Below are 56,161 nucleotides of genomic sequence, written 5' to 3' on the forward strand. Positions count from 1 at the left end.
CACACCCCCCCCCCCTCCCCCCCGCCAATCCCCACACACCCCCCGGCCCCCCCCCCCCCCGCGCGGGGGGGCCGCCCGCCGTCGTTAATGACTGAGGCGTTGCTCGCCTAAGCGTTGTTCGCTGCGGAAGTCGCAGCAGCAGCGTTGTACCCGAAGGGGTTGTTCTTCTGCCAGCGCCAGTGGTCCTCGCACATCTGGTCCACGGTCTTCGTGGTGGACCATCCAAGGTCAGCCAGTGCGGAGGAAGCGTCCGCCCAGAAGGCGGGAAGGTCGCCGGCGCGGCGGCCGGTGATCTCATAGGGAATGGGCTGGCCGACGGCCTTCTCGAAGGAGCGCAGCACTTCCAGGACGGAGGAGCCGCGGCCGGAGCCGAGGTTCCAGCGACGGACGCCAGCGCGCTCAGCGATGTAGTTCAGGGCTGCTACGTGCCCATCTGCCAGGTCCACCACGTGGATGTAATCGCGCTGGGCGGTTCCATCGGGGGTGTCGTAGTCGCCGCCAAAGACCATGAGCTTTTCGCGGCGTCCCACGGCTACCTGCGCGATGAAGGGGACAAGGTTGTTCGGAATGCCCTGCGGGTCCTCACCGATGCGGCCGGACGGGTGGGCGCCCACCGGGTTGAAATAGCGCAGCAGTGCGATATGCCAGCGGTCGTCCGCGTTGCCCAGGTCAGAGAGGATGTCCTCGATCTGTTCCTTGGTGCGGCCGTAAGGGTTGTTGGCGCCGATTTCCATCTTCTCGATGTAGGGGATCGGGTTGTGCTCGCCATATACCGTGGCAGAAGAACTGAACACGATGGAGCGCACGTTGTGCTTGTCCATGGCGCGGAGCAGGTTCAGGGTGCCCACAATGTTGTTGTAGTAGTAGGCGAGCGGTTCCTGGACGGACTCGCCCACGGCCTTCAGGCCCGCGAAGTGGATGACGGCGTCGATCTGGTGCTGGTCGAACACGGCCTCCACGGCGGGCTCGTCCACGAGGTCCACCTGATGGAAAGCGGCGGTCTTGCCGGTGAGCTCCGAGACCCGGCGGAGGGATTCCTCGCTGGAGTTCACGAGGTTGTCAAGCACGACGACGTCGTGGCCGGCTTCCTGAAGGGACAAAACGGTGTGGGAACCGATGTAGCCGGTGCCACCCGTGACAAGAATTTTCATGGTTCCTACGCTATCGGAAATCGGAGCCACGCCGCTCTGTGTTGAGCGGTGTTGAAGCACGTTCGTGCTAAAAACTATTAGTGCCCAAAATAGTTGATGCCGAAGCCCGGCGCCTTGACGTTGTCCACGCTGTATTCCGGATCATTGCCAGCGATGGCCTGGAGCGGGCCTCCCTCAGGGAAGTAGCTGACGAGGCAGGACTGGCTGTCGGATCCGTAAGGCACTATTTCGCCAGCAGCGACGAACTGCTGGTTTTCTCCTTTGGCGCTGTGATCGACCGGATTGCCGGCCGGTTGGAATCGGCCATGACAGTTGTGGAAGAAGAGTCTCCGGGCAGCCCCGAACAGCAGGCCGCTGTGTTGAATCTCCTTGGCCAGTTCCTGCCCTTGGACGAGGAACTCGCAGTGGACGCCTGCGTTTGGATGGCGTTCAGGCACGCTGCCCGCATCAAACCTGTCCTGGCAGCCGAAGCCGAGCGCAGCCACCGCACAGTAGCCGCCGTCGTCGGGCGTTTGATCATGCTACTGAGCCCCGGAGGAGCTGACGCGCAGCAAACACTCGTCACTGAAGCCGAGCGGCTCCTGGCGACCATGGACGGCCTGTGCATGCACGCGCTGCTGCAGCCCGAGTGGATGACCGCCGAGATGTGCAGCGACGTGCTCACGGCGCATCTGCGATCGCTGGACGGCGTGCCTGCTGCCCGCTGATGGCCACCTCTACCAAGCAGTGCGTCCGCCCCACTACCGTCGGGACCTAACGGGAATAGACTGGGAGTTGTCGGGAACCTGCCAAGGGAGGAATTCGGATGCATGAGTCGGGCGGCCCGGGATGGCGCATCACCATGGACACGTCCGGGCCGATGCTCATTGCCCTGTATCTGCGCGATGTGGCGGGACTGGACGGTGCCGGTAAACCGAGTCTGTCCCACGCAGCACCAAAAGTTCGGCATGCAGACCACACCCACCTCACCTCTGATGTAGGCGGTGTCCACGCCCTCAAGACGGAGTGGGAGGCATGGTGGGAGAAGCTGGTGAGGTCCTATCCGAACCCGGCTCATGAGCTCTCGCCACCAAGCTTCAAGGCGTTCGGAAATTCCCCTGCACTTCAACGGGTCTTGCAGGCGCACTTTGGCGCCGCCCTGGGCTGGGCCACGGACAGGATTGACGAGTACGCCGATCTTGAGGCAGCACGGGAAGCCAACGGCGTGACTCATGTCTTGAACGAAATGGTGGAAGACCGGCTCCTGGAAGTCGGCCGCAGTTCACGCGACTTCGATCTCACCATCATTGAGCTTCCCCTCAACGAACCCCGCGCCTGGTACCTGGAACCCAGCACCATGATTATGAGCCACAGGTTGCTGTCCGAGCCCGACGTGTTCCGCAGCTACGTCCAGCCGGTGGTGGAGATCCTCGCCTGAACGACGTCGGGAAGCAGTGCTTAGGTGGTGGGCGCCGACACCGTAACGGTGACCGTTTCAGAAGGTGCGGCCGAGGCCTGCCACCCATTCCGCTTCTCGCGGTTCCACGTCTGTCCGCCTACGTCCACCTGCGTGATGGACAAGGACTTGGCATTCGCCACGGCCCAGTGGGCAACTGCCCACGCCTGTGTCCCCGTGATGTCCAGCTGGACCGTACGGCCCTGCACCGTTGCCGCTTGGGTGCCGAACGCCGTCGTGATTTCATCCACGACGGCGGCAGGGTCACCTGCTGCGTCGGGCATGCGCAATTCGCAGTCCAGCGATGATTCAGAGTGCCCTGTAAGGGCCGACGCGAAAGCGCGGCCCATGCCCTCGTGCTGGGCGTAGGCGCGGGGGAAGGCCGACCGTTGGACAGCTTGGGCTGCCTGGGTGATTTCCATGGTCTCGAAACCGGGCACTTTGACCAGCCCGTCGTAGAACGCGTTGCTTGCATAGACAGGGTCCATGACTTGGGCCTCGGTGCCCCAGCCTTGCGATGGCCTCTGCTGGAACAGGCCACGGGAGTCGGGGCCCGCCTCATCGCCGTAATTGATGTTCCGGAGCCGGGATTCCTGCATGGCCGTTGCAAGGGCTATGCTCGCCGCCCGGGGCGGCAGCCCACGTTGGACGGAGATAGCGGAGATCAGCGAAGCGTTCGCCGTCTGGTCCGTGGCAAGCTGATGGCTGTCTGAACCCACGACGGCGACACAGCGCTCCGTGACCAAGGTCTCGGAGCGCTGCAGCACAGCAACGATCGCGTAGATGGCACCTGCTACGAGGGCCAAAGCCAGCACCGCAACGATGGCGCGGCGGAACCGGCGCACGAATGTCCTCCTGCTAGTTGGCGTGAAGGGCCTCGTTGAGCTCTACCGTCTGGCCCTTGCGCGGAAGGACTTCCACGCCGCCGGTGGTGGAGTTGCGGCGGAACAGCAGGTTGGGGACCCCGGAGAGTTCCACGGCCTTGATGATCTTGCTGGTGTCCTCGCCGTTCTCGTCCTTGGGACCCGGAACGCGGACGCGGGTACCGGCGGTGACGTACAGGCCGGCCTCCACTACGGAGTCATCACCGATGCTGATGCCCACGCCGGAGTTGGCGCCGAGCAGAACACGCTCGCCCAGGGCGATCTTTTCCTTGCCGCCACCGGAGAGCGTGCCCATGATGGACGCTCCGCCGCCAACGTCAGTGCCGTCGCCGGCCACGACGCCGGCCGAGATGCGGCCCTCCACCATGGAGGTGCCCAAGGTGCCTGCGTTGAAGTTCACGAAGCCTTCGTGCATGACGGTGGTGCCCTCGGCGAGGTGCGCACCCAAGCGGACGCGGTCGGCGTCGGCTATCCGCACGCCGGTGGGGACAACGTAGTCGACCATGCGCGGGAACTTGTCCACTCCATAGACCACCACGTTGCCGCGCTTACGCAAGCGGGCGCGGGTCAGTTCGAAACCATCAACGGCGGCCGGGCCAAAGTTGGTCCACACGACGTTGGGCAGCTTGCCGAAGACGCCATCCAAGTTGATGCTGTTCGGCTTGACCAGGCGGTGGGAAAGCAGGTGCAGGCGCAGGTAGGCATCGGCAGTGTCTGCCGGTGCGGCGTCGAGGTCGATCTGCGCGAAGACCACTTTCTGCTCCGTGCCACGATCGGCATCCTTGCCGTCGTTGGCCAGTGCAGTCAGCGCGGGATCGGCGTTCTCAACGTCGCGCAGGGTATCTGCCGCAACACCAAGTGCGGGTGCGGGGTACCAGACGTCCAGCACGGTTGCTTCCCCGGAAGCCGAGGTGGCGATGGTGGCGAGGCCGAAGCCATAAGCCGATCGGGGGTTGGCAGGCGCGGTTGCGGGCACAGCAGAGGAAGCAGTTTCAGTCATGGGCCAAGTCTATCCAGCAGGCAGAGGTCGGTTAAAACCTGTCTCATGCCGTAGAAGTCGCATTTGTGGTTGTTTCCGGGGATTAGGCTGGACGGGTGACCTTGAACCCTGCTCCCGCCCTCCTTGACCTGCGCCAGGACGTTGCCTTGCTGACGGCCGCGATCATTGACTTCAATAGTGTCTCCGGCAACGAGACCGAACTGGCAGACGCCGTCGAGACCGCATTGCGTGCCATCCCCGCCTACACGGTGGTCCGGGATGGTGACGCCATCATCGCCCGAACCGAACTCGGCCGCGCTGAACGCGTCATCCTCGCAGGGCATTTGGACACTGTTCCCCTGCCCACGGTTGACGGATCGTTGGGCACAGTACCCGCTACCTGGGAGTCCGGCGTTCCCGGCGAAGGTGTGCTCTACGGCCGCGGGACCACCGACATGAAAGGCGGCGTCGCGGTGCAGCTCGCCCTCGCGGCAACGCTGTTCGACGACGGCCGGGAGCCGGACAAGGACGTCACCTTTGTCTTCTACGACCATGAGGAAGTGGAGGCGGTGAAGAGCGGCCTTGGCAGGTTGGTGCGCAATCACGGCGACTTGCTAAATGGCGATTTTGCCATCCTCCTGGAACCTACGAACGGCACGGTGGAAGGCGGGTGCAACGGAACCAGCCGTTTCGAAGCCACCACCATCGGCGAAACAGCTCACTCTGCGCGAGCATGGATGGGCGTTAACGCGATCCATGCCGCGGCCACCATCCTCGCCCGGCTAGCGGCCTACGAGCCACGCACTATCTCCGTGGAAGGCCTCGACTACCGCGAAAGCCTCAACGCAGTGAAAATCAATGGAGGCACAGCCGGGAACGTCATCCCGGACCGCTGTGTGGTGGAGATCAACTACCGCTTCGCTCCGGACAAGACACCGGACCAAGCCGAAGCGCACGTCCGCGAGCTGCTGGAAGGCTTCGACGTCGTCCGCACAGACGCTGCCGCGGGCGCGCGCCCGGGCCTCAACCACCCCGCCGCCGCGTCCTTCGTTGCCGCAGTGGGCGCTGAGCCCAAGCCCAAATACGGTTGGACCGACGTCGCGCGTTTCAGTGAACTTGGCATTCCGGCGGTGAACTTCGGACCAGGCGACCCGCTGCTGGCGCACAAGGACAACGAACACGTCGACGCCGATGCCATCCGTGAGTGCCTCCGCGCACTGCGGACCTGGCTGGCTGGCTAAGACGTACGCAGACAAAGAAGAAGGTCCGCAGCCTGGTGGCTGCGGACCTTCTGGCTTGGTGCAGGACTACGCCTTGTTCGGGCCTTCGACGGAGTCCTTGGCGATGGGGTCGTTACCGCCCACCACGAGCCCTGTCCGGAGGCTGGGGGGAGCCACGCCGCCAGCGGCCTTCTTGGAGCCACGGCGTTCGATCAGGATGGCGATCCGTGAAACGGTCAGGTTGATCAGGATGTAGATCGCAGCACCGACGAAGAAGGCCGGGAACAGGAAGTCCGGGCCCAGGAAGTCGGCCATGATCTGGATTTTCCGCAGAAGTTCCTCGTAGCCAACGATGTACCCGAGGGAAGTGTCCTTGAGCAGGACCACCAGCTGGGCGATCAACGACGGCAGCATCCGGCGGACGGCCTGCGGGAATTCGATGGACATCCGCGACTGGAAGCTCCGCAGGCCAATGGCCAGGCCGGCTTCACGTTGTCCCTTCGGCAGGGACTGGATGCCTGCACGGAGGATTTCGGCGAAGATGGCGGCGTTGTAGAGCGTTAGGCCCACCACTACAGCTTGGAACTGACCGGTTGCGAAAACCAGCAGAACGAACAACATCATGAGGACCACGGGCATGCCGCGGAGGAACTCGAGGACCACCTGGGTTGGAATACGGATCCAGGCGATCAGGGAGATTCTCAGCAGGCAGAGGGCTATGCCCAACGGGAAGGCAATGATTGCTGCGACTGCAGCTGCAGCCAGCGTGGAGAGAATGCCTTGGCCGATCAGGCTCCAGACATCCGGGGCCATGGGGCCGTAGAAGATCTCCCAGCGGTCTGCGTCGAAGATGCCCTGCTGAGCCAGAGTTGTGACGGCAATGGCAAGGACACCGAGGATGATCAGGATTCCGGCTGCGGATCCCAGGAGCGAGTAAAGGCGGGCTTTGGGCCCGGGGACGTCGTACAGGACCGAAGTCATCGGGCAATCGCCACCTTTCGTTCAACAAAGTGCGCCAGAAGACCCAGAGGCACCGTGATCAGGAGGTAGAAGAAGGCCACCCCGAGCAGGATCCAGAGGACTTGGTCTCCGTAGTCGTTGGAGAGCTGGCGGCCGTAGCCGAACAGCTCGAGGACGAAGAACGCGCCGGCTACCGAAGAGTTCTTGACCAAGGCGATCAGGATATTGATCAAAGGAGGTATGACGGTTCGGACGGCCTGGGGAAGCACAATGAAGCCCAGGACCTGGGTGAATGTCATGCCGATACTGCGGGCAGCTTCTGCTTGGCCCACCGGCACGCTGTTGACACCGGAACGGACTGCTTCGGCGATGAAGGCTGCCGTGTAGCTGCTCAGCGCGATGATGGCGGCGACTTCGAATTGCTCGAATTTGACGCCCAGCCGGGGGAGAACGATGGCTGCGAAGAAGAAAATGATGGTCAACGGGGTGTTACGGGCGACTTCAACATAGAACATGCTGAAACCGCGGAGTGCAGCCACGGGGGAAACCCTCATGGCCGCCAGGAGTGTGCCGACAATGAGGGCAATGATTCCTGAAATTACGGAGAGATAAAGGGTTCGGAGAAATCCGTCCCAGTATTCGGGGAGGCTTGCTATGACGGCGTCCATGGCTTCCTTTGACTGCAGCTAATCAGGGAACAGGGTCCTGGAGTGGTCAACTGCCGCCGTCCGGAAGGGGCGGCGGCAGCTAACGGATCCCGACTAGTAGCGGTTGATCGCAGGAAGTTCAGGAGTGGTCTTGATGACCTTGCCTGCGGTGGCTTCCCAAGCCTTCTTGTATTCGCCGTCCTTCTGGAATGCTTCGAGCTGATCGTTGATCCAGTTGCGGAAGACGGTGTCGTCCTTCTTCAGGCCGATGCCGTAAGGCTCCTTGGTGAAGGTCTCGTCCGAGGCGAGCTTGAAGGCGTCCGGTTCCTTGTCCACGTAGCCGGCGAGGATCACGTTATCCGTGGTTACTGCAACTACCTGCTTGTTGCGCAGCGGCTCCAGGCAAGCGGTGTAGGTGGCGGCCGGAACAACCTCTGCGCCGTACTTCTCTGCGATGGTCTTTGCCGGGGTGGAGCCCGTCACGGAGCAGACCTTCTTGCCGGAGACGTCTTCAGGCTTGGTGATGGAGTTGTCGTCCTTGTTCACCAGCAGGGCCTGGCCGGCTTCGTAGTAAGGTCCGGCGAAGGCAACCTTCTCCTTGCGGGCGTCGTTGATGGTGTAGGTGGCGATGACCAGATCAACGCGACCCTGCTCAATGAACGATTCACGGTTCTGGGAGACGGTCTCTACCCATTCGATCTTGTCGGCAGGAATACCCAGCTTGGCGGCGATTGCCTTGCCCATTTCGACGTCGAAACCGACAGGCTTGCCGTCAAGGCCCTTCTGGCCGAACAGGGGCTGGTCAAACTTGGTGCCGATGGTGATCTTCTGGGCTTTGTTCAGCTTCTCCATCGTGGTGCCGGCTTCGAAGCTCGCCGAGGCCACAGGGGTAGAGGTGGTGCCGCTGCCGCCACATGCGCTCAGCGAGAGGGCGAGCACGGCAGAAGCGGCCACCAGCAGCGACTTCCTCCGGGTAATGAAAGCCTTCATGACATTCCTTTCTTAGGTTGGCCGTCGTTCGGCCTGGGTGAGGTCTTTACGGCCTGGGGTGCGGGCGATAAGGAGCTAGTGGGTCAAAAGCTTGGACAGGAAGTCCTTGGCACGGGTGCTCTTCGGGTTGGTGAAGAATTCCTCGGGAGTTGCGTCTTCCACGATCTGGCCGTCAGCCATGAACACCACACGGTCAGCAGCCTTGCGGGCAAAGCCCATCTCGTGGGTGACCACGATCATGGTCATGCCCTCCTTGGCCAGCTGGATCATGACGTCCAGTACTTCGTTGATCATCTCGGGGTCAAGCGCGGACGTGGGCTCGTCGAAAAGCATGACCTTGGGCTTCATGGCGAGGGCCCTGGCAATTGCCACACGCTGCTGCTGGCCACCGGAGAGTTGGGCGGGCAGCTTCGGTGCCTGATGCCCAACACCGACGCGCTCAAGGAGAGCCATGGCTTCCTTGTCCGCCGCAGCCTTGGCGACTTTCTTGACCTTGATGGGTCCCAGCGTGACATTCTCAAGAATCGTCTTGTGGGCAAAAAGGTTGAAAGACTGGAAGACCATTCCGACGTCGGCACGAAGGTGCGCGAGATCCTTGCCTTCTTCTGGAAGCTTCTTGCCGTCGATGGCGATATCGCCGTCGTCGATCGTTTCCAAACGGTTGATCGCACGGCACAACGTGGACTTACCGGAACCGGAAGGCCCGATAACCACCACCACTTCACCCTTCTTGACCTGAAGGTTAATGTCCTTGAGGACGTGCAATTGACCGTAGTGCTTGTTGACGCCATTCAGGGAGACGAGGGCATCGCCGGACGCTTGAGTAGTCATACGACGAATCTAGCGAACAAAGAAGCAAATATGACCACGGTCACGGCAACTTCCTGAAGATCGTGACTGAACAGAAACCTGCCCCACAGCGATATACCAGACTGCAATGCAAGAAGCGGGTCGCGGCGACAGAGCAGGCACCCATAGGCGCTAGCCTTGGGCAATGAGCATCAGCCAGCACCCAGTACCCCACTCCGATGCCAACGGCCACGTCAAGGCGGCCCATGTGCCTTTACCTTCGGAGATTGCCCCGGCCAAGCACAAAGGCTCCCTGGAGCTTCGGCGCAAACAAGCGGATACGGGCATGTCGGACCAGCATTTGCTGGATACGAGTGGTGCCGGACAGTTCATTCACACCGATCCGTGGCGTGTCCTGAGGATTCAGAGCGAATTTGTGGAGGGCTTCGGGGCCCTTGCTGACCTGGGCCCGGCTGTCAGCGTGTTCGGTTCCGCACGTACAAAGCCGGGAACCGAGTACTACGAGATGGCCGTGGATGTTGGTCGCAAACTTGCCGAAGCGGGCGTCGCGGTGATCACGGGCGGCGGGCCTGGTTCCATGGAAGCGGCAAACAAAGGTGCCGTGGAAGGCAATGGAGTCTCCGTGGGTCTCGGCATTGAATTGCCGTTCGAGCAGGGCCTCAACCAGTGGGTGGACCTGGGCATCAACTTCAGGTACTTCTTCGCCCGTAAGACCATGTTCGTCAAATACGCCCAGGGCTTTGTTGTCCTTCCTGGCGGGCTGGGCACACTTGACGAGCTCTTCGAAGCCATGGTTTTGGTTCAGACCCGCAAGGTGACGTCCTTCCCCATTGTGCTGCTGGGCGTTAGGTTCTGGGGCCCGATGATCGAATGGATCCGGGAAACGCTCGTGGCCGAGGGAATGGTTTCGGAGAAGGACCTCGACCTGATCCAGTTGGTGGATGACCCCGCAGACGCAGTGCACCGCGTCCTGCACGGAACGCCACTTCCACCGGCCCCCAACGGAAACCAACGCCCGGAATAAGGGAGCGTTTCTGGCACGATGGACCATGTGAGCTTTTTCCTGGTGTTTCTCGCGATTGTCCTCATCGGTGCGGCGCTGTACCTCGGAGCCGGAATCGTTCGGGGGCGCTCGATCGGAGCGGGCCTTGACGACCCCGTGCCCAACCTGCCCCCGGTGGTGCTTCCGTCCGAGGCCAAGCCGTCCGACGTCGATTCCCTGCGTTTCGCCCTGGGGCTGAGGGGATATCGGATGGATCAGGTTGACCAGGTCCTGGACGAGCTCCGGGACCAGCTGCGGGCCAAGGACCGTGAGATCGAAAGACTCGGTGCGCTGGCACAGCATCCACTGGGCGACGACGAAACCAGCCGGACCCAACTGTGAGCCAACAGGCTCCGACCCGGGATGGACAAGGACCCACGGCCCGGATTTCACATGCGTTCTCAGCTGCTGGTTCAAGAATGGCCGGGTGGCCGTGGTGGCTGCAGGTTTCCTTGGTCTTCGTCGTGGCCAGGCTGGTCAGCGCCTGTATCTTTATGGCTGCCGCGATTCACCAGGGGACCAACCCCTGGTTCCCGCCTGCTCCGGACTACTGGAACTTCGTCACCATATGGGACGGACGGTGGTACCAGGAAGCCGCCGACAACGGCTACCCTGCAGACCTCCCGGTGGATGCGAACGGCGTGGTCAAGGAGAACGCCTGGGCTTTCTACGCCCTGTTTCCCCTCCTGGGCCGCGGTCTTTCTGCCATCACAGGAATAGGGACCCTGCCCGCCCTCACCCTGATCGCCATGATGGCCGGCCTGGGCGCAGCCTTGGTGATTTTCAAGCTCTTCCGGGAGTTCGCGGGCAGGCGCGAAGCCATGTGGGGCGTCATCTTCGTTTCCACGTTTCCGGTGTCCGCGATTCTCCAGGTCCCATATGCCGAATCCCTGAATCTGCTGCTGTTGTCTTCCTCGTTGTTGCTCGTGGTCCGGCGCCATTACCTTGCCGCCATCCCCGTAGTGCTCCTGATGTGCCTGTCGAGGCCCACTGGAGTGCCGTTTGCTGCCATGGTGGGGCTGCTCCTCCTGTACCGGCTCTGGCAGCGGTTACGTTCGACGACATTGACGCCGGTTGTTGGGGGTGGGGGTGCATCTGCTCACACATCGACGCGCAGCCTGTTGTCGTTGGCGGCCCTGGTGGTCGTTACAGGCCTCGGTGCTCTTGCCTGGCCGGCTATCGCCTGGGCAGTGACGGGGGACCCGGCAGCTTACACACGAACCGAAACTGCCTGGCGCGGACACGACCTGGTGCCGTTCAAGCCGTGGTTCGACACCGGCCGGATGCTGTTCGGTCCGGTTCTCGGAGTGCTGGCGCCCTTCGTCTTCACGGCCCTCTTTGTGCTGGTCATGATCTCCAAGCCCGTGAGGGCCATCGGCACGGAACTTCGGCTGTGGTGTGCCTGCTACATGGGTTACTTGCTGGTGTTCCTGCATCCCCAGACGAGCACCTTCAGGATGCTGCTGCCGCTGTTCCCGTTGGCGCTCGGTGCAGTCCTGTTGTCCAAATCCAAGGCGTACCGGGGGACAGTGGTGGCTATGTTTGTCCTGCTCCAGATTGTCTGGGTGGTATGGCTGTGGGCATGGGCTCCTTTGCCCGGCGGTGGCGACTATCCGCCCTGACGTGGAGCTTTGCCGGGGAACGGCAATATGTACAAAGACCGCACAAATGCGCAGTTGATTTCGCTACGGACGGGTAAGTACGGGATAATGGACTACGAGCAAGGACAAAGCACCTAAAAGTGCCCGGCCAAGGCGGCCTCCCAAGCGGTGCCGCCGGCTGCAATTGCGACGCGGATCCAGCCCGGCCGGGTTGGGCGTGACTTGGGACAAATGGAGGGGATTTTCCTAATGGCGGCTATGAAACCACGTACTGGCGACGGCCCTATGGAAGTTACCAAAGAGGGACGCAGCCTTATCATGCGTGTGCCGCTCGAAGGCGGAGGACGACTTGTGGTCGAGCTCAATGCCGCCGAAGCGGAAAACCTCAAGGAATGCCTCGTAGGTGTGACCGAATAGAATTACGGAGCAGGGCCCGGCGGGAGCCGGGGCCCTGCTTTTGTTTAAGGACACAGCCCATTAGCGGCCCATTTGGGGCACGCCCAAAAGATGAACGGGCAGCCTACTTCTTGACAGCTACCAATAGCCCGTCGCCGGTGGGCAGCATCGCCGAAGCCAGCCGTTCGTCGTCGCGAATTGCCTTGCCAATCTGACGCAACACGACTGTTGTGGAGTCCCGCGCTGCCGGGTTGGCTACGCGGTCCTTGTCCAGGGCGTCGTTGATGACCAGCGTTCCGCCGGACTTGAGCAGGCGGATCGCCTGTTCCACGTACTTGGGAAAGTTCGGCTTGTCGGCGTCGATAAAGACGAGATCGTACGCGGAGTCGGTCAGGCGGGGCAGGACGTCTGCCGCCCGCCCCGAAATGGTTCGTGTGCGGTTGGCTGGGCTGCCGGATTCCAGGAATGCTTCCCGCGCAGCCTTGAGGTGTTCGACGTCCACGTCAATGGTGGTCAGGACTGCCTGCGGACTCAGTCCACGCAGCAGGCACACACCAGACACTCCGGCACCCGATCCGACCTCAACCACGGTTTGTGCCTTGGAAGCCGCAGCCAGCACTGTCAGTACGGCACCCACGCCGGCGCTGATGGGCGTGACTCCAAGCTCGAAAGACCGCTCCCGGGCGCGCAACAAGACGTCATCCTCAGCTGGCAGATCTTCTGCGTAGGACCAGCTGCTTGACTTGTCGGCACTCATGAAGGGTTCGCTTTCCGCGGGTAGGGGTGTTTCTACCAGACTACTGTGTCCGGCCCCGTATCCCCGCTGTTGCACAGCTGCCCGGCAGCTGTGTCCAAAGACGCATTCAGCCTTGCGGAGAAAAAGCGCTCCAGTCAGGAAATTCCCAGACAACCTTGGGATGATATTGCTCCGGTCATCCATGAGGTGGACGGCACCGAAGACTCGGTGAACCACAGTTTGAGGGGAGTGGACGATGCCGGCATCGCATGCTGCGCCAGTCCAAACATTGGAAAGCACTGAGGCTGTTGCTGATTGGGTCATGCCCAGCTGGGAGGAAGTGGTCGCCAACCACTCCGCCAAGGTATACCGCCTCGCCTATCGCCTGACCGGCAACAAGTTCGACGCCGAGGACCTCACCCAGGAAGTTTTTGTCCGGGTGTTCCGTTCGCTGGAAAACTTCAAACCGGGAACCTTGGACGGCTGGCTGCACCGCATCACCACCAACCTGTTCCTGGACCAGGCCCGTCGCAAGAGCCGGATCCGCTTCGACGCGCTCGCTGAGGATGCTGAGTCCCGGCTCCCCGGCCGGGAGCCCGGTCCTGAGCAGAGCTTCGAGCACAACAATCTTGACCTCGATGTCCAGCGCGCGCTGGAGGAACTTCCGCCTGACTTCCGGGCCGCTGTCGTGCTGTGTGACCTTGAGGGCCTTTCATACGACGAAGTGGCAGAGGCGCTCGGCGTTAAGCTGGGCACCGTCAGGTCCCGTATCCACCGCGGCAGGACCATGCTTCGCGAGAAACTTGCCCACCGTGACCCCCGTCCAGCGGATGCCCGCAAGCCGCGCCTGAAGATGCCCCGCATCGCAAGCATTCTTTAGGTCGTCGATGCCTCGACGTCCACTTCGTCCGGGAGCCTTGTCCCGGCGCACATTGGTTGCCCTGCGCCATACGCGCCTCCCGGAACATCTGCAGGTCTGCGCAGAATGCCGTAACGCCTTGCACCGGGAGCGGCAGTATCTTGAACGCCTGCGTGGTGCATCTGTGCCCGAAGCGAGCCAGGACCTCGCCTCGCGGTTGATCCAGCACACCGAAAGACTGGCCAAAGAGCCGGACCCGCCGTTCTCTCCCCAGCCATCCCATAACGGGCTATGGCGGGGGCTTCGCGTTGCAGGCGTTGCGGCAGGCACGCTGACCCTCAGCGCCGGGGCTATTGCAGCCTCGGCCTATGTCATCGCCGGTGATGGTGAACCGGATGTCCGCGCCGGAGCGAGCGAGATTGGGGCACTCGCCGGCGCGTGGACGGGCACCCCGGCCGACACCACAGTGGGACCCGCTTTCCGGGCCGGCAGTACAGTCAGCCTGACTGCTGCCCAGCTGGAGGAGCTGCGGGAAGACGGGTGGGCCTGCCCCGAACTGACCGGGATGGGCTTCCAGGTGGTGTCCGCCCAGGCGACCATGCGCAATGGCCACCCGGCGGTGGAACTCAGGCTCGAAAGTGGCGGGCATTACGCGACCATTGTGGAAGAGCACCTCCCGTCGGATCACTCAGGGCGTGGACGATCTTCGTCCGCACAGCTTTCCGTTACGCAGGGAGTGCCGTGGAAGGCTGTCTACTCGATGCCGGCGGCCGTGATCAGCTACGCTTCGGACCTCCCCGCGGAAACTGCGGATGATGCCGTCCCCGAAATTGTCCGGGCAGGCGAGTCCATGACCCTTGTACCATCCAACGAAGGCTCGGAGGCGTGGTACGGGAGAGTACTGCGCGGGCTCCAGACCCTTCTCCGTCCCGCCGGTTTATGAGCGACACCACAGACAAGGTAATCTTCGTAGCGTGTTTGGAATCAACGGCCCGGAGTTCATACTCCTTCTGATTATCGGCGTACTCGTCATCGGTCCCAGCCGGTTGCCCGAATACACTCAAAAGCTCGCAAACCTGGTCAAGGAAGTCCGCCGAATGGCGTCGGGTGCCCGCGAACAGATCAAAGAAGAAGTCGGCATCGATATTGATGAGGTCGACTGGAAGAAATACGATCCCCGCCAATACGATCCCCGGCGTATCATCAAGGACGCACTTCTCGACGACGACACCAAGCCGGTGAGCGCGGGAGCGCCCGCCGCTGTGGCGACTGCCGCCGCCGCTGAGTCGGCAGAGACCAAGCCGAAGGCCCCTGTCCGGGTCATTGAGAGGCTCGCCGAGGGTGAAGCAGCGCCCTTCGACTCCGAAGCCACCTGATCCGGGTTACCCGGCTGCCGTAATTGCGCGGCGGGCGTCAGCGCGGCTGAATTCCCAGCGGCAGGCCTGACAGTCCACGAGGCCGTGAGGCCAAGGCCGAGGCAACCGCCTCCATGGCCTTCGCAGCGGGAGTTTCGGGAGCTGCCAAGACTACGGGCTTGCCGGCATCTCCACCCTCCCGCAGACGGATGTCCAAAGGAATCTGGCCCAGGAGCGGCACATCGCTGCCCACGGCAGCGCTCAGCCGCTCAGCCAGGATGGCGCCTCCGCCACTTCCGAACAATTCCATCCGGCCGCCGTCGGGCATTTCCAGGAATGACATGTTCTCGATAACGCCGGCGACTTTCTGTCCCGTCTGCGTGGCGATGGTACCTGCCCGTTCAGCAACATCCGCGGCAGCCGCCTGCGGCGTGGTCACCACCAGGATCTCTGCGTTCGGCAACAACTGTGCCACCGAAATGGCGATGTCGCCCGTGCCGGGAGGCAGGTCAAGGAACAGGGCATCGAGGTCACCAAAGTAGACGTCGGTGAGGAACTGCTCCAGGGCGCGGTGCAGCATGGGACCGCGCCATGCCACCGGCTGGTTGCCTGCGACGAACATGCCAATGGAGATGACCTTTACGCCGTAAGCCACAGGGGGCAGGATCATGTCGTCCACCTGCGTGGGCTTTTGCGTGATCCCCATGAGGGCCGGTACCGAGAATCCGTGCACGTCGGCGTCCACGATGCCCACCCGGAGGCCCTGGGCGGCCAGTGAACAGGCGAGGTTGACGGTGACGGACGACTTGCCCACTCCGCCCTTTCCGCTCGCTACGGCGTATATCTTGGTCAACGAACCCGGCTTGGTGAAGGGTATGCCGCGTTGGCCTCCGGGCCCGCGGAGTTGTTCCTTGAGTGCATCGCGTTGGGCCGGCGTCATGACCTTCAGTTCCACGTCCACGGCGGTCACGCCGGGCACACTGGACAACGCCGCCGTGGCGTCTTCCGTGATGGTCTCGCGCAGCGGGCACCCGGCAATGGTCAGCAGGACAGCCACGTGGACGGCGCCCGCGTCGTCGGAAGTCACCGATTCCACCATCCCCAGCTCCGTGATGGGGCGGCGGAGCTCGGGATCAATGACGGTTGCCAGGGCAGCGTGGAGCGCCTCGGCAGATGTGGTGCTCATACGGTCAGGCCCGGCTTTCAGGGTTATCGGGAGATGGCTTGGCGGTGGAATGCTGCGGACCTGCGGACCGCGGCGGGCGGACCTTCGGAATCTGCTGTGTGCGGGGTCCGCGCGATTTGTCGCGCTTCTCTTTCAGCTTTTCCTTGACCTTCTCCCCGGGCGACTCCGTGCCATCCGTGGAACCTTCGCTCTCGCGGAGTTCCTCCTGGGCGTCGATGAGGTCTTCCAGCAGGCTCCTGAGCTCGGTCCGGACATAGTCACGGGTGGCTACTTCGCGCAGGGCGATGCGGAGGGAGGCCAACTCCCGGGTGAGGTACTCGGTGTCGGAGAGGTTGCGTTCGGCACGCTGGCGGTCCTGCTGAAGCGAGACACGGTCCCGGTCATCCTGCCGGTTCTGGGCAAGCAGCAGGAGGGGAGCTGCGTAGGAGGCCTGGAGGGACAGCATCAGGGTCAGCAGGGTGAAGCCCAGCTCCATCCGGTCGAACTGCCAGTCGGTGGGCGCGAACGAGTTCCACGCAAGCCAGAACACACAGAAGACCGTCATGTAGACAAGGAACGTGGGCGTGCCCATGAAGCGGGCGAAACCCTCCGTTGCGTTGCCGAAGGCGTCCGGGTTGGGCGAGAACTTGGGAAGGATCCGCTGCCGGCCGCTCAGGGGCGTGTCCAGGCTGCTGCCCGGGCGTCCTGTGGACTTGGTGGAACGGGTGGCGTTGTTATCAGCCAATGCGGCCTCCAAGTTTCCTTATAGGGGCATCGTCCTCGTGGGCGCGCCAGTCATCCGGTAACAGGTGATCCAGCACGTCATCAACAGTCACCGCCCCCACAAGGCGGCCGTCGTCGTCCACGACTGGAAGTGAATTCAAGTTATACGTGGCCAAGGTCCGGGCTACTTCGCTGATGTGGGCCTGGTCCGAAAGGGGCTCAAGGTTTTTATCGACGAGGTTGCCCAGCGGTTCCGGCGGCGGGAAACGCAGAAGCTGCTGGATGTGCACCACGCCCAGGAACCGGCCGGTGGGCGTCTCCAACGGCGGGCGGGCGATGAAGATCGATGAGGCCAGCGCAGGTGAGAGTTCCTCTCGGCGGACGTGGGCCAGGGCCTCGGCCACAGTGGCTTCGGGGGGCAGGATGACCGGTACGGGAGTCATCAATCCACCAGCTGTGTCTTCGTCGTATTCCAGGAGACGGCGAACGTCCTCGGCTTCTTGTGGCTCCATGAGCTGAAGCAGCTCTTCGGCCTGCGCGGACGGCAGCTCGGCGAGGAGGTCGGCAGCGTCGTCGGGGTCCATCTCTTCAAGGACGTCTGCGGCGCGTTCAACGTCCAGCGCGGAAAGGATTTCCACCTGGTCGTCCTCCGGGAGCTCCTGGAGGACGTCGGCGAGGCGTTCATCCTGAAGCTCGCTGGCTACTTCGAAACGCCGTTTGTCGCTCATTTCCTGCAGGGCTTCGGCAAAGTCGGCGGGCTTGAGGTCCTCGTGGGTGGCAACGAACTGTGTTGCGGCCTGGGGCTCGTTGTGGGCACCGGTCTGGGCGTCGGCCCAATCGATGATGAGAGTCTCGTTGCGGCGGAGCCTGCCAAACGGTGACAAGGAGTGTCCGCGGCGGACGAACAGTTTGCTGACAAACCAGTCTTTTGACCGGTGCTGGTCCATGGCGATGTCTTCGATGGTGGCGTCACCGCTGCCGTCGGCCAGTGTCACGCGGCGGTCGAACATCTCTGCCACCACTAGTGTTTCGGCACCGCGCTGCTCGAAGCGGCGAAGATTGACCAAGCCTGTGCAAATGATCTGGGTCTGGTCGATGGAGGTAATCCGGGTCATGGGGACGAAAACCCGTTTCTTGCCTGGTACTTCGACCACGATGCCCACCACGTGGGGAGCGCCACGGGTCCCGCGGGAGAGCACCACGACGTCGCGCAAGCGGCCCAGACGATCGCCCAGGGGGTCGAAGACGTCCAAGCCGAGCAGGCGCGCGACAAAGACGCGTGAAGGATGTGTGCTCATGTTTACAGGCTACCGAGTCTGCTCTCTTTTAGCTGAATTCCAGCCGCTACACATGTCCATGAGACACAATGGGGCTATGTCTAACATTTTTGGTGCTCCCAAAGCCGTTGAGGAATCACGCAGCGTCCCCCAAGGCGACACTGTGGGCTCATACACCTCGTATTTGGATGCCCAGAAGGCGGTGGACTACCTCGCGGACCAGCAGTTCCCGGTTCAGCTGGTGTCGATCGTGGGCAACGACCTCAAAATGGTGGAGCGGGTGACCGGCCGCCTGAGCTATCCGAGGGTGGCTTTGTCCGGTGCGTTGAGCGGTATGTGGTTCGGCCTTTTCGTGGGCGTCATGCTCTCCTTCTTCACTCCGGCCGGCGGCCCGTTCTCCATCATCACGTCAGTCCTGATGGGCGCGGCATTCTTCATGCTGTTCGGAATTGTCACCTATGCCACGCAACGCGGCAAGCGCGACTTTACGTCCACCAGCCAGGTAGTGGCCACCAACTACGACGTCATCGTCGCCGTGGAGGCAGCAAACGAGGCCCGCCGCTTGCTCCAGCAGCTGCCCATGAACCCGTCGCAGGCAACCACGGCCCAACCCGCGAATTACAACCCTCAGAACACCCCACTCCAGCAGCCCGGCCAAGCGCCTGAGCGGCCCTCCGCGTGGAACGACCCCTACGGGCAGCGAGGTCCCGCAGCCGAAGGCCAAGGTGCTCCGGAGGGAGCGGCCGGCGCTGAGGCACCCGCCCAGCCTGCCCAGACTCCGACGCCGGCAGCCGTACGTTACCCGGACCTGCCTGACGGCCGTCCGCAGTATGGCGTCCGGGTCACCGATAGCCAGAACGCACCGCAGGAAGACGGACAGCAGTCCAGCAACGAAGGTTCGCCCAAGCAGTAAATGCGGGAACCATAAAGGGAAGGCCACCGGAAATCTCCGGTGGCCTTCCCTTTATGGTTTTTCAGTGAAGCGGCGTGCGCCTAGCCTTGGGCTTCCTGGTAGATGCCTGCCATCCAGGATTCGACGTCGTCTGCCTTGCGCGGCAATGCGGCGCTGAGGTTGACGGGACCGTCGGCGGTCATCAGGATGTCGTCTTCGATCCGGACACCGATCCCGCGGTACTCCTCCGGAATGGCAAGGTCTTCATTCTTGAAGTACAAGCCTGGCTCGATGGTGAACACCATGCCCTCGGTAAGGATTCCGTCGAGGTAGAGCTCCCGCTTGGCTTGGGCACAGTCGTGGACGTCCAGGCCCAAGTGGTGGCTGGTGCCATGCGGCATCCAACGGCGGTGCTGCTGGCCCTCGGGGCTGACGGCTTCCTCGACGGACACAGGCAGCAGGCCCCATTCTGCAAGGCGTTCGGCCAGTACAGTTGTTGCCGCTGTGTGGATATCGCGGAACTTCACGCCCGGCTGGGCGGCTGCGAAGCCGGCGTCGGCGGCGTCAAGCACTGCCTCGTAGACCTTGCGCTGGACATCCGTAAAGGTGCCAGTGGCGGGAAGGGTTCGGGTGACGTCTGCCGTATACAGGGAATCGGCCTCCACTCCTGCGTCCAGGAGGAGGAGCTCACCGGCGTTGACGGTTCCCGAGTTGCGGTTCCAGTGGAGGACGGTGGCGTTGTTGCCGGAAGCTGCAATGGTGTCGTAGCCGAGTTCGTTGCCTTCCTCACGGGCGCGGGCAAAGAAGGCGCCTTCAACAACACGCTCGCCGCGCTTGTGTGTCAGGGCGCGGGGAAGTGCGCGGACGACGTCGGCGAAGCCCTCAACAGTAGCCGCCACGGCGATCTTCATCTGCTCGATTTCCCACTCGTCCTTGAGGAGGCGAAGCTCCGAGAGAGCTTCGCTGAGCTTCTCATCCAGGGCATCGAGTTCGCCGAGGTCCAGGTTCTCGGGGTCCTTTGCCGTGTTGTAGCGGGCGGTATCAACCAAAGCGTCAATGTTCTCGTCCACCTTGCGGACCAAGCGGATGGAGATGCCACCGATCTCCGGGGCACCCACGTTCTTGGTGATCGCCATTTCGAGTTCGGAGATGTGAGCGGTGGGCAGGCCCAGGCGGGCTTCGAATTCGGCCAGCGTGGGGCGTGCGCCGATCCAGAACTCGCCGGCGCGGGAATCGGCATAGAACTGTTCGGTGTCGCGGCCGGCGAGCGGACGGAAGTAGAGCGTCGCCGTGTGGTGACCGCCGTCGTCGCCCTTTCCTTCAGCCACCGGCTCCAGGATGAGAACGGCGTCAGGCTCATGGTCCAGGCCCAAACCCGTGAGGTGGGCGAAACCGGAGTGCGGGCGGAAACGGTAGTCGCAGTCGTTGGAGCGGACCTTCAGCGGACCGGCCGGGATAACAAGCCGTTCGCCTTTGAACAGTTCGGAGATGGTACGACGGCGGCGTGCGGCATGGTCTGCGACGGCGTCACGCGCAGGGGTCACCTGCGGGGCGGCCGCCCAATTGCTGGCCATGAATGCCTTGAAGGCATCGGATGTGGGCCTCTGTGAGCGGTTGTTGACGCGCTCTTGCAGCGGCTGGGAATTTGCGGTGTCCATGTTTTGGGTGTTTTCGGCATCGTTCACCGTTACATCGTCCCACCAGTTACCTGAGGAGGCCAACGGCGTAGCGCTCCAAGCGGGCCTGCATCCCATAGGCTGGGGAAGTGAGGATAGACCTGCATGCACACTCCAATGTTTCCGACGGAACCGAGACACCGGCCGGGGTGATCATTTCCGCCGTCGCGGCAGGCCTCGATGTCGTGGCTTTGACGGATCACGATTCCACCGACGGCTGGGAGCCGGCGTCCGCCGCGGCCCGGGAACACAGCATTGCGTTCGTTCCGGGCATGGAGATCTCGTGTCGGACCGATCAGGGCATCAGTGTCCATTTGCTGAGTTACCTCCACGATCCGGCCCACGCGGGCCTGCTGGAGGAAATCACCAAGTCCAAGGACGCGCGGCTCACCCGTGCCGAGCACATGGTCACTTTGTTGTCCGAGGATTACCCGCTGACGTGGGACGATGTCATCCACCACGTGGCTCCGGGCGCAACCGTGGGGCGCCCACACATCGCCGATGCCTTAGTGGCTGCCGGGGTGGTCGCGGACCGGACGGAAGCATTCACGTCCATCCTCACCTCCCATTCGCGCTACTTCGTGCAGCACTATGCACCCAACCCCGCAATCGCCGTCGAGCTTGTCCGGGCCGCTGGCGGCGTTCCGGTATTCGCCCATCCCGTGGCGTCATCGCGGGGACGCATCGTGGGGGAGCGGACGTACAGGGACATGATTGACGCCGGACTGCTGGGACTTGAAGTGGAGCATCGGGACAACCCCGAGGAAGGACGCGCGTTCCTGCGTGGGCTGGCCGCGGAGCATGGGTTGCTGATGACAGGCTCCTCCGACTATCACGGAGCAGGCAAGCCGAATCTCCTGGGCGAGAACACTACTTCGCCTGAGGTGTTGGCACGGATAGAGGAATTGGCAACAGGCAGCACGGTGGTTCGTTGATGGGGGTTCGTTGATGGATTTGCAGTTGCTCGCATCGGTGATCGTCACGCTGTTCGTGATCATGGACCCGCCGGGTACGGTGCCGATCTTCATGTCGCTGACAGCCCAGATGGCGGCCAAGGACCGCAACCGCTCGGCGTTCCAGGCGCTCTTGGTGGCTACAGGCGTGATCGTGGTGTTCGCGATCTTCGGCCAGTCCATCCTCAATTACATGCATATTTCGCTGGCGGCATTGCAGGGTGCCGGAGGCTTGCTGTTGGTGCTGATCGCTTTGCAGCTGCTGACCGGGTCCACCAGTGGCGAGGAAAACGCCGGCAAGTACAAGAACGTGGCGTTCGTGCCGTTGGGCACGCCGTTGATGGCAGGACCTGGCGCAATCGTGGCGGTCATGGTCTTCGTACAGCAGTCCACGCAGCTGTCAGAATACTTGGCTGTTGGGCTGGGCATCGCAGTGGTGCTGGCCTCGCTGTACCTGGCCATGCGCTTTGCGGGCGTCGTACAGCGGGTGCTTGGCGAGAACGGCGTGGAGCTTGTCACCAGGATCGCCGGCCTGCTGCTCTCGGCCATTGCCGTCCAGATGATCGCCGACTCCGTGACGGCCTTCGTGAAGGGCGTCGCCTGACTGGCTCTACAAGAAACGCTGACTGGCTCTACAAGAAACAGGGTCTAGGAGGCCGTCGGCTGGATCTGGTGGAACTCGGCCTTGCCACCCAGGCGTTTCAGCATGACCGCTATGGCCTGTTCGTTCTGGTCGACGCACACGAAGTTGCGGCCCAATTTGGAGGCGACAGCTCCGAGGGTCCCGGAACCTGCGAAGAAGTCCAGGCACCAGTCGCCCTCACGGCTTGATGCGGAGACAATCCTGCGCACCAGTCCTTCGGGTTTCTGGGTGGGGTATCCGGTCTTTTCGCGGCCGGTGGGAGAGACGATCGTGTGCCACCACACATCCGTTGGCAACTTGCCGAGCTCACGTTTGGCAGGCGTGACAAGGCCGGGGGCCATGTACGGTTCCCGGTCCACTTCGGCGTTGTCGAAGTGGTACTTGGTGGGGTTTTTTACGTACACCAGGATGTTGTCGTGCTTGGTGGGCCAGCGGTTTTTGGCACGGGCGCCGTAGTCGTAGGCCCAGATGATCTCGTTCAGGAAGCACTCCCTGCCGAAGATTGAGTCAAGCATCACCTTCGCGTAGTGCACCTCGCGGTAGTCGAGGTGCAGGTACAGGGTGCCGTCGTCAGCCAACAGCCGCCAGGCTTCCACGAGCTTGGGCTCCAGGAAGGACCAGTAGTCGCTGAAGGCGTCGTCGTAGCTGTGGAGGGCGCCCTTGATGGTGTCATAGGATCGGCCCTTGAAGCCGACGCGGTCGCCGTCGCCGTCCGCGTTGCGGACCATGCGGGTTTCCTGGCGGCGCTGGACCCGGCCGGTATTAAATGGCGGGTCAACGTAAATGAGTGTGAAGGCGCCGTCCGGCAGCGTAGGGAGGAATTCCGCGTTGTCCGCGTGCACCACCAAGTTGCCGCCGTCCGGCGCCCAAACAGTTTCAGTCATTGACGGTTTTAGGCCTCGCCGCTGCCGGACTGGGCAGCAGCGGTCTCACCGGAAACAACTTCGCCGTTGCGGCGACGTGTGCGGGTACGGCGTGTCCGGGCAGGCTTGTCTGCAGAGTCGGAATTGGCCGTGCGGGATTCCGCGGCACCGGCAGCGGGGGCTGCTTCTCCGTCGGACGTACGACGGCGGCGCGTCCGGTTGCGTGCGCCCTCGCCCTTGGATTCGCTGGACTCGGAGTCACTGGACTTGCCGGAGCGACCACGGCCGCCGTCACGGCCGCCGTCGCGCTTGCCGTCACGGCCGCCGTCGCGCTTGCCGTCACGGCCGGAGCCGCCGGAGCGTGCGTTCTTCTTGCCGGTCTCGCCCAAGTCCTCAAGGACCTCGGCGTCAACGCCGGCCAGGACGCGCTTGTTGCGGGGAAGGCGCCCCTTGGTGCCCTCTGGAATGTCAAGGTCGGTGTAAAGGTGCGGCGAGGAGGAGTAGGTTTCCACGGGCTCCGGAACGCTGAGCCCGAGAGCCTTGTTGATCAGGCCCCAGCGTGGCATGTCGTCCCAGTCCACGAACGTGACGGCAGTTCCCTTGTTGCCTGCGCGGCCGGTACGGCCAACGCGGTGCAGGTAGATCTTTTCGTCTTCAACACATTGGTAGTTGATGACGTGCGTGACGTCATCAACGTCGATGCCACGGGCGGCCACGTCGGTGGCCACCAGGACGTCGACCTTGTTGTTGCGGAAGGCGCGAAGGGCCTGCTCGCGTGCACCCTGGCCGAGGTCGCCGTGAATGGCTGCCGCAGCGAATCCGCGGTCAACGAGTTCCTCAGCTACCTTCGCGGCCGTCCGCTTGGTTTTGGTGAAGATGATGGTCCGGCCACGTCCACGGGCCTGGAGGATGCGCGCCACAACCTCGGTCTTGTCCATGCTGTGCGCACGGTAGATGAGTTGGCGGATATCCCGCTTGGTGAGGCCCTCATCATTCGGGTCAGCTGCCCGGATGTGGGTGGGCTGCGTCATGTAGCGACGCGCCATGGCAATGACCGGGCCGGGCATGGTTGCCGAGAAGAGCAGCGTCTGCCGAACAGCCGGAGTGCCTGCGATCAGTGTCTCAACGTCCGGGAGGAAGCCGAGGTCCAGCATTTCGTCGGCCTCATCAAGGATGACCATCTTGACGTTCTTCAGGCTCAGGTGCTTCTGCTTGTAGAGGTCGATCAGCCGGCCCGGGGTGCCGACTACAATCTCGACACCCTTCTGCAGGGCATCAATCTGGGGCTCGTAGGCACGGCCACCATAGATAGTGGCGATGCGGGCATTGCGCTTGCGGGATGCAGTCTGGAGATCGTTGGCCACCTGCACGGCAAGCTCACGCGTGGGGACGATGACCAGGGCCTGGGGCGCTCCGGGGACTGCGAGCTTGGCATACCCGGCATCATCCCGGCCGGCGACGCGCTGGAGGGCTGGAATGCCGAATCCCAGCGTCTTGCCGGTACCTGTTTTGGCCTGCCCGATGATGTCGTGGCCGCTCAGGGCAACCGGCAGGGTCATGGCCTGGATGGGGAAGGGGTGCGTGATTCCGGCGTCAGCCAAGGACTCAACGATGTCCGCACGGACGTTGAAGTCAGCGAACGACTTCTCTTCGATCTCGTGGGGCGTCTCATCCGAGATGATCGTTTCTTCGGGTTCGATGGATTCGGTTCCGGTGGAGTCCGTCAGGACTTCGTGGGTATGCAATTCACTCACAGGGAGTTTCCTTATTCATTTGGGCATTGGCGCTGCATGCTCAACGGCGGCGGCGGAGCCGTACCGGAGCACGAACGGGCGCGCAAGCAAGTCCAGTGGAAGCCGATCGCGGGCTATCTAAGTACTGGCACTGGTGACCAGTTGGTACATCTCAAGATCGCGTAGGGGCGGGCTTGTTGAGTTCAAAAATTAACTGAATCAACGACCGGGCATCCATTACTACAAGCTCAGTCTATCCTCTGGGGGCCGGAAAGCCCGGATCGCCGCATGAACGGCGTCAGGGCAGCAGCTCGAACCTGATCTCCCGGCTGGCGATATCAGCCTTCAAGAGCCGCACCCGGACCTTGGTTCCCGACTCCAGTTCGCCGTCGCAACGTGCAGTCACAGCAGGTTCGGCAATCTGGACAACTCCGAAGGGCCCGCTCCCGTTTCCGTTTCCATTTCCGTTTCCATTTCCATTGGAGGTTTTGGTACTGGTCCCGTTGGAGGGCTTCGAACCGGAAATAACCACGGCGTCGAATTCCTTGCCGATGTGGTTGGCCACCAGGGCGGCTTCCACGGTGTCCAAAGCGGCGCGTTCCAGGCGCCCGGCCAGTTGGTCCGAGGACGCCATGATCTCGGGCAAGGAAGGCAGCGCCTCACGTGCCCATGCCGGGATTTCCTGGTTATTGCTGAGTGCTTCGCAGATCACCAGGACAAAGCGATCGATGAGGCGCCGCAACGGTGCGGTGGTGTGGGCGTAAGGAGCCCCGATGGCTGCTTGGTTCACGTTGGCTGGTACTTCTCCATCAAAGGGTGTGTAACCGGCGCCCCGGAACAACGTGCCGGCCGAATGCAGGATGGCCAATTGCCTGGGATCGGATGCGTCCAGGGTCCGCAGGTATTCGCCGTAAGTGATCCGGCCGTCCCAAGGCTTGCCGAGTGCGGCTGTCTGCCGTTTGAAATGGAGGAGTGATCGCTCGTCGGGCGCGGGCATGGTCCGCAAAATGCCCACTTTGCCCTCAAGCATCAGTTGGGCAGCGGCCATGCCGGTCATGAGGGAGATCTGTGCGTTCCAGTCCTCCACTGGCAAGGAAGGGGCAGCAGCGATCCTGTAGCCGCCGCCGTCGGTCGCTTGCACAATTTCCTGTTCCGGCATGTTGAGGCTTGCGCCACCCCGCAAGCGTTCGAGTTCAACCCGTTTCAGTCCTACTTCCTTCAGGAGCTGCAGAATTGGTGGAGCTGTGCCATCATCGATCTGCTGCTGGGCTCCTTTGTAGCTCAGCTTGGCAGTGCTGCGAACAACTGCGCGGGCCATCGAAACAGCGACCAGTTCCGCTTCCGCATCCAGGTCGAAGTCCCAAACGAAGGCGCTGCAGTCCTGGCCGGCCAGCAGGCTGCCGGCATTTTCACTGATGACTTCGGGGTGCAGCGGAATCCGGCCGTCCGGGGCATAGAACGTCTGGCCGCGCTGCCGGGTTTCAGCGTCCAGCGCCCCGCCCGGAGCCACAAAGGCCGGCACGTCGGCTATGGCGTAATGAACCTTGTACCCGTCACCTGTACGGTCAATGAACAGGGCCTGGTCCAAGTCAGTGGACGTCGCCGGGTCAATGGTCACGAACGGAATGTCCCGCAGGTCCCTGCCCGGAAGCCTGAGGGATTCGACGGCCTCGCGGGCCTCTTGAACAGCTGGTGCCGGGTAGTCGCCAGGAAGTTCCAGCTCCGTCCTCAGGGCCGCCAGGGCCGCTGCGAGCTGGTCGGACGAATCGTCGACGTTGGGCGCTATCCGATGATGTGACACGAAAATCAGGTTAGCCCCAAACGGCCAGATAGTCTCGGAGGCTTCCACGCAGCTGAGGCTGCGGCAAGAGCAGGTCACCCTTCTTGCCGGAGATAGTCTTGGTCCATGGGCAATTCCCCTGACACCGCACCTATTGCCGGGCAACTCGCCGCACAGCTGCTGGGAGCCATGGCATATGGCGAGTTGTCAGCGTTCGGAAGGCTCGCCTTCGATTCCCGCTACGCTCCCACGCTTCATGACCGGTCCGTGCTCGCGAAGATTGCTGTGGGCTCCTACGGAAATTTTGCCCTCCTCAATGACCGGCTCGCAGAGATGGGAATCGATCCTGAAGAGGCCATGCTGCCGTTTCAACGGTCCTTCGACCACTTCCATGAGCGCACCAAGCCTGCAGACTGGTTCGAGTCCGTGATGAAGGCGTATGTCATCGATACCGTGTCATCCGACTTCTACAGGGCAGTCGCGATGTTCCTGGACGAGACTACGCAGCATTTCGTTGAGCGTGTCGCTTCGCCCGACCAAGCCACGGAAGTACTGCGCGTCCTGCTAAGGCGGGCACTGGCCGATGACCCGCGCCTCGCTTCGCGCCTGGCGCTGTGGGGTCGCCGCTTGGTGGGCGAAGCCTTAACGCAGGCGCAGCGCGTCGGGATGGAGCATCCGCAGCTGGGTCCCACGCTGAAGAGCGGCGGCGACACCCGCGCTGCAGTCAAAAGGCTGACAGGGGAACTCGCCGAAAAGCACTCGCGGCGTATGACGGGCCTCGGCCTCACCGCGTAACCACCCTCCGTCTGGCGCTAGAAGGCGTCCAGCGCCTGCAGCAGCGACTTGGCTGCCGCCGTCGGGTCCGTTGCCTCCGTGATTGCACGGACGACGACGATCCTGCGGGCGCCCGCGGCTACCACCTGCTCCACGTTGCTGAGGTCGATCCCGCCGATGGCAAACCAGGGGAGCGTCGCAGCCGTTTCTGCACGCGTGACAGCTTCTGCGGCAAATGTGACCAGGTCCAGCCCTACAGGTTCGCGCCCGGGTTTGGTGGGTGTTGCCCAGACCGGTCCGACGCAGAAATAGTCCAGGCCCATGTGTCCCGACGACGCGGATATGGCGGCGTCGACCTGCGCCGGAGTGTGGGTGGACAGGCCGATGCCGGTGACATTCGGCAAGAGGGTCCGGGCTGCCGTCAAGGGCAGGTCTTTTTGGCCGATGTGGAACACGGGAGCCCCGGAAATACTGGCTACATCGGCCCGGTCGTTAACAGCCCAAAGACGCCCATGCCGCTGCGCCACGCTCCGTAGGACCGCCAAAGTTTCCAGTTCCTCGGCAGCTTCCAGTGTCTTGTCACGCAGTTGGATGATGTCCACGCCGCCCTCGAACGCGGCATCCACAAAGTCTTCAAAATCGCCCTGCCGTTTGCGGGCATCTGTGCACAAGTAGAGGCGGGCGGAGGCAAGGGATTCAGGCTGGGTCATGGAAACCAGAGTAGTTCCTCTAAACTGGGCACGTACTGCGGGAGCCGCGACAACGTCATGTGACTGTCCGGCTGAGAGGGCTTCAGCGCCGACCGCTTGACCTGATCCGGCTAGTACCGGCGTAGGGAAGGAATCGAATGGCAGATCCCCGCCATACCCCCATCCGGGCAGATGTCGCCGTCATTGGTGGTGGCGTCATAGGCCTCGGCATTGCACGCGAAGCCAGACGCTTGGGCCGCTCCGTCGCCCTGATCGACCCCGCACCCGCAACCGGGGCTACATTCGCTGCTGCCGGCATGCTTGCGCCTGTCAGCGAACTGCATTACCAGGAGGAGGACCTTCTGGAATTAATGCTTGAGTCCTCACAGCTGTGGCCCTCCTTTGTAGCCGGCCTGTCTCCCACCATGGTTGACACCGGATACCGCACGACGCCGACTCTGGCCGTGGGTGCCGACGCCGCCGACCGCAGGGCGCTCGCCGACCTCCGTTCAGTCCAATTGGCGGCAGGACTGGGAGTTGAGCCACTCACTGTGCGCGATGCGAGGGAGCGCGAACCGCTCCTCAGCCCACAAATCTCCTGTGCTTTCGACATCCCCGCCGACCATCAGGTGGATCCGCGGAAGTTGGCGCAAGCCCTGATGGCTGGATTGGCAGCACATTCGTCCAGTGACCCCACGTGGGTGCAGGACACAGACAACGGTCTTGCCGTGGCGACACCAGCACGCCGGCTGCTGTGGGACGGAAAACGCGTCTCAGGAGTCGAGCTCAACTCCGGCGCCACTGTACTCGCGGGCGAAACCGTGGTGGCGAACGGCCTTGGTGCGACGGAACTGTCCGGGTTCCCGGACGGTCTGCGCCTTCCCGTGAGGCCAGTCTATGGCGACATCCTGCGGCTTCGCGTCCCCGCACACCTCCGGCCCCTGGTCACATCAACCGTCCGTGGCATGGTCCGCGGGGTGCCGGTCTACATCGTCCCCCGGGACGACGGAACGGTGGTGATCGGGGCCACGCAGCGCGAGGACGGATTGTCAGCGTCCTCCAACGCTGTCTCGGCCGGAGGCGTCTATCAACTACTGCGGGACGCCCAGGCCCTGGTCCCTGCCGTGGCGGAATTGGAACTCGTTGAAGCAACCGCCCGGGCCCGCCCCGGGACTCCGGACAACGCACCGCTGCTCGGACGGGTCGCCGGTTCCGACGGCGACATTGCTGGTCTGGTCATCGCGACGGGATTCTTCCGCCACGGCGTCCTCCTGACTCCCGTCACCGCCAGGATCGTTGGGGAACTGATCAGCGATTCGACCGACTCCCGATGGCTGCGTTTCCGCCCCGACCGATTCGCCACAAACGCCGCTGAACACCAGTCCCTCACGCCAGCAGTACTCGCTCCCATCAAGGAAACAGCATGAACATCAAACTCAACGGCGCCCACCACCCCGTACCGGACGACGCATCCGTCAGCACTCTCGTCACGGCCGTCACGGGCCGTGTCCTGGACTCCCGCGGACAGGCAGCCGACGGCGGCAAGCTGGGAGTCGCCGTCGCACGCAATTCCGAGGTGGTTCCACGCAGCCAATGGGCCGCAACGGCGCTCGCCGACGGAGACGAACTCGAACTCGTTACCGCAGTCCAAGGAGGCTAAAGAATGACAACAGCAAATATTGACGTTCGTAACTCTGACGTCCACACCGACGCACTGGTGATCGACGGCGTCGAATTCGGTTCCCGGCTGATCATGGGCACGGGTGGAGCCCCGAGCCTCGACGGCCTGGGCGCAGCGCTCCTGGCCTCGGGGACCGAGCTCACCACAGTTGCCATGCGCCGCTACTCGCCGGCCGAAACGGGGTCGCTCTTCCAGTTGCTGGTGGACAACGGTATCCGCGTGCTGCCCAACACAGCTGGCTGCTTCACGGCGAAGGACGCTGTGATGACAGCAGAATTGGCGCGTGAAGCGCTGGAGACTGATTGGGTGAAGCTGGAAGTCATTGCAGACGAACACACGCTCCTGCCAGACGCCGTTGAACTCGTCGATGCAACAGAGCAGCTGGTGAACCGTGGCTTTAAGGTCTTCGCCTACACCAACGACGATCCCGTCCTTGCGCTGCGCCTCGAAAACCTGGGCGCCACAGCAGTCATGCCGCTGGGATCACCCATCGGAACCGGCCTTGGCATCCTGAACCCGCACAACATTGAGCTGATCGTCTCCCGGGCCTCCGTACCTGTGGTGCTCGACGCCGGGATTGGAACAGCCTCCGATGCCGCGCTCGCCATGGAGCTGGGCTGCGACGCTGTCCTGCTGGCTACGGCCGTCACCCGCGCGCAGAACCCGGTGCAGATGGGCCAAGCCTTCAAACACGCCGTGATCGCCGGTAGGCTGGCCAAGCAGGCAGGCCGGATCCCGCGCCGCGAACACGCCTTGGCGTCGTCGGCCATGGAAGGCCGGGCAGAGTTCCTCTAAGCGACTTCCTCCAAGCGAAGGACCAATCATGGCGGGTATCGAAGACCAACTGCCTGACGCGGACGTAGATACCGCCCTCAAGGAGCTCCCGGACTGGAGGTACCAGGACGGCCTGGTTACTGTCTTCAAGACCCCGACGGCGGCCGACGCGCTGGCGCTCATTGCAGCCATCGGAAAGATCGCCGAAAGACAAAACCATCATCCGGACCTGGAATGGCGCTACAACAGAGTCTTCCTCCGCTACGTTTCCCATGACGCGGGTGGGAAGGTGACCTCACGTGACCTCGCCGCGGCGGCCTCGGTGAGCGCTGCCGCGGAGGAGATAGGCGCTTCCGCCCAGCCGGAGCGCTATCCGGCTCTTGAACGGCATAAGTGAAACTGATTAAAAGAAAACAGTGACCATCACCGCCAGGGTGATGGTCACTGTTGCTTGCCTGGTGCTAGAGCCTCAGTGCCTTGGTGAGCGCGGCAGTATCGTGCTTGGTGCGTGTACGCCCCAGGAAGACCACCACGCCCGCAGCAGCAGCGGTCCCCAGAACGATCGGCAGAACCCACGGGATCCATGTGGCGCCGGGTTGGTAGCCCAGTCCGGCACTGATGAACGCGATCCAGCTCAGCATGCCAACCATTGCCGAGACGCCGGCCGGCAACGCAATTCCGTACTTGCCGTGCCGCTTGTCGTTGGCCCACACAATGAAACCGGTGGCAATGGTGGCCAGAACCACCACGACGAGAGAAAGCATGAAAACTCCTTAGCGGACGACGAGAAGTGGGAAAGCCCTAGAGGGCGCCGAAGCCTACGCGGCGGGTTTCCTCGGCACCGATCTCCACGTAACCAAGGACATTGCCGGGAACGATGATCTGGCGGCCCTTCTCATCGGTCAGGCGCAGTTCCGAGCCCTTGGACACGGCCTCCGCCACGATCTTGGCCACGGCGTCGGCGTCCAAAGAGGATTCGAGCACGATTTCACGGCCAACGTTCTGAATGCCGATCTTTACTTCCACAGCAAGGCCTCCAAGCCAATCAAGTGTTAAGTCAGTCCTCTATTTGTAGCCTAGGACTCTTTAGGGAATCGACTGATTCCGCGCCAAGCTAAACGATAGATCAGATCACTGGCCACATCGAGGTCGAGGTTTCCGTCTGTTTCAAGCCAGTACCGGGCGCTGACCTGCGCCATTCCTGCCAAACCGCGGCCAAGGAGCTGGGCCTCAAGGGGAGGCAACTTGGTGTCCTCTGCGATGACGTGGGCGACGGCATCCGCGAACGTTTTGTTGAATGTCTCCAAACGGGAACTGACGTCGGGATCATTGATGAGGTCCGACTCGAAAACCAGGCGGTGGGCTTGGTCGTCGTCCGCAATAAACCTGTAATAAGCGCGCATGACGGCCTTGACGCGTTCCTTGTTGTCCGTGGTGGAGTTCAATGCGCTGAGCATCAACTCCGTCAGCGTAGCCAGGTGGCTGTCAAGGAGAGCCATGTAGAGCTCGCGCTTGGACGGAAAGTGCTGGTACAGCACTGGTTTGCTCACGTGGGCTGCCTCAGCGATTTCGTCCATGGCGGCGCCATGGAAACCGTTGGAGACGAAAACTTCCAACGCAGCATTCAGCAACTGTGCGCGGCGCTCGTCCCGCGGCAACCTTGGTGAACGCGTTGAACCAGCCCGTTCCTGCTTGGCCGGTACCCCATCGTGTGCCCGTGTGCCGTCAGCCACAGTCTGCCGCCTTTCCTTTGCAGTTATGACCACTCTACCGGTGGGTAATATGACCGGGCGGCATCGGCAGGCATACATTGGGGTATGGCCTCAATTGTTGCTGCCCACGCTGCTGCGCCCGCTGTCCTGCCGCCCCTTGTTGAACCGGCCGCCGAACTTACGCCGGCCGAGGTGGAGCGGTACTCCCGGCATCTCATCATTCCGGAAATTGGCGCCGTGGGCCAACGCAGGCTTAAGAATGCGAAAGTCCTCGTCATAGGCGCCGGCGGGCTTGGTTCCCCGGCACTGTTGTATCTGGCAGCAGCCGGCGTCGGCACACTTGGCATTGTGGATGACGACGAGGTGGACCTCAGCAACCTGCAGCGCCAGGTCATCCACGGCGTCAAGGACGTCGGCACTCCAAAGATCGAGTCTGCACGCAACGCCATCGCGGATCTCAATCCTCTGGTGAACGTAGTGCTGCATCACCAGCGGCTGGACTCTTCCAACGCGCTGGAGTTGTTCGCGCAGTATGACCTCATCCTCGATGGCGCTGACAACTTTGCCACGCGGTACCTGGTGAACGACGCCGCCGCCATTCTCGGGAAGCCCTACGTTTGGGGCTCCATCTTCCGATTCGACGGCCAGGTAAGTGTCTTTTGGGCCGATCACGGCCCCACCTACAGGGACCTCTATCCTGAAGCCCCTCCGGCAGGTTCCGTACCTTCCTGTGGCGAGGGAGGCGTGTTCGGCATGTTGTGCGCAGCGGTCGGATCGCTCATGGTGACCGAAGCCGTGAAGCTGATCACCGGCGTCGGACGTTCACTGCTCTGCCGCGTGGCGCTTTTTGATGCCCTGGGTGGAAGCTGGCGCGAGATCAAGGTGTCCAAAGACCCGGAGGCTGAACCCATCACGGAACTCACTGACTACGAGGCCTTTTGCGGTGTGACGCCGTTGGCGGCTGCTGACCAGGACCATACGGTGTCTGCCGAAGACCTCGCCGGGATGCTTGCAGAGCGGGAATCGGGTGAGCGGGACTTCGAGTTGGTGGATGTTCGCGAGTCGGGGGAGCACAGCATTGTGAGCATCGAGGGCTCCGTCCTCATTCCGCAGGGCCGCATCCTCTCCGGCGAGGCCTGGGTGGAGCTGCCGCAAGACAAAGACATCGTTTTCCACTGCAAGGCCGGGACACGCTCTGCTGCAGTTCTGGAGGCCGCGCAGAAAGCGGGCTATACCCGTGTCAGCCATCTCGACGGCGGTATTCTCGCCTGGGTGCGCGACATCGAGCCGGAGAAACCCGTCTACTGAGTTGGTGCCCGGTGCTCTTACCGTCTGGGAAGCTCAACCATGAGCGAATCGACGGACACTGCGCAGTAACCCCTTGGAACGGAATTCGGACACGGCTCGACAGCCATGGACGTGATCTCCGGAGTCGACCTCTCAGGCAAGACCGACGTCGTTACCGGCGGATACTCAGGCCTTGGCCCCGGGACAGGGAGCGGCCACCTCGGTAGGGGCGGCGACTGCGCCCGCGTCAAAGAAATTGTGGAGCCTTTCCGCTGCGCTAACGGGCGTCAACGCCTTCGCCTGGGAAGGGGAGGCTCTCAGGCGCTCTCCGAGCGGAGTTGCTGGTGGTCCACGGGGCACTCCGCTGCCGGGGCTGCAGCCGCGGGCTGTTCCACCTGGATGCCGTAGAGGGCCTCAAGGGCTGCGACGTAGTCGTCCTGTTGGCCGTTGGCGGCGAGTTCGCGGGCACGTACGGTGGGGATGTGCAGGAGCTGCTTGACCATCCGGCGAAGCGCGAACTCCACTTCTTCAGCGGCAGCAGTACAGCCGTGGCGTGCACGCACCTTTTCCATTTCGGCGTCAAGGACGTTCATCGTGTGGCGGCGCAGCGCAACGATGGCGGTGTCCACGGAACGCGCTTCGCGCTGGGACTCGAAGGACGCGGCAGCGCCGGTGACGATTGCACTGGCCTGGGACAGGGATTCTGCTTGTTCCTGTGGCGCAGCGAGGCGTACGGATTCCAGAGTCAGCAACTCGACGCCGTCGAGTTCCCCCACTGCGGGATCGAAGTCATGGGTGAGCGCGAGGTCGATCGCAATCAATGGCTTGTCCGACTTTTCCCGGACGCGGGCCAGGTCTGCGGCCTCCACCCGGTTGTCGGAACCGCTGCAGCCGATCATGACGTCAGCCGCCGCTACGGCAGCCGGGAGAGTGTCGGCGTCGAGTGCTGTTCCGCCGCGGGTGGCGACGAAGCCTTCGGCGCGGCCGGACGAAGAGTAGACGGAGATATCGGTGCAGTTGCGCTCACGCAGAAGCGACATGGTGGCTCCGGCGTACGCCCCGGTTCCGAACACCACGACCTTCTTGCTGGACCAATCGTCGTTCTCGGCAAGATCGGTAGCCAGGTCCAATGCGACGGAAACGATCGAGAGGCCGCGGGAGCCGAGGGCGGTCTGCGCGCCGACGTCCTTGGCGGTCTTGGAAGCTGCTTGGAACAGCCGGACGAGACCGGAACTCGCTGTCCCTTCCTGCTGGGCGGTGATGAGTGCCCGTCGGACCTGTCCGGCGATTTCACGCTCACCAACCACTGCGGAGTCCAGTCCGGCGCTCACGGCAAAGAGATGGCGGGTGACGTCGGGGCCGATGTGGGTCGCGAACGAACGGGAGACAAGTTGTTCGTTGAGTCCGCTGAGTTCGCTGATTTGGGAAACAAGGGCGGAACGGGCAGCTTCAAGGTCAGCTCCGTTGGCCGTTTCGCCGTAAACCTCGTAGCGGTTGCAGGTGGCCAGGACCACTGCGCCGGAGACCATGGGGGAATCTGTCAGGGCTGCCGAGGCAAGCCCAGAGGAACCGTTGCTCAACTGAGCGACGGTTTCGAGGTCGATGTCGGCGTGTGTAGCCACCAATGAGAAAAGAACCACAACACCCCAATCATAGCTTTTTCGTAGCCCGGTAGAACAATGTGGCACCGTGGTGATCCCCACGCACGGGCGTGATCCCCGCCACACGCGCTCGGGTGGGGCGCGACGTGACAGCTTGTCGTTATCTTTTGTCCCGGATTTTCGGCACAATCGAAGGCATGACTTCTAGCGCGGCAGCATCCAACAGTACGGCCTCCACCGCCCCGGCGGGAACACTTGGCGCCAACCACCCGCTGAAGGACGGCCGTACCTCGGATTCACCGCTGATCACGGCCTACCGTGGCGGCAAGCCGTCCCGCCGGCCCGTCTGGTTCATGCGCCAGGCCGGCCGTTCCCTGCCGGAGTACCTGAAGGTGCGCGAGGGCGTTGCCATGCTGGACTCCTGCTTGCGGCCGGAGCTTGCGGCGGAGATTACCCTCCAGCCGGTTCGTCGCCATGACGTGGATGCGGCCATTTTCTTCTCCGACATCGTTATTCCGCTGAAGCTTGCGGGTGTCGGTGTGGACATTGTTCCGGGCGTTGGGCCCGTCCTGGACAAGCCGGTCCGCACGGCAGCGGATGTTGCTGCGCTGCCCACCCTGACGTGGGAAGCCTTGGAGCCCATCCGGGAAGCTGTGCGCCTGACGGTTGCCGAGCTTGGCAGGACACCACTCATTGGCTTTGCCGGGGCACCGTTCACTCTTGCGGCCTACATGGTTGAAGGGAAGCCGTCGCGTGACCACCTCGGCCCGCGGACCATGATGCACGCTGATCCTGAAACGTGGGAAGCCTTGGCGAACTGGGCAGCCGATACCTCCGGCATGTTCCTGCAGGCGCAACTTGAGGCAGGCGCTTCGGCCGCGCAGCTCTTTGACTCCTGGGCAGGATCCCTGGGTCTGGCTGACTACACCAAGTACGTGGCACCCGCCTCGGCGCGGGCCCTTGACCACGTCCGCGGTTTGGGGGCTCCGTTGATCCACTTCGGTACCGGGACGTCCGAGCTCCTGGTTGCCATGCGCGATGTAGGAGTGGACGTTGTGGGCGTCGACTACCGCCTGCCGTTGGACGAAGCCAACCGCCGCTTGGGCGGCACCGTGCCGTTGCAGGGCAACATCGACCCCGCGCTGCTGTCGGCACCGTGGGAGGTCCTTGAAGCCCACGTCCGCGAAGTCATCGCTGCCGGCGCGCATGCCCCCGGGCACGTACTGAACCTTGGTCACGGTGTTCCTCCCGAAACGGACCCTACGGTCCTCACCCGCGTCGTGGAACTCATCCACTCCATCCCCTCGGAGTAAGCCGATGCGCGGGGGGCACGCAACGCCAGACGTCCACGCAGCCGGGCCAGCGGCCGTCGTCGTGGGGGGCGGCATCTCGGGCCTGGTTGCCGCGCGAGAACTGGCCATGGCCGGCGCCGCGGTTACAGTCCTCGAGGCCAGCGACGCCTGGGGCGGCTGTGTGGGAAGCCATGTTGTTGCCGGGCTGCAGCTGGACAGCGGTGCGGAGTCCTTCGCCACACGGTCCACAGCCGTAGCGGATCTGGCTCGTGAGCTGGGGTTGGCGGACAGGATCGTGGCCCCGCGCCCGGGCGGCGCGTGGGTGCAGCTTCCGGACGACCCAAGGGAACTTCCTAAAACGGGGGTCCTCGGAATCCCCGCAAACCCCTGGGACCCCGAAGTGCGGCGTTCCCTGGGGTTTTCCGGTGCCATCAGGGCTTCCGTGGACCGCTGGCTGCCTGCAGCGATCGGGACATCGTCCGACGTCACCAGTGTTTCTTCCCTCGTACGCGCCCGCATGGGCAAGAGAGTCCTCGAGAGACTTGTTTCCCCGGTGGTGGGTGGTGTCCATTCGGCCGATCCGTCCCTCCTGGACGTCGACATGGTGGCGCCCGGGCTACGGGCGGGTGTCCGCAAGCATGGTTCATTGGCCGCCGCCGTTGCGGCCCAACGCCGGGGCTCCGCTTCCGGCCCTGCCGGTCCAGCCAAAGCTGGGTCCGCCGTCGCCGGTTTGAAGGGCGGCATGAATACGCTGGTGGCCGCGCTGGTGGCCGACCTTCGGGAACGCGGCGTTGAGCTGATCGCCGGCAAGCGCGCCGATACCGTTGTGATGACCCCGGGCGGATGGCGGGTCGGCGCTGGAGAAACCGTGTACGACGCCGGCCGGTTGGTCGTTGCGCTCGACGGCCCGGCCGCCGTCGGACTTCTGGAGCAGTCCCTGCCGGAACTGGCCGCGCTGCGTCCCGAACCCGGCCCGCTGGTCAGCCTGGTGACGATGGTGGTGGACCTGCCCGAGCTCGATGGGAGACCCCGCGGGACCGGGATCCTGGTGGCTCCCCAGACTCCCGGGATCAAGGCCAAGGCGCTGACCCACGCAACGGCAAAATGGGACTGGTTGGCCGACGAAGCAGGTCCCGGCACCCACGTCCTGCGCTTGTCCTATGGTCGACGGGAAGAGGCGCGCGGGGGAGTGGAGGATGTGGTTCTGGATGATGAATCGCTCCTGGCCGCGGCCTTGAAAGATGCCACAACATTGTTGACTGTGCCCGTATCCCAGGCGGACATCGTGGACTGGGATGTGGTGCGGTGGGCGGGTGCGCTGCCTTTTGCCGCCGTCGGTCATAAACAGCGCGTAGCGCAGGTCCGTAAGCTGTGCGCTCGAGCCAACGGCCTGAGTGTCGTGGGAGGCTGGCTCGCCGGGAATGGGCTGGCTGCCGTTGTGGCTGATACCCGGGCCCAGGTCGCGGCGGAAAGCGCCGGCGCGGCCTGAGTGATGTGATTTGCATCACTTCTACGCGTTGTAGAACTGATCCGTTTCGACTTAGGGGCTGGCACGGGGCAAACTTGAACCATGAGCCACACTTCTGCCGAATCTGTCACTAAAACTGCTGAAACCGAAGAACAGTTCTACACACTGTGGACGGTCTTCAAGCGCTCGGCCGACGTCCTGCGCAGCGGCGATGCTGCCCAGGAATTCGAAGCCCTTGCGGAAAAGCTCGCGGAAGGCGGCGTGATCCTCCGGGGCAGTTACGACGTCTCGGCAATGCGCTCGGATGCTGACATCATGGTGTGGCTCCACGGCCCCAAGCCGGAGGCCCTGCAGGCCGCCGTCCGATCCATCCGCCGCAGCAAGCTTTTCGCAGGAACCGACATCGTCTGGTCTGCCATGGGCGTGCACCGCGAAGCCGAGTTCTCCAAGAGCCACGTGCCTGCCTACGCCCGCGGTGTCGAGCCCAGCACCTGGCTCTGCGTCTACCCGTTTGTGCGCTCCTACGAGTGGTACCTGCTTCCCACGGACGAGCGCGGAAAGATGCTCCGCGACCACGGCCTGCTGGGACGCGAATTCCCCCAGGTCATCTCCAACACCGTCTCATCGTTTGCCTTGGGCGACTGGGAATGGATCCTTGGTCTCGAAGCACCTGAATTGGTGGATCTCGTGGACCTGATGCGCCACCTGCGCGCCACCGAGGCACGTCACCACGTTCGTGAAGAAATCCCCTTCTACACCGGCCGCCGCGTATCGGCGGCCGAGATTGCCGAGGTTCTCGCATGACCGAGCTTGCTATCACCACGGAGCCGAACGCCATCACTGAGCGCGGACGCCAGGAACCCAAGCGCTACGACGCTGTCCTGCTCGCATCCTTCGGTGGTCCCGAGGGCCAGGACGACGTTATCCCGTTCCTGCGCAACGTCACCCGTGGCCGCGGCATCCCGGACGAGCGCCTCGAAGAGGTCTCCCACCACTACCGCGCGTTCGGTGGCATCAGCCCCATCAACCAGCAGAACCGTGAGCTGAAGGCCGCTATTGAGGCGGAACTGTCCAAGCGGGATATCGAGCTGCCGGTCCTCTGGGGCAACCGGAACTGGGACCCCTACATCGCTCCGGTCCTGCAGGACGCTTACGACGCCGGACACCGCCGGATCCTGATGCTCACCACCAGCATCTATTCCTGCTACTCCAGCTGCCGCCAGTACCGCGAAGACATTGGGGTTGCCCTGACCGAAACCGGTTTGGACGGCAAACTCGAGGTGGACAAGATCCGCCAGTACTTTGACCACCCCGGCGTAGTCCAGCCGTTCCTTGAGGGCACAGCTGCGGGCCTGGAAGAGATCCGCGGCAAGCTCGCGGCCGCCGGAGAAGCCGACCCGGACTCTAAAATTCGCGTCCTGTTCGCCACGCACTCCATTCCTACCCGGGATGCCGAAGCGGCAGGCAGGTCCGAGGACGAGCCCCGCGAATTCGCTGAAGGTTCCGCCTACGCCGCACAGCACCTTGCTAATGCGCAGGCCATCATGAACTCCGTGGCGCCGAATGTTGCTTGGGACCTGGTGTACCAGTCCCGCTCCGGGGCGCCGCACATTCCCTGGCTTGAACCGGACATCAATGACCACCTTGAAGAGATCGCCCCCGACGGCGTCCGCGGTGTGGTCATCGTTCCGCTTGGGTTCGTCAGCGACCACATGGAAGTTGCCTGGGACCTGGACACCGAAGCACTGGAAACCTGCAAGAACCTCAATATCGAGGCCACCCGTGTTCCCACCCCGGGTACGCATGCAGCTTTCGTGTCCGGCCTGGTGGACCTCATCTGTGAACGCACGGTGGAAAACAACATCGCAGAACGTCCCCACGTGACGGATCTGGGCCCTTGGTACGATGTCTGCCGCCCCAACTGCTGCGAGAACTTCCGCGGAGCAAAACCCGTTATTTCCGAAGTTGGCGTCGGGATCGGCATCGGCCACGATGCCTACCCCGCTGCGGAGGCTGCCAAGTGACTGTTCGCATCGGCACCAGGGCGAGCAAACTCGCACTGACGCAGACGCAGCAAACTGCGGACCGGTTGGCTGCTGTTGGCGGCTTCCCGGTGGAGCTCGTGCACATCAAGACCGAGGGCGACGTCAAGACCGGGTCCCTTTCCCAGATGGGCGGTACAGGCGTGTTTGTCGCGGCCCTTCGGGACGCCCTGCTCGCTGAGACCTGTGATGTTGCCGTGCACTCCCTTAAGGACCTGCCCACGGGAACAGCACTTGGCCTGAGCATTGCGGCGACTCCCAAGCGCGTGGATGTCCGCGACGTACTCTGCGCACGCGACGGCCTGACGCTCGCCGAACTGCCCGGTGGCGCCAAGGTTGGCACGGGTTCTCCACGCCGGGCGGCCCAGCTCAGGGCAGCACGTCCGGACATTGAGGTACTCGATATCCGTGGGAACGTGGACACGCGGCTGGGCCGCGTCCCGGGACTTCCCGGAAACACCACCGAGGAGGTTGTCCCGGGCAAGTCCTGCGACCTCGACGCCGTGGTGCTGGCCGCCGCGGGCCTGGAGCGCATTGACCGATTGGACACCGTCAGCGAATTCTTTGAGTCCGACGTCATGCTGCCCGCCCCCGGGCAGGGAGCGTTGGCCATTGAGTGCCGGACTGATGACGCCCCGCGCTTGGCTGGTTCCGGCGAGGGTTCCAACGGGGTGCTGGCCCAGGCCCTTGCTGCTTTGAACGACGACGATACCCGCCTGGCCGTTACGGCCGAGCGCGCCGTCCTGGCTCGGCTGGAAGCCGGTTGTGCGGCTCCCGTGGGTGCCTACGCCTTCCGGAAGGGCAGCATGCTGCACCTTGAAGCAGTGGTCTGCGCTGTGGATGGCACCAAGACCGTCCGCGAGAAGAAAGCCACAGACGGTCTTACGGAAGTCGGAGCCACCTTGCTCGGCATCGAGGTGGCAGAGCTCTTGCTCGCTGCAGGCGCCGCGGAGATCGCGGACCTTGCCGCGTCCTGAGCCGCATGAAGTGAACGGGTTGACCGGTCGGCGCGTCCTGATGACCAGGAGCGCCGACCGTGCGCGCCCCTTGGCGGCGCTCCTGAGCAGCTTGGGGGCGGAGCCGCTGGTGCTTCCGCTCATCGACTTTGAGCGGGCTGAGGATCAGGCGTCCCTCGACGTTGCCCTTGACCGTTTGGCCGCCGGCGGTTTCGATTGGCTGGTGATCAGCAGCATCACCACCGCGCGGGTCCTGATGGAAAAGGCCGCAGAGCGTGGGACCACACCAGCGCAATTGGTTCCGGACGGAACCCGGGTTGCCACGATTGGTCCGTCCTCACTGCGGATCCTGAAAGCCATTGGCTTGTCCGTCGTCCTCGCGCCCAAGGAACTTCAGTCCGCAGATGGACTCGTCGAGCTATGGGATGCAGCGCCCGCGCGGGTACTCCTGCCGCAAGCGGATATCGCTGCACCTGGGCTGCGGGAAGGCCTTGCCGCAAAAGGTGCACAAGTGACGTCGGTGGTCGCCTACCACACGGTCGATTACCCGGCCCGGATGGGACTGCGCCTGGAAGCGGAACTGCCTGCCGCCGTCGTAGTTTCCGGCCAGGACCTGCAGCCAATGAGCAGCCCGGAAGAAGTGCGGGTGGCTCTCGACGCCGGCACCCTGGACGCCGTTGTGGCTGCTTCGCCCAGCGCTGCTCGCCGCATCGCCGAAACCCTGCTGCCCTTGGGCAGGTGCCGCTTGATTGCCATCGGGCGTCCGACGGCGGCAGAGGCCGGACGCCTCGGCCTCGCCGTGGCCGCAACAGCCAAAGAACCAACCCCGGACGGCATCGTGGCCGCCTTGGAATCTGTTTTCGCCAACGAAGGGAACCCGCAATGAGCTTTCCGAACCATCGTCCCCGCCGCCTGCGCACCACTCCCGCCATGCGCAGGCTCACCGCAGAGAACCGCCTGGCACCTGCGGACCTTATTCTCCCGGCGTTCATTCGGGAAGGCCTCAGCGAGCCGAGTCCTATCAGCTCCATGCCCGGTGTCGTCCAGCACACCACGGACTCCCTGAAGCGTGCAGCCGCGGAAGCCGTCGGGTTGGGGGTAGGGGGCATCATGCTTTTCGGAGTTCCCGCCGTCCGGGACGCAAAAGGCACCGCTTCGCTTGACCCCGAAGGTGTCCTGAACAAGGCCATCCGCGACGTCAAGGCAGAGGTGGGAGACGACCTGGTGATCATGGGCGATGTCTGCCTGGACGAATTCACCGACCACGGCCACTGTGGCGTCCTTGATGCCGAGGGCTACGTGGACAATGACGCCACGCTGGAGATCTACGGCCAAATGGCTGTTGCCCAGGCCGAGGCCGGCGCCCATGTGTTGGGGCCGTCGGGCATGATGGACGGTCAGATAGCGGTCATCCGCCAGGCTTTGGAGGAATCCGGACACAAGAACACGGCAGTACTCGCCTACGCCGCCAAGTATGCCTCGGCGTTCTACGGCCCGTTCCGTGAGGCCGTTGATTCCCAGCTCAAAGGGGACCGCCGGACCTATCAGATGGACGCGGCCAACCGACGTGAGGCCATCCTGGAAGTTGAACTGGACCTTGAAGAAGGCGCCGACATGGTGATGGTCAAGCCCGCCATGAGCTACTTGGACATCCTGGCCGACGTCGCAGCAATGAGCCCGGTACCCGTTTCGGCCTACCAAATATCCGGCGAGTACGCCATGATCGAAGCGGCCGCAGCCAACGGTTGGATCGACAGGCGCGGCGCCATTACCGAATCCGTGCTCGGGATCAAGCGTGCCGGAGCCGATACCGTCCTGACCTACTGGGCCTCCGAACTGGCAGGTTGGCTGAAGGAGTCCTGATGTCCTCTGTCCCCTCAGAATCCACAATCCCCTCCGACCCCACAGTCCCCTCAGACCCCACCGCGCCGGTGGCGGCCGACCGGATCCTGCTCGGCCTGAACACCTTCGGCGACGCCGGAGTGGATGCCGACGGAAGCCCCAAGGAGCACGCGCGGGTCCTGCGCGAGCTGCTGGAAGAAGCAAAGCTGGCTGACGCCGTCGGTGTCCATGCGTTCGGTGTTGGTGAACACCACCGCCGGGACTTCGCGGTGTCTGCACCCGAGGTGTTCCTTGCAGCAGCAGCCGCGGTAACCTCACGGATACGGTTGGGCTCGGCCGTAACCGTGCTCAGCTCGGATGATCCGATCCGTGTCTTCCAGCGGTTTGCCACCGTGGATGCACTGTCCAACGGCAGGGCTGAAGTGATGCTCGGCAGGGGCTCTTTCGTCGAGTCCTTCCCGTTGTTCGGGCTGGACCTTGCGGACTACGACGTCTTGTTTGAGGAGAAACTGGAGCTCTTCGACAAGGTGCGCGCGCAGAAACCGGTTCATTGGGAGGGCCGCACGAGGCCCAACGTCAACGGACTCCAGGTGTACCCGAAGTTGCAGCACCACTTGCTGCCTGCCTGGATTGGGGTTGGCGGAACTCCCGAGTCGGTACTGCGGTGCGCGGAGTATGGCTACCCAATCATCTTTGCCATCATTGGGGGAGAGCCCCGCCGGTTCGCCCCTCTCGTGAACCTGTACCGGGAAGCGATGGCCAAATACGGACATCCGATGCGCCAGATCGCCACCCACTCACCGGGTTTCATTGCTGATACGGACGAAGCTGCGCGTGAGGGACTCTTTCCGCACTGGCTTGAGCAGCGCAACAGGATTGGTGCCGAGCGCGGATGGGGCCCGGGGAACCGTGGCGAGTTCGATGCCATGTGCGGCCCGGAAGGTGCGCTCTACGTGGGCTCGCCGGAGACTGTGGCGCAAAAGATCGCCCTGCTTAAGCGCAATCTCGGCGTGGACCGTTTCGACCTCAAATACAGCAACGGGACGCTGCCGCACGAATCCATGATGCGCTGCATCGAGCTCTACGGCACCGTGGTTGCTCCGAGGGTTGCCGAGCTGCTGGCCGAAGCATCCTAGTTGCGGCTTTGCCGCACCTGAATCACTGAAAGAATAGGAAACATGACTTCAAACACCCCTGTGTCCGACCAGCTCTTCGACCGCGCCAGGTCCCTTATGCCCGGCGGCGTGAACTCCCCGGTCCGCGCCTTCGGATCCGTGGGTGGCAACCCGAAGTTCATGGTCTCGGCCAAGGGGGCCTACCTCACGGACGCCGACGGCAAGGAATACGTGGACCTCGTGTGCTCCTGGGGACCGGCGCTGCTGGGCCACGCACACCCTGCTGTGCTCGATGCCGTACACGCAGCTGTGGACCGGGGCCTTTCCTTCGGTGCTTCCACTCCGGATGAAGCGAATCTTGCCGAGATCGTCAAGGAACGGGTTTCCGCCGTGGAACGCCTGCGGATGGTGTCGACCGGCACCGAAGCGACCATGACTGCGGTACGCCTGGCCCGTGGCTTTACGGGCCGCAACCTGATCATCAAGTTCGCGGGTTGCTACCACGGCCACCTGGATGGATTGCTGGCGGCTGCAGGTTCCGGTGTAGCCACGTTGGCGCTGCCCGGCTCGGCCGGCGTCACTGCGGCGACTGCTGCTGAGACACTGGTACTGCCGTACAACGATCTCGCTGCCGTCGAGGCTGCCTTTGCCACGCACGGCAACGACATCGCGGCCGTGATCACGGAAGCAGCTCCAGCCAACATGGGCGTCGTCACGCCGGGGGAGGGCTTCAACGCTGGGCTGTCCCGCATTACCAAGGAATACGGTGCCCTCCTCATCGTGGACGAAGTCCTCACCGGATTCCGCACCGGGTACTCCGGCTACTGGGGGCTGACGGGGCGCCAGGAAGGCTGGTCACCGGACCTGCTCACCTTCGGCAAGGTCATCGGCGGCGGAATGCCGACGGCGGCACTCGGCGGCCGCGCCGACGTCATGGACTACCTTGCTCCCGTCGGCCCGGTCTACCAGGCAGGCACGCTGTCCGGAAACCCCGTGGCCATGGCCGCCGGCGTAGCAACGCTGACGCATGCCACCCCCGAGGTATATGCCTATGTGGATGCGCGTTCCCTGGAGCTCTCGGCCGCGCTGTCCTCTGCCCTTGATGCTGCCGGCGTGGACCACTCCATCCAGCGCGCGGGAAACCTGTTTTCGGTTGCCTTCGGTACGTCGGCCCACGGGGTGCACAATTACGACGACGCCCAGGGCCAGGAAAGCTTCCGCTACGCACCGTTCTTCCACTCGATGCTGGATTCCGGTGTATACCTGCCTCCGTCCGTCTTCGAAGCCTGGTTCTTGTCAGCTGCACATGACGATGCAGCGATGAACCGAATCATCGAGGCCCTCCCGGCAGCAGCCGAGGCGGCAGCAGCCGCCTCAGCGTAGTCGTCCAAATGCCCCGGGCGGCTGCGTGAAGCATCTGCCCGGGGCATTGTCGTGTCCGCACGGGGTAGGCTCGTAGATGGAAACCCAACCCCAACGAATTTACGGTTTACCATGCGCAAGACCCAGACAATTGCATCCCTCGGTATGAGCATTGCGGCGGCTGGAGCTTTGGTCGCCATGGCGTCAGGTTGCTCAACCGGCAACGGAACCAGCGGTCCGACGTCCGCGGAGGGGCCGCCGTCGGCCTCTTCCTCGCCGCCAGGTAGTCCGGCTCCCACCACGTCGGCAGCAGCGCCAACCACACAACCCGCGTCTCCTTCCACGCCGTCTGCGGCCCCTGCACCGGCATCAAGCGCCCCGTCGGTGGCAGAGCAGCAACTCGCGGCCCTGAGCCTCGAACAACGCGTCGGGCAGCTGTTCATGGTGGCATCCAAGGCCACCGGCGCCGAGCCCGGAACCATGGAAGCGCTGAAGACGTATCACGCGGGCAACGTGTACCTGAGCGGACGCAGTAAAGCGGGCGCAGCTGCTACCGCTGCCGTTGTGTCGTCGTTGACAGCAACGGTGTCCCCAGCCACCACCGGCGGTGTGCCCCTTTTTGTGGCCACGGACCAAGAGGGCGGATATGTCCAGGTCCTCTCGGGCCCCGGTTTCTCTGCGATTCCAACAGCCTTGGTACAGGCAGGGGCCGGTCCCGCGAAGCTCCGGACGGATGCTGCAACGTGGGGAAGGGAATTGCGTAGTGCCGGGGTCAACGTCAATCTCGCGCCGGTACTGGACACGGTCACAAGCCCGGAGTTTGCGCCGTCCAACGCCCCGATCGGCCATTTTCAGCGTGAGTACGGCTACGCGCCCGGAACGGTGTCGACGCTGGGCAACGCCTTTGCCGATGGCATGAAGGACGCTGGCGTCGCCCCGGTGGTAAAGCACTTCCCGGGCTTGGGCCGGGTGGTTCCCAACACAGATGTCACCAGCGATGTCCGGGATGCCGCCACCACGCGCACCGATGCTGCGTTGGAACCATTCCACGACGCCATCAAGTCGGGCACCCAATGGGTCATGGTCTCAAATGCCTACTACGACAAGATCGATCCCGCGAATATTGCGCCGTTCTCCCCGACGGTGATGGACTCCATGCTGCGCGCCGATGCGGGATTCACAGGGATTGTCCTCTCGGACGACCTGTGCAGTGCCGCGCAGCTGGAGGCCTGGTCCGATGCAGACCGCGCCCTGAAGTTCTTTGGTGCAGGCGGCACCATGCTGGTGTGCGCAGATCCTGCAAGCCTTCCCGCAATGCACCAGGCTGTCATGAAGAAGGCCCAAACGGATCCTGCGTTCCGTGCAAAGGTGGATGCTGCCGCCCTCACGGTGCTGCGCGTCAAAGCCGGGCAATGATGACAGCAAAGAACCCCGCCTTCGCATGGAAGGCGGGGTTCCCCGTAACTGGTGCTTGTCCCGGTTAGAGGACGTCCGAGAGGAAGCCTTGAAGACGTTCCGTCTGCGGGTTGGTGAACAGCTGCTCCGGGGGACCGGATTCAACAACTACGCCGGCGTCCATGAAGGTCACTACGTCTGAGACGTTACGGGAGAAGCCCATCTCGTGGGTTACCACCACCATGGTCATGCCGCCCTTGGCCAGGTCCGTCATCAGGGCGAGGACGCCCTTGACGAGTTCCGGGTCCAGCGCGGAGGTGGCTTCGTCGAAGAACATCACCTCGGGCTTCATGGCCAGCGCACGGGCAATGGCCACACGCTGCTGCTGTCCGCCGGAAAGGTTGGCAGGACGCGAGTCAGCCTTGTGCTTCAGACCGACCAGGTCCAGTTGGGCCAGGGCTTCGTCGCGCGCCTGCTCCTTGGACATGCCACGGAGTTTTCGCAGTGCCAGCGAGATGTTCTCTGCCACCGTCTTGTGCGGGAACAGGTTGAACTGCTGGAAGACCATGCCGATCCGGCGGCGGAGCTCGTCGGGATTGTCCTTAAGTACCGAACGCCCGTCCAGCAGGATGTCACCCTGGTCCGGTTCGATGAGCCGGTTCATCACGCGGAGCAGCGTTGACTTGCCCGAGCCGGACGGACCGATCACGGAGGCCGTGGTGCCCTTCTCGACGTGCAGGTCGATGCCCCGCAACACGTGGTTGCTGCCGAAGGACAAATGGATGTTCTTGGCCGTCAGTGTGCCTGATGCAAATTCGCTCATGCCTGGGCTCCCTTTCCTACGACGGCTGCTGCCTCGTCCGGTTCCTTCTTCTCCGGCCGGCCGGAGCGCATGCGGGCATCAATCCAGTTCACAAAGTGCGTGAGCGGGATGGTCAGCGCCAGATAGAAGATGGCAGCAGCCACGTACGGGGACAGGTTGCCGCTGTTGGCTGCAGCGTCCTTGCCAATCTGGAAGATTTCACGTTCTGTGGCCAGCAGGCCAAGCATGAACACCAATGAGGATTCCTTGATCAGCGCGATGAACTGGTTCACCAAGGCGGGAAGAACCCGCCGGATGCCCTGGGGCACCACCACGAGGCGCATGGACGAGCCGTAGCTGAACCCGAGGGCACGGGTCGCTTCCAGCTGGCCCTTATCTACGCTCTGGATGCCTGAACGGAAAATCTCGCCAATGTACGCGCCTGACATCAAGGACAGGGCCGCGATGGCCATGGGGTACGGGCTCGTGGAGCCCGTCAGCTCGCGAATGATGGGGCCGAAACCGAAGCCGATCACCAAGATGGTCAGCACAGGTGGAAGCCCGCGGAGAATGTCAGTGTAAATGCGGGCTACCCACCGGGCCGCTGCGTTCCGGGAAATCCCCATCAGGGCGAGCAGCATCCCAAGTGCAGTCCCAATGATGCCCGAGACGACAGCCAGAACAATGGTATTGGGCAGGCCGACGGCGAACATTTTGGGGAGAACTTCGCCTATCGCCTCCCAGTCAAAGAAGGACTCGGCTAGTTGATTGAGGATATCCATGGAACGCCTTGGTTACTTGGCGGGGAGCTGGACGGCCTTGCTGCCCGGCTTCCAGCCTTGGGGGGTCTGCTCGGCGGCAGTCGGACGGTCCTTGTACCACTCGGCCGTGAGCTTGGCCCAGGTGCCGTCAGCAATGACAGCGTCCAAGCCGGAGTTCAGGGCGTCGATCAGCGGCTGGTTGTCCTTGTTCACGGCATACGCGGTGAAGTTCTGGGTGTTGACAACCTTCTCGGCGATCTTGGTGTTGTCGCCTTCCTTGACCTGGCCTTCGGCCTGCTGGGAAGGAGCAACCCAAGCATCGATCTGGCCGTTCTTCACGTTGCCGTAGACCGTGTTGTAGTCAGGGAAACGGACGGGCTCGATCTTGAGCGTGTTCGTCATGTAGTCATCCTGAACGGTGCCCTGGACGACGCCGATGCGCAGGCCCTCCTTGACGTCGGCGAAGCCGGTGACCTTGGAGTCGTTCTTGGTCACGATTGCCATGTAGCCGAAGTCGTAGCCGTTGGTGAAACCGACCGTCTTGCGGCGGGCGTCGGTAGTGGAGATGGAGGAGGATCCGGCGTCGAACTGCTTGTTGCCCACCTGGGAGAGAAGGGCCGAGAAGTCGGTGGACGCAAACTCGACCTTGAGGCCCAGCTTGTCGCCGATGGCGCGCAGGAGCTCATTGTCGTAGCCAGTGAACTTACCGGAAGGATCGATGAAGATGTTCGGCGGAGCGTCTGAAAGGGTGCCCACCCGCAGGGTGCCCTCAGTGATCAGGCCCAGTTTGGTCTTGTCGATCTTGTCCAGGGGCGTCACCTCGGCGGTGGTGAACGTATCGAGCGATTTCTGGTCGCTGCCGGCCAGTGCATCGGTGGGCGAGCCGCTGGGCTCGGAGGTTCCTCCGCCGCAGGCTGCCAGGGAAATCACCAGGGCTGCGGCCACGGGGGCAACAGACAGCCATTTAGGGGCTTTGAATTTCATAAAGAAATCACTTTCATCGGGTCACGGAGACGCTTCACGGTGGGCGGGGAATGTGGCAACCGAAAAGGAGGTTGGCTGCCCTAGCAGACTTCAACCCGCCAAACTTAATTATGTCACCAGCCCACCAGCGCACGGAGAATCGAACAAATGGTTGCTTGCACTCAATTTTTCCGAATAAAGTCCCCGTAGCAGGCTCGAAGGACTGCGGACTATTCCGGCAGTGAGAGCAAGCGTGGAATCCGCGCGCTAAAGAACCACAGTTCGGGGTTCCCGAAATTCCTGTGACTTGCGTCGCAGAACGTAACCCATGGTGGTGCCTGTACCGGCTTAGAAACCGCCCCGGCTCGCATCCTCAGGAGGAAGAACCGGCCACTCGCCTTCGATCACGGCGGTGGGCTTGCTCCGACGCAAGTACTGCTGGAAGTCAGCAGCTTGGGATGCCGCCCAGTCTACTTGCAGCTCGTGGAGCGTGGAGGCCGGCATCTGCAGCTTGGGGAATTTGCCGGCCATGGCATCCAACACCCGGAGCGTGGCCAGAGCATCCGCGGCAGAGGTATGCGCGTTGCTCAGATCAACCCCGTACTCCTCGCACAGGGCGGTCAAGGTTCGCTTTCCCTTGCGGTAGCGGTCCACCTGCTTGTTCATCACGTAGGGGTCCAGCACGGGAAAGCGGCTCAATTGAGGAACGCCGTAGCGGGCGGACTCGGCCGCCAGGACTGTGAAATCGTAGCTGGCGTTGAAAGCAATGACAGGAGTGCCGTCGTCGAACAGCCCTTGAAGTACCCCGGCGACCTCCCGCGTGACTTCTGCTGCCGGGCGGCCTTCCGCACGCGCCTTCTCTGTGGATATTCCGTGCACTTCACTTGCTTCGAGCGGGATCTCTACACCGGGATCTGCCAGCCACTCGTGTTCTGCGATGAGCTCGCCGTGGGCATCCACAACGGTGATGGAAGCGGTGACGATCCGCGCTGACCGGGAGTTCTTCCCGGTGGTCTCGAGGTCGAATGCGGCACGGGAGAGGGTGTTCCAGGAGCTCATGTCTTCAAGCTACCGGCTGGGTCCGACACTCTTTGGGCACGACACTCCTGCCGTTACGCTGAACACATGCAGATGGAGTATGTGACGGCGGTCCTGGCCGTTGTAGACCTTGTTCCATCGGGCTCGGCGGTCTCCTATGGTGACGTCGCGGAGCTTCTGGGAGCCGGCGGGCCGCGGCAGGTCGGCGCAGTCATGAGCCACTACGGAAGCTCCGTGGCCTGGTGGCGCGTGCTCCGGGCCAGCGGGGAGGCGCCTCCCGGTCACGAAGTCGATGCTTTGCGGCACTACGTGGACGAATCCACTCCGCTGCATGGCGCTTATGAGGCCTTCCTGAAGACGGGTGAAGGCCGGTGGCGCGTCGATCTGACAAACGCCCGATGGGCGCCTACCGACACTGACTTCGATCAACTTGATGTGATCTCTGACCTGTTGGAGCGTCAACTCCATAAATTGTCAGTACCCGATGATGAAATGACTGTGTGACCGCGACTCCTGCCAAAACCCGCCAAGCATCAGCAGCCCTCCGTCTGCTCCCGCCGCGAGAGACCCACTACGCGGCACCCGTTCTGTCCCTGGACCAACATGCAGTTGTTTCCCTCCGGCAGGGGAGCGGCCCCGTCCTGGTGCCAGGAGGTCCGGGAACGGGCAAGTCAACGGTGCTCGTGGAATCCGCAGTGCGCCGCGTCCGCGAGGATGGGCTGGACCCGGAACAGATCCTCATTCTTGCCCCCGGGCGCCACGCCGCCGCGGCTTTGCGGGACACCTTCACGGGACGGCTGGACCGCAGCCTCAGTACGACGCCGGCACGCACCTGGGCGTCGTACGCCTTTGACGTTATCCGGCGGGCGAAGGCTGAAGGCATCCTGCCGTTGACGCGGCCACCGAAGCTTCTGTCGGGCCCTGAACAGGACCTCATCATCAAGGAACTGCTGGAAGGTCACTCCCGCCCGGAGTTCCATTTGCCTTGGCCGGAGGATCTCGCTGCAGCTCTGCCTACCCGCGGCTTCCGTCACGAGATCCGGCAGTTGTTTGACCGCATCATCGAATCGGGACGCACCGCAGAGGACTTGGTCGGGCTTGCCTACGAGTGCGGACGGCCTGATTGGATGGCGGCAGCCCAGCTGTACAGCGAGTACCGGGACGTCTTGGACCTCCGCATGCCAGAGGCCTTTGACCCGGCCGGAATCATCACTACGGCCCGTCAGATTTTCCAGGATTCGCCGGAGTTCCTGGCCGCTGAAAGGGAACGTCTCCAACTCATCCTTGTGGACGACGCCCAGGAATCGAATCCGGCGGTGTTCGAGCTCCTTGCCGACATCGGGGAAGGAAAGGACCTTGTGGTGACGTACTCTCCGGATACCGTCGTGCAGGGTTTCCGGGGCGCACGTCCGGACTTGGTCTCAGAGTTGCCAACACTTCTGCGCGGTCAGCAGCATGCTGTTCTCGAACGTCCGTTGTCCGTGACCCACAGGCACACGCCGGAAGTGGCTGAGGCCTGGTCCCGGGTCGCGGCGCGCATCTCGCAGCGTTCCGGTGGTCAGTTGGCCAGGCAGTTGGAACAGCCGGACCGTCCGCAAGCCCCACATCCGGCTCCCCGGGATGGTCGCGTAGAGGGGCATGTGCTGCCGTCCGCCGTCCACGAGCTCCGGTACGTCGCGCAGCGGATCCTCGAAGCACAGCTGCGGGAATCCCGGGAGTTTAGTGACATCGCGGTGATCGTTCGGAACGGCGGGCAGATTTCCCAGTTGCAGCGGTACCTAAGCGGCCAGGGGATCCCAGTGCGTGTTCCCGTAGCGGACTCAGCTGTCCGGGACGAAGTCGCCGTCCGTCCACTGCTGGAGGCCTTTGCCATTGTTCTGGACCCGTCAAAGCTCACACCGGAAACCGCAGTGTCCCTTCTGACATCGCGCATCGGAGGTGCCACTGCCATCGAGTTGCGAAGGCTGCGGCAATCCTTGCGCCGCGAGGAACTCTTGGGAGGTGGCGGCCGCTCCAGCGACGCCCTGTTGGTCGAGGCCCTCCTCCAGCCGGGGGCGCTGGCCTCGCTGGGAATTGAGGGTAGTTCTGCCCGCAGGCTCGCCCGCATGATTGCTGCCGGTACCGCTGCCGCCGCTGAGCCAGGCGCCAATGCGGAATCTGTTCTGTGGGCTTTGTGGCACGCAACCGGGCTCTCTTCGCGGTGGGCAGAGATGGCGCTTGAAGGCGGCAATGCCGGGGCACGCGCCGATCGGGACCTTGACGCCATGATGGCGCTGTTCCATACGGCCGAGCGCTTCGTTGACCAACTGCCCGGTTCCGGTCCTGAGCAGTTCCTGGACTACCTGTTGAACCAGGAACTGCCCATGGACACCCTCGCCGCACGGGCGCAGCTTGAGGCGTGCGTAGAGATCATGACCCCTGCAAGCGCAGCAGGTCGTGAATGGCCAGTGGTGATCGTTGCCGGTCTCCAGGAAGGTGTCTGGCCCAATACCCGTCTACGCGGTGAACTGCTGGGCAGCACGGTGTATGCCGACGCTGTGGAGCACGGTGTGGACTACGCCCTTCGTCGTGGACCTTTGAGCAGGCTGCGTGATACCCGTTATGACGAACTCAGGAGCTTTTCTACGGCAGTATCACGTGCCCGCGAGGTTCTGATCTGCACGGCCGTGTCTTCTGAGGATGAGCAACCTTCGGCTTTCCTGGATTACGTCGCTCCGATGGGTTCCGGCCAGTACAAGCGTGACTACACTCCCGTGGACCGTCCGATGACTCTTAGAGCCCTCGTTGCGGAGCTAAGGCAGCACGCGCAGTCCGATGATTCCGGTGCCGCCGTCATCGGCGCCGGGCATGAGGCGGCACGGATACTGGCCCGGCTTGCCAGCACGGAGCCTCCTGTTCCCGGCGCCCACCCGGACACATGGTGGGGACTGGCGCCGCTGAGTTCCCTGGAGCCGGTAGTTCCCCCCGGGGGTACCGTCTCTGTCTCCCCCTCCAAAGTGGAAGCTGTCCATAAGTCCCCGCTGGACTGGTTCGTCCAGGCCGCTGGAGGCGAAGCTGCCACTGACTTCGCGCGAAGCCTCGGCACGTTGGTCCACAGCATTGCCCAGGAATTGCCCGACGCTTCAGGAGCCGAGTATGTTGCTGAACTCGTGCGCCGATGGCCTGCCCTGGGGATGAAAGACAACTGGGAAGGAAAACTTGACTTCCAGCGCGCGGAACAGATGGTCCGCAAATTGGCCCAGTACGTCCTCATCATGCGCAGCGAAGGAAGAAGCCTCCTGGCGGTAGAGCACGACTTCGAGGTCCAGCTTCCTGATGTGAGTGTGGAGGGGGCCCGCCCGGATGACCAGGAAGGGGACTCCACCCGTCACGCGGTGCTCCGTGGTCAGGTGGACCGCCTTGAGATCGATCCGGAGGGCAGGCTCGTCATCGTCGACCTCAAGACGGGCAAGCGTCAACCCGGCAAGGCCGAAGTGGCAAGGCACCCACAGTTGGGTGCCTACCAGGCGGCAATCCTTAGGGGCGCCTTCCATGACGCCGGAACCGGCGAAGAATCGCCCGACGCCGGGCCCCTCGCCGGGGCCGGGAATGGCCCCGTCCCCGGTGGCGCCGTGTTGGCCCAACTTGGTACCAAGACGAAGAGCCCAGCGGTGCAGCAGCAGGATCCGCTGGACCCCTCGGACAACTGGGCGGAAGGCCTGGTCAACGAGGCTGCTGCCCTGATGGCCGGGGCAACGTTCGAAGCACGGCACGATCCCAGCAAGGGCGGGCATGGCGGCCATGGATGCCGCCTGCCTGACATTTGCCCGTTGTGCGCAAGAGGAAAGCAGGTCACCGAATGACAACCGAGCTCCTGGACGGCCTGGCCCCCGATGCTTCCAGTTCCTACAGCAGCGCGGACGTGCCCAAGCCCCGGTTCTCGCCTTCTGAACTGGCTGACATCCTTGGCGAGAAGAACCACCCCACAACTGAACAGTCGGACATCATTGCCTCGTCACTTTCACCGCGCTTGGTGATCGCCGGGGCCGGTTCCGGGAAGACAGCCACCATGGCTGACCGGGTGGTTTGGCTTGTGGCAAATGGCTGGGTGCGCCCGGAGGAGGTACTTGGTGTTACCTTCACACGCAAGGCTGCAGGGGAACTGGCAAGCCGGATCCGGAGCAAGCTGGCCACGCTCCAGCGGATAGCTGCAGAGGACGATGGCAGCATAGGGTTCCCTGAGGGACTCCTCGGTGCGGACGACCTGGAACCCAAGGTGTCCACCTACCATTCCTATGCAAGCGGCATCGTGTCGGACTACGGCCTGCGTCTGGGCATCGAGCGTGACGTCGTCTTGCTGGGCGGGGCACAATCCTGGCAGCTGGCCAGCGAAGTGGTTGAGGCCTACGACGGCGACTACGAGCACTTCACGGCGGCCAAGTCCACACTGGTCAATGCCGTCATCCAGTTGGCGGGGGAGTGCGCCGAACACCTTCAGGATCCCGCCGCAGTGAGGGACTGGGTCCTGGAAAGGGTGGAGACTTTCGAGCAGCTACCCTACGTGGCCGGTGCGAAGAAGAATCCGGCCCAGGCAGCGGGAGACCTGGCGGCCATGCTCCGCACCCGCGCCAGCGTGGCGGATATGGTGGTGCGATACCAGGACGCGAAGCGGCAACGTGGAGTTCTTGATTTCGGCGACCTCGTGGCACTCGCGGCCAAGATAGCGAGCGATATTCCCCTCGCAGCGTCCACGGAGCGGGCTCGTTACAAAGTGGTGCTCCTGGACGAGTTCCAGGACACTTCCCATGCCCAACTCGTTCTCTTCTCGCGTCTTTTCGGCCACGGTCACGCCGTCACCGCCGTAGGCGACCCCAACCAGTCGATTTACGGATTCCGGGGCGCTTCGGCCGGACAGCTCTTCCATTTCGTGCAGGAGTTCCCCGTCAGGCATCTGGATGCCCCGGCTGGCTCTGAAGTCTATTCCGTGGCTCCCACCTCGTACCTGACCACTGCCTGGCGTAATGGCAGGCACATCCTCCAAGCAGCCAACACCATCGCTTCGCCCTTGAACAAGGCAGCAGCATCGGATGGCCCGGCAGGGGAGAGGGAGATGGCCAGCAGCGTCTCGGTTCCAGCTTTGGTTCCGAGCCCGGCTGCGGTGGACGGGAGCGTGGTGATTGGCCGTTTTGGTACGGATGAGGATGAAGCTGCCGTCATAGCCCGCGATGTCAGGCGCTATCAGCGGACTGTCTTCGAGGAAGAAAAGGACGGGACGCCCGTCAAGCCAACCATGGCTGTCCTATGCCGCAGGCGCGCCCAGATGGAGTGCATCCGCAGGGAGTTTGAACTGCAGGGAATCGCCTACGAGATCGTGGGACTTGGCGGCTTGCTGGACACGCCGGAAATCGTTGATCTGGTGGCTACTCTGCGTGTCCTCGCCGATCCCGGGCGTTCCGATGCGCTGATGCGGCTGCTGGCTGGAGCCCGTTGGCGAATTGGTCCGGCCGACTTGATGGCCTTCAGCGACTGGTCCCGTTTCCTGGCGCGTCGGCGGTCATCTCCGGACGCCCACTCCGAAACCACAGATGAGAACGAGGAACCGACTGCGGTAGTTGTTGAAAGCGACATCACCGATGCCGCAAGCCTGGTGGAGGCCCTTGACTTCCTCCCGAAGCCGGGGTGGACCTCCGGGCACGGGAGGAGCCTCAGTCCTGCTGCCTTGGATCGACTCGGCAGCCTCGCCTCGGAACTTCGTTCCCTCAGGAGCTACATCGGAGACGACCTCACCACGCTTCTCGGCGAGGTGGAGCGTGCCATGCTCTTGGACATCGAAGTGGCCGCCAAGCCGGGAATCAGCA

The 56,161-nt window shown here is 63.2% G+C and carries 56 protein-coding genes and 1 riboswitch (1 of these 57 cut by a window edge); of the genes, 32 read left to right on the forward strand and 24 right to left on the reverse strand.

The features are described 5' to 3' along the window. Positions 1-107 precede the first annotated feature (107 nt). On the reverse strand, positions 108-1,151 hold the full coding sequence (gene galE / locus N7568_RS11765; protein ID WP_261610019.1) for a UDP-glucose 4-epimerase GalE: 1,044 nt from the start codon (positions 1,149-1,151) through the stop codon (positions 108-110). 80 nt (positions 1,152-1,231) lie between these two features. Here galE and N7568_RS11770 point away from each other — a divergent pair, with 80 nt between their 5' ends. Both N7568_RS11770 and N7568_RS11775 read left to right on the forward strand, forming a co-directional pair. Beyond that, positions 1,232-1,858: a TetR/AcrR family transcriptional regulator gene (locus N7568_RS11770; RefSeq protein WP_261610020.1), complete on the forward strand. Its 627-nt coding sequence runs from the start codon at positions 1,232-1,234 to the stop codon at positions 1,856-1,858. 98 nt (positions 1,859-1,956) lie between these two features. Further along, positions 1,957-2,568, forward strand: a complete 612-nt coding sequence (locus N7568_RS11775; RefSeq protein ID WP_261610021.1) for a hypothetical protein — start codon at positions 1,957-1,959, stop codon at positions 2,566-2,568. Between the two features lie 20 nt (positions 2,569-2,588). Here N7568_RS11775 and N7568_RS11780 read toward each other — a convergent pair whose 3' ends face one another. Together N7568_RS11780 and dapD are read right to left on the reverse strand one after the other, a co-directional pair. Next, positions 2,589-3,431, reverse strand: a complete 843-nt coding sequence (locus N7568_RS11780; RefSeq protein ID WP_261610022.1) for a hypothetical protein — start codon at positions 3,429-3,431, stop codon at positions 2,589-2,591. A gap of 13 nt (positions 3,432-3,444) precedes the next feature. Continuing rightward, on the reverse strand, positions 3,445-4,470 hold the full coding sequence (dapD, locus tag N7568_RS11785; RefSeq protein WP_261610023.1) for a 2,3,4,5-tetrahydropyridine-2,6-dicarboxylate N-succinyltransferase: 1,026 nt from the start codon (positions 4,468-4,470) through the stop codon (positions 3,445-3,447). A 95-nt stretch (positions 4,471-4,565) separates the two neighbouring features. On the opposite strand from dapD, the gene dapE reads away from it, so the two are divergent. Further along, complete coding sequence (dapE, locus tag N7568_RS11790; protein ID WP_261610024.1) at positions 4,566-5,690, forward strand: succinyl-diaminopimelate desuccinylase; 1,125 nt, start codon at positions 4,566-4,568, stop codon at positions 5,688-5,690. Between the two features lie 66 nt (positions 5,691-5,756). Here dapE and N7568_RS11795 read toward each other — a convergent pair whose 3' ends face one another. The 4 genes from N7568_RS11795 to N7568_RS11810 all read right to left on the reverse strand — a co-directional run bounded on the left by N7568_RS11795 (position 5,757) and on the right by N7568_RS11810 (position 9,097). Next, positions 5,757-6,650, reverse strand: coding sequence for an amino acid ABC transporter permease (locus tag N7568_RS11795; RefSeq protein WP_231337910.1), 894 nt, complete (start codon positions 6,648-6,650; stop codon positions 5,757-5,759). Further along, positions 6,647-7,297, reverse strand: a complete 651-nt coding sequence (locus N7568_RS11800; protein WP_172322943.1) for an amino acid ABC transporter permease — start codon at positions 7,295-7,297, stop codon at positions 6,647-6,649. The genes N7568_RS11795 and N7568_RS11800 overlap by 4 nt, the downstream gene beginning before the upstream one ends. 93 nt (positions 7,298-7,390) lie before the next feature. Next, entirely contained in the window at positions 7,391-8,266 is an 876-nt protein-coding gene (locus N7568_RS11805; protein WP_231337911.1) for a glutamate ABC transporter substrate-binding protein, read from the reverse strand. 75 nt (positions 8,267-8,341) lie between these two features. Beyond that, positions 8,342-9,097, reverse strand: coding sequence for an amino acid ABC transporter ATP-binding protein (locus N7568_RS11810; protein WP_261610025.1), 756 nt, complete (start codon positions 9,095-9,097; stop codon positions 8,342-8,344). Between the two features lie 163 nt (positions 9,098-9,260). Here N7568_RS11810 and N7568_RS11815 point away from each other — a divergent pair, with 163 nt between their 5' ends. The 4 genes from N7568_RS11815 (at position 9,261) to N7568_RS11830 (ending at position 12,136) form a co-directional block, all read left to right on the forward strand. Beyond that, a complete protein-coding gene (locus tag N7568_RS11815; protein ID WP_261610026.1) occupies positions 9,261-10,100 on the forward strand; it encodes a TIGR00730 family Rossman fold protein in 840 nt (279 codons plus the stop codon). A gap of 18 nt (positions 10,101-10,118) precedes the next feature. Beyond that, entirely contained in the window at positions 10,119-10,460 is a 342-nt protein-coding gene (locus N7568_RS11820; RefSeq protein WP_261610027.1) for a DivIVA domain-containing protein, read from the forward strand. Positions 10,461-10,537: 77 nt separating this feature from the next. After that, positions 10,538-11,740, forward strand: a complete 1,203-nt coding sequence (locus tag N7568_RS11825; protein WP_261610028.1) for a hypothetical protein — start codon at positions 10,538-10,540, stop codon at positions 11,738-11,740. 228 nt (positions 11,741-11,968) lie between these two features. After that, complete coding sequence (locus N7568_RS11830) at positions 11,969-12,136, forward strand: DUF3117 domain-containing protein (RefSeq protein ID WP_064721643.1); 168 nt, start codon at positions 11,969-11,971, stop codon at positions 12,134-12,136. 103 nt (positions 12,137-12,239) lie between these two features. Here the strand turns inward: N7568_RS11830 and N7568_RS11835 are convergent, their stop codons facing one another. Further along, entirely contained in the window at positions 12,240-12,872 is a 633-nt protein-coding gene (locus N7568_RS11835) for an O-methyltransferase (protein ID WP_261610029.1), read from the reverse strand. 235 nt (positions 12,873-13,107) lie between these two features. On the opposite strand from N7568_RS11835, the gene sigE reads away from it, so the two are divergent. The 3 genes from sigE to N7568_RS11850 are packed head-to-tail and all read left to right on the forward strand — an operon-like array spanning position 13,108 to position 15,086. Beyond that, a complete protein-coding gene (sigE, locus tag N7568_RS11840; protein WP_261610030.1) occupies positions 13,108-13,731 on the forward strand; it encodes an RNA polymerase sigma factor SigE in 624 nt (207 codons plus the stop codon). Positions 13,732-13,768: 37 nt separating this feature from the next. After that, positions 13,769-14,653: a hypothetical protein gene (locus N7568_RS11845; RefSeq protein WP_261610031.1), complete on the forward strand. Its 885-nt coding sequence runs from the start codon at positions 13,769-13,771 to the stop codon at positions 14,651-14,653. Positions 14,654-14,684: 31 nt separating this feature from the next. Then, the gene (locus tag N7568_RS11850; protein ID WP_261610032.1) at positions 14,685-15,086 is read left to right on the forward strand and encodes a Sec-independent protein translocase TatB; all 402 of its coding nucleotides are present in this window, start codon (positions 14,685-14,687) and stop codon (positions 15,084-15,086) included. 37 nt (positions 15,087-15,123) lie between these two features. On the opposite strand, the gene N7568_RS11855 is transcribed toward N7568_RS11850, so the two are convergent. From N7568_RS11855 to N7568_RS11865, 3 genes are read right to left on the reverse strand one after another with little or no spacing between them, the layout of a single operon-like run. Beyond that, positions 15,124-16,251, reverse strand: a complete 1,128-nt coding sequence (locus tag N7568_RS11855; RefSeq protein ID WP_261610033.1) for an Mrp/NBP35 family ATP-binding protein — start codon at positions 16,249-16,251, stop codon at positions 15,124-15,126. A gap of 4 nt (positions 16,252-16,255) precedes the next feature. Further along, positions 16,256-16,987, reverse strand: coding sequence for a DUF1003 domain-containing protein (locus tag N7568_RS11860; RefSeq protein ID WP_261610034.1), 732 nt, complete (start codon positions 16,985-16,987; stop codon positions 16,256-16,258). Then, positions 16,968-18,251: a magnesium transporter MgtE N-terminal domain-containing protein gene (locus tag N7568_RS11865; protein ID WP_011775428.1), complete on the reverse strand. Its 1,284-nt coding sequence runs from the start codon at positions 18,249-18,251 to the stop codon at positions 16,968-16,970. Before N7568_RS11865 ends, N7568_RS11860 begins: the two co-directional genes overlap by 20 nt. A gap of 76 nt (positions 18,252-18,327) precedes the next feature. Here N7568_RS11865 and N7568_RS11870 point away from each other — a divergent pair, with 76 nt between their 5' ends. Then, entirely contained in the window at positions 18,328-19,143 is an 816-nt protein-coding gene (locus tag N7568_RS11870) for a general stress protein (protein WP_261610035.1), read from the forward strand. An 80-nt stretch (positions 19,144-19,223) separates the two neighbouring features. Here N7568_RS11870 and N7568_RS11875 read toward each other — a convergent pair whose 3' ends face one another. Next, the gene (locus N7568_RS11875) at positions 19,224-20,807 is read right to left on the reverse strand and encodes an aminopeptidase P family protein (protein ID WP_261610036.1); all 1,584 of its coding nucleotides are present in this window, start codon (positions 20,805-20,807) and stop codon (positions 19,224-19,226) included. Between the two features lie 80 nt (positions 20,808-20,887). Here N7568_RS11875 and N7568_RS11880 point away from each other — a divergent pair, with 80 nt between their 5' ends. Next, complete coding sequence (locus tag N7568_RS11880) at positions 20,888-21,733, forward strand: PHP domain-containing protein (protein WP_261610037.1); 846 nt, start codon at positions 20,888-20,890, stop codon at positions 21,731-21,733. Between the two features lie 13 nt (positions 21,734-21,746). Then, on the forward strand, positions 21,747-22,355 hold the full coding sequence (locus N7568_RS11885) for a MarC family protein (protein ID WP_261610038.1): 609 nt from the start codon (positions 21,747-21,749) through the stop codon (positions 22,353-22,355). Between the two features lie 44 nt (positions 22,356-22,399). On the opposite strand, the gene N7568_RS11890 is transcribed toward N7568_RS11885, so the two are convergent. From N7568_RS11890 to N7568_RS11900, 3 genes are all read right to left on the reverse strand, one after another. Further along, positions 22,400-23,278: a DNA-methyltransferase gene (locus tag N7568_RS11890; protein WP_261610039.1), complete on the reverse strand. Its 879-nt coding sequence runs from the start codon at positions 23,276-23,278 to the stop codon at positions 22,400-22,402. A gap of 8 nt (positions 23,279-23,286) precedes the next feature. Next, positions 23,287-25,011 (reverse strand): DEAD/DEAH box helicase, encoded by a 1,725-nt coding sequence (locus N7568_RS11895; RefSeq protein WP_261610040.1) that lies wholly within the window; start codon positions 25,009-25,011, stop codon positions 23,287-23,289. 277 nt (positions 25,012-25,288) lie between these two features. Next, the gene (locus N7568_RS11900; protein ID WP_261610041.1) at positions 25,289-26,791 is read right to left on the reverse strand and encodes an RNB domain-containing ribonuclease; all 1,503 of its coding nucleotides are present in this window, start codon (positions 26,789-26,791) and stop codon (positions 25,289-25,291) included. A 105-nt stretch (positions 26,792-26,896) separates the two neighbouring features. On the opposite strand from N7568_RS11900, the gene N7568_RS11905 reads away from it, so the two are divergent. Continuing rightward, complete coding sequence (locus tag N7568_RS11905; RefSeq protein WP_261610042.1) at positions 26,897-27,565, forward strand: ferritin-like domain-containing protein; 669 nt, start codon at positions 26,897-26,899, stop codon at positions 27,563-27,565. 17 nt (positions 27,566-27,582) lie between these two features. Here the strand turns inward: N7568_RS11905 and thiE are convergent, their stop codons facing one another. Beyond that, on the reverse strand, positions 27,583-28,254 hold the full coding sequence (gene thiE, locus N7568_RS11910; protein WP_261610043.1) for a thiamine phosphate synthase: 672 nt from the start codon (positions 28,252-28,254) through the stop codon (positions 27,583-27,585). A 27-nt stretch (positions 28,255-28,281) separates the two neighbouring features. Next, positions 28,282-28,399, forward strand: a riboswitch (TPP riboswitch). Between thiE and thiO the strand changes: the two genes are divergently transcribed. From thiO to N7568_RS11930, 4 genes are all read left to right on the forward strand, one after another. Then, a complete protein-coding gene (thiO, locus tag N7568_RS11915; protein WP_261610044.1) occupies positions 28,392-29,660 on the forward strand; it encodes a glycine oxidase ThiO in 1,269 nt (422 codons plus the stop codon). (Overlaps the previous riboswitch by 8 nt.) After that, complete coding sequence (thiS, locus tag N7568_RS11920; protein ID WP_261610045.1) at positions 29,657-29,893, forward strand: sulfur carrier protein ThiS; 237 nt, start codon at positions 29,657-29,659, stop codon at positions 29,891-29,893. Before thiO ends, thiS begins: the two co-directional genes overlap by 4 nt. Before the next feature lie 3 nt (positions 29,894-29,896). After that, the gene (locus N7568_RS11925) at positions 29,897-30,709 is read left to right on the forward strand and encodes a thiazole synthase (protein WP_261610046.1); all 813 of its coding nucleotides are present in this window, start codon (positions 29,897-29,899) and stop codon (positions 30,707-30,709) included. 28 nt (positions 30,710-30,737) lie between these two features. After that, complete coding sequence (locus N7568_RS11930; RefSeq protein WP_261610047.1) at positions 30,738-31,085, forward strand: 4a-hydroxytetrahydrobiopterin dehydratase; 348 nt, start codon at positions 30,738-30,740, stop codon at positions 31,083-31,085. 64 nt (positions 31,086-31,149) lie between these two features. Here the strand turns inward: N7568_RS11930 and N7568_RS11935 are convergent, their stop codons facing one another. The 3 genes from N7568_RS11935 to N7568_RS11945 are packed head-to-tail and all read right to left on the reverse strand — an operon-like array spanning position 31,150 to position 32,499. Continuing rightward, positions 31,150-31,452: a hypothetical protein gene (locus tag N7568_RS11935; RefSeq protein WP_261610048.1), complete on the reverse strand. Its 303-nt coding sequence runs from the start codon at positions 31,450-31,452 to the stop codon at positions 31,150-31,152. 37 nt (positions 31,453-31,489) lie between these two features. Continuing rightward, the gene (locus N7568_RS11940; RefSeq protein WP_261610049.1) at positions 31,490-31,714 is read right to left on the reverse strand and encodes a DUF3107 domain-containing protein; all 225 of its coding nucleotides are present in this window, start codon (positions 31,712-31,714) and stop codon (positions 31,490-31,492) included. 50 nt (positions 31,715-31,764) lie between these two features. Further along, complete coding sequence (locus N7568_RS11945) at positions 31,765-32,499, reverse strand: TetR/AcrR family transcriptional regulator (protein WP_261610050.1); 735 nt, start codon at positions 32,497-32,499, stop codon at positions 31,765-31,767. A 6-nt stretch (positions 32,500-32,505) separates the two neighbouring features. Here N7568_RS11945 and moeB point away from each other — a divergent pair, with 6 nt between their 5' ends. After that, complete coding sequence (gene moeB / locus N7568_RS11950; protein ID WP_261610051.1) at positions 32,506-33,708, forward strand: molybdopterin-synthase adenylyltransferase MoeB; 1,203 nt, start codon at positions 32,506-32,508, stop codon at positions 33,706-33,708. A gap of 296 nt (positions 33,709-34,004) precedes the next feature. Here moeB and N7568_RS11955 read toward each other — a convergent pair whose 3' ends face one another. Beyond that, complete coding sequence (locus tag N7568_RS11955) at positions 34,005-35,327, reverse strand: glutamyl-tRNA reductase (RefSeq protein WP_261610052.1); 1,323 nt, start codon at positions 35,325-35,327, stop codon at positions 34,005-34,007. Positions 35,328-35,485: 158 nt separating this feature from the next. On the opposite strand from N7568_RS11955, the gene hemE reads away from it, so the two are divergent. From hemE to N7568_RS12005, 10 genes are all read left to right on the forward strand, one after another. Then, positions 35,486-36,601 (forward strand): uroporphyrinogen decarboxylase, encoded by a 1,116-nt coding sequence (gene hemE / locus N7568_RS11960; RefSeq protein WP_261610053.1) that lies wholly within the window; start codon positions 35,486-35,488, stop codon positions 36,599-36,601. Between the two features lie 4 nt (positions 36,602-36,605). After that, entirely contained in the window at positions 36,606-38,069 is a 1,464-nt protein-coding gene (hemG, locus tag N7568_RS11965; RefSeq protein ID WP_261610054.1) for a protoporphyrinogen oxidase, read from the forward strand. 81 nt (positions 38,070-38,150) lie between these two features. Then, positions 38,151-38,852 carry a hydrogen peroxide-dependent heme synthase gene (gene hemQ, locus N7568_RS11970; protein ID WP_261610055.1) on the forward strand — a complete coding sequence of 234 codons (702 nt, stop codon included), beginning with the start codon at positions 38,151-38,153 and terminating at the stop codon, positions 38,850-38,852. Then, positions 38,849-40,072, forward strand: a complete 1,224-nt coding sequence (locus N7568_RS11975; RefSeq protein WP_261610056.1) for a ferrochelatase — start codon at positions 38,849-38,851, stop codon at positions 40,070-40,072. Before hemQ ends, N7568_RS11975 begins: the two co-directional genes overlap by 4 nt. Continuing rightward, the gene (gene hemC / locus N7568_RS11980; RefSeq protein WP_261610057.1) at positions 40,069-41,067 is read left to right on the forward strand and encodes a hydroxymethylbilane synthase; all 999 of its coding nucleotides are present in this window, start codon (positions 40,069-40,071) and stop codon (positions 41,065-41,067) included. The genes N7568_RS11975 and hemC overlap by 4 nt, the downstream gene beginning before the upstream one ends. Before the next feature lie 40 nt (positions 41,068-41,107). Next, positions 41,108-41,932: a uroporphyrinogen-III synthase gene (locus tag N7568_RS11985; RefSeq protein WP_261610058.1), complete on the forward strand. Its 825-nt coding sequence runs from the start codon at positions 41,108-41,110 to the stop codon at positions 41,930-41,932. Beyond that, entirely contained in the window at positions 41,929-42,909 is a 981-nt protein-coding gene (gene hemB, locus N7568_RS11990) for a porphobilinogen synthase (RefSeq protein ID WP_261610059.1), read from the forward strand. The genes N7568_RS11985 and hemB overlap by 4 nt, the downstream gene beginning before the upstream one ends. Next, complete coding sequence (locus N7568_RS11995; protein ID WP_261610060.1) at positions 42,909-44,024, forward strand: LLM class flavin-dependent oxidoreductase; 1,116 nt, start codon at positions 42,909-42,911, stop codon at positions 44,022-44,024. The genes hemB and N7568_RS11995 overlap by 1 nt, the downstream gene beginning before the upstream one ends. Before the next feature lie 42 nt (positions 44,025-44,066). Beyond that, complete coding sequence (hemL, locus tag N7568_RS12000) at positions 44,067-45,386, forward strand: glutamate-1-semialdehyde 2,1-aminomutase (protein ID WP_261610061.1); 1,320 nt, start codon at positions 44,067-44,069, stop codon at positions 45,384-45,386. A 111-nt stretch (positions 45,387-45,497) separates the two neighbouring features. Further along, positions 45,498-46,781 (forward strand): glycoside hydrolase family 3 N-terminal domain-containing protein, encoded by a 1,284-nt coding sequence (locus N7568_RS12005; protein WP_261610062.1) that lies wholly within the window; start codon positions 45,498-45,500, stop codon positions 46,779-46,781. Positions 46,782-46,845: 64 nt separating this feature from the next. Here N7568_RS12005 and N7568_RS12010 read toward each other — a convergent pair whose 3' ends face one another. The 4 genes from N7568_RS12010 to N7568_RS12025 all read right to left on the reverse strand — a co-directional run bounded on the left by N7568_RS12010 (position 46,846) and on the right by N7568_RS12025 (position 50,345). Next, complete coding sequence (locus tag N7568_RS12010) at positions 46,846-47,583, reverse strand: amino acid ABC transporter ATP-binding protein (RefSeq protein WP_261610063.1); 738 nt, start codon at positions 47,581-47,583, stop codon at positions 46,846-46,848. After that, a complete protein-coding gene (locus tag N7568_RS12015; RefSeq protein ID WP_105690693.1) occupies positions 47,580-48,344 on the reverse strand; it encodes an amino acid ABC transporter permease in 765 nt (254 codons plus the stop codon). The genes N7568_RS12010 and N7568_RS12015 overlap by 4 nt, the downstream gene beginning before the upstream one ends. A gap of 12 nt (positions 48,345-48,356) precedes the next feature. Beyond that, complete coding sequence (locus N7568_RS12020; protein ID WP_105690692.1) at positions 48,357-49,307, reverse strand: ABC transporter substrate-binding protein; 951 nt, start codon at positions 49,305-49,307, stop codon at positions 48,357-48,359. 327 nt (positions 49,308-49,634) lie between these two features. Then, on the reverse strand, positions 49,635-50,345 hold the full coding sequence (locus N7568_RS12025) for a 3'-5' exonuclease (protein ID WP_261610064.1): 711 nt from the start codon (positions 50,343-50,345) through the stop codon (positions 49,635-49,637). 66 nt (positions 50,346-50,411) lie between these two features. On the opposite strand from N7568_RS12025, the gene N7568_RS12030 reads away from it, so the two are divergent. The 3 genes in view from N7568_RS12030 to N7568_RS12040 are tightly spaced (each overlapping or abutting the next) and all read left to right on the forward strand, a layout consistent with a single transcriptional unit that may run on beyond the window. Beyond that, positions 50,412-50,828, forward strand: coding sequence for an MGMT family protein (locus N7568_RS12030; protein WP_261610065.1), 417 nt, complete (start codon positions 50,412-50,414; stop codon positions 50,826-50,828). After that, positions 50,825-54,166, forward strand: a complete 3,342-nt coding sequence (locus N7568_RS12035; RefSeq protein WP_261610066.1) for an ATP-dependent helicase — start codon at positions 50,825-50,827, stop codon at positions 54,164-54,166. Before N7568_RS12030 ends, N7568_RS12035 begins: the two co-directional genes overlap by 4 nt. Next, positions 54,163-56,161: the 5' portion of an ATP-dependent helicase gene (locus tag N7568_RS12040; RefSeq protein WP_261610067.1), read on the forward strand. It continues 1,511 nt past the right edge of the window; only the first 1,999 of its 3,510 coding nucleotides appear in the window; its start codon is at positions 54,163-54,165; its stop codon lies off the right edge, out of view. The genes N7568_RS12035 and N7568_RS12040 overlap by 4 nt, the downstream gene beginning before the upstream one ends.

This window comes from Paenarthrobacter aurescens, assembly GCF_025421775.1.
Taxonomy (GTDB): domain Bacteria; phylum Actinomycetota; class Actinomycetes; order Actinomycetales; family Micrococcaceae; genus Arthrobacter; species Arthrobacter aurescens_B.

Excerpts from the sequence above, each read along its gene's own strand:
- galE (WP_261610019.1), bottom strand. The coding sequence starts at position 1,151 with ATGAAAATTCTTGTCACGGGTGGCACCGGCTACATCGGTTCCCACACC.
- N7568_RS11775 (WP_261610021.1), top strand. The coding sequence starts at position 1,957 with ATGCATGAGTCGGGCGGCCCGGGATGGCGCATCACCATGGACACGTCC.
- dapD (WP_261610023.1), bottom strand. The coding sequence starts at position 4,470 with ATGACTGAAACTGCTTCCTCTGCTGTGCCCGCAACCGCGCCTGCCAAC.
- N7568_RS11795 (WP_231337910.1), bottom strand. The coding sequence starts at position 6,650 with ATGACTTCGGTCCTGTACGACGTCCCCGGGCCCAAAGCCCGCCTTTAC.
- N7568_RS11800 (WP_172322943.1), bottom strand. The coding sequence starts at position 7,297 with ATGGACGCCGTCATAGCAAGCCTCCCCGAATACTGGGACGGATTTCTC.
- N7568_RS11805 (WP_231337911.1), bottom strand. The coding sequence starts at position 8,266 with ATGAAGGCTTTCATTACCCGGAGGAAGTCGCTGCTGGTGGCCGCTTCT.
- N7568_RS11810 (WP_261610025.1), bottom strand. The coding sequence starts at position 9,097 with ATGACTACTCAAGCGTCCGGCGATGCCCTCGTCTCCCTGAATGGCGTC.
- N7568_RS11815 (WP_261610026.1), top strand. The coding sequence starts at position 9,261 with ATGAGCATCAGCCAGCACCCAGTACCCCACTCCGATGCCAACGGCCAC.
- N7568_RS11820 (WP_261610027.1), top strand. The coding sequence starts at position 10,119 with ATGGACCATGTGAGCTTTTTCCTGGTGTTTCTCGCGATTGTCCTCATC.
- N7568_RS11825 (WP_261610028.1), top strand. The coding sequence starts at position 10,538 with ATGGCCGGGTGGCCGTGGTGGCTGCAGGTTTCCTTGGTCTTCGTCGTG.
- N7568_RS11830 (WP_064721643.1), top strand. The coding sequence starts at position 11,969 with ATGGCGGCTATGAAACCACGTACTGGCGACGGCCCTATGGAAGTTACC.
- N7568_RS11835 (WP_261610029.1), bottom strand. The coding sequence starts at position 12,872 with ATGAGTGCCGACAAGTCAAGCAGCTGGTCCTACGCAGAAGATCTGCCA.
- sigE (WP_261610030.1), top strand. The coding sequence starts at position 13,108 with ATGCCGGCATCGCATGCTGCGCCAGTCCAAACATTGGAAAGCACTGAG.
- N7568_RS11855 (WP_261610033.1), bottom strand. The coding sequence starts at position 16,251 with ATGAGCACCACATCTGCCGAGGCGCTCCACGCTGCCCTGGCAACCGTC.
- N7568_RS11865 (WP_011775428.1), bottom strand. The coding sequence starts at position 18,251 with ATGAGCACACATCCTTCACGCGTCTTTGTCGCGCGCCTGCTCGGCTTG.
- N7568_RS11870 (WP_261610035.1), top strand. The coding sequence starts at position 18,328 with ATGTCTAACATTTTTGGTGCTCCCAAAGCCGTTGAGGAATCACGCAGC.
- N7568_RS11885 (WP_261610038.1), top strand. The coding sequence starts at position 21,747 with ATGGATTTGCAGTTGCTCGCATCGGTGATCGTCACGCTGTTCGTGATC.
- N7568_RS11890 (WP_261610039.1), bottom strand. The coding sequence starts at position 23,278 with ATGACTGAAACTGTTTGGGCGCCGGACGGCGGCAACTTGGTGGTGCAC.
- N7568_RS11905 (WP_261610042.1), top strand. The coding sequence starts at position 26,897 with ATGGGCAATTCCCCTGACACCGCACCTATTGCCGGGCAACTCGCCGCA.
- thiE (WP_261610043.1), bottom strand. The coding sequence starts at position 28,254 with ATGACCCAGCCTGAATCCCTTGCCTCCGCCCGCCTCTACTTGTGCACA.
- thiO (WP_261610044.1), top strand. The coding sequence starts at position 28,392 with ATGGCAGATCCCCGCCATACCCCCATCCGGGCAGATGTCGCCGTCATT.
- thiS (WP_261610045.1), top strand. The coding sequence starts at position 29,657 with ATGAACATCAAACTCAACGGCGCCCACCACCCCGTACCGGACGACGCA.
- N7568_RS11925 (WP_261610046.1), top strand. The coding sequence starts at position 29,897 with ATGACAACAGCAAATATTGACGTTCGTAACTCTGACGTCCACACCGAC.
- N7568_RS11930 (WP_261610047.1), top strand. The coding sequence starts at position 30,738 with ATGGCGGGTATCGAAGACCAACTGCCTGACGCGGACGTAGATACCGCC.
- N7568_RS11935 (WP_261610048.1), bottom strand. The coding sequence starts at position 31,452 with ATGCTTTCTCTCGTCGTGGTGGTTCTGGCCACCATTGCCACCGGTTTC.
- N7568_RS11945 (WP_261610050.1), bottom strand. The coding sequence starts at position 32,499 with ATGTATGCCTGCCGATGCCGCCCGGTCATATTACCCACCGGTAGAGTG.
- moeB (WP_261610051.1), top strand. The coding sequence starts at position 32,506 with ATGGCCTCAATTGTTGCTGCCCACGCTGCTGCGCCCGCTGTCCTGCCG.
- hemE (WP_261610053.1), top strand. The coding sequence starts at position 35,486 with ATGACTTCTAGCGCGGCAGCATCCAACAGTACGGCCTCCACCGCCCCG.
- hemG (WP_261610054.1), top strand. The coding sequence starts at position 36,606 with ATGCGCGGGGGGCACGCAACGCCAGACGTCCACGCAGCCGGGCCAGCG.
- hemQ (WP_261610055.1), top strand. The coding sequence starts at position 38,151 with ATGAGCCACACTTCTGCCGAATCTGTCACTAAAACTGCTGAAACCGAA.
- N7568_RS11975 (WP_261610056.1), top strand. The coding sequence starts at position 38,849 with ATGACCGAGCTTGCTATCACCACGGAGCCGAACGCCATCACTGAGCGC.
- N7568_RS11985 (WP_261610058.1), top strand. The coding sequence starts at position 41,108 with ATGACCAGGAGCGCCGACCGTGCGCGCCCCTTGGCGGCGCTCCTGAGC.
- hemB (WP_261610059.1), top strand. The coding sequence starts at position 41,929 with ATGAGCTTTCCGAACCATCGTCCCCGCCGCCTGCGCACCACTCCCGCC.
- N7568_RS11995 (WP_261610060.1), top strand. The coding sequence starts at position 42,909 with ATGTCCTCTGTCCCCTCAGAATCCACAATCCCCTCCGACCCCACAGTC.
- hemL (WP_261610061.1), top strand. The coding sequence starts at position 44,067 with ATGACTTCAAACACCCCTGTGTCCGACCAGCTCTTCGACCGCGCCAGG.
- N7568_RS12005 (WP_261610062.1), top strand. The coding sequence starts at position 45,498 with ATGCGCAAGACCCAGACAATTGCATCCCTCGGTATGAGCATTGCGGCG.
- N7568_RS12010 (WP_261610063.1), bottom strand. The coding sequence starts at position 47,583 with ATGAGCGAATTTGCATCAGGCACACTGACGGCCAAGAACATCCATTTG.
- N7568_RS12015 (WP_105690693.1), bottom strand. The coding sequence starts at position 48,344 with ATGGATATCCTCAATCAACTAGCCGAGTCCTTCTTTGACTGGGAGGCG.
- N7568_RS12020 (WP_105690692.1), bottom strand. The coding sequence starts at position 49,307 with ATGAAATTCAAAGCCCCTAAATGGCTGTCTGTTGCCCCCGTGGCCGCA.
- N7568_RS12025 (WP_261610064.1), bottom strand. The coding sequence starts at position 50,345 with ATGAGCTCCTGGAACACCCTCTCCCGTGCCGCATTCGACCTCGAGACC.
- N7568_RS12030 (WP_261610065.1), top strand. The coding sequence starts at position 50,412 with ATGCAGATGGAGTATGTGACGGCGGTCCTGGCCGTTGTAGACCTTGTT.